At 56.8% G+C, this 55,588-nt stretch carries 46 protein-coding genes, 1 tRNA gene, 1 other RNA gene and 1 riboswitch; of the genes, 8 read left to right on the top strand and 40 right to left on the bottom strand.

Going from position 1 to position 55,588, the window contains the following annotated elements:
- Positions 1-191: 191 nt before the first annotated feature.
- The 19 genes from thrC to ACY692_RS05905 form a co-directional block, all read right to left on the bottom strand.
- Complete coding sequence (gene thrC / locus ACY692_RS05995) at positions 192-1,646, bottom strand: threonine synthase (protein ID WP_462324438.1); 1,455 nt, start codon at positions 1,644-1,646, stop codon at positions 192-194.
- Positions 1,647-1,671: 25 nt separating this feature from the next.
- Entirely contained in the window at positions 1,672-2,586 is a 915-nt protein-coding gene (locus ACY692_RS05990) for a UbiA-like polyprenyltransferase (RefSeq protein ID WP_462324437.1), read from the bottom strand.
- Positions 2,587-2,671: 85 nt separating this feature from the next.
- On the bottom strand, positions 2,672-4,231 hold the full coding sequence (gene rny, locus ACY692_RS05985) for a ribonuclease Y (protein ID WP_462324436.1): 1,560 nt from the start codon (positions 4,229-4,231) through the stop codon (positions 2,672-2,674).
- Positions 4,232-4,511: 280 nt separating this feature from the next.
- A non-coding RNA gene (gene ssrS / locus ACY692_RS05980) (6S RNA) lies at positions 4,512-4,693 on the bottom strand.
- Between the two features lie 7 nt (positions 4,694-4,700).
- Complete coding sequence (gene zapA, locus ACY692_RS05975; RefSeq protein ID WP_462324435.1) at positions 4,701-4,976, bottom strand: cell division protein ZapA; 276 nt, start codon at positions 4,974-4,976, stop codon at positions 4,701-4,703.
- Between the two features lie 226 nt (positions 4,977-5,202).
- Entirely contained in the window at positions 5,203-6,567 is a 1,365-nt protein-coding gene (gene glmU, locus ACY692_RS05970; protein ID WP_462324434.1) for a bifunctional UDP-N-acetylglucosamine diphosphorylase/glucosamine-1-phosphate N-acetyltransferase GlmU, read from the bottom strand.
- Positions 6,568-6,771: 204 nt separating this feature from the next.
- Entirely contained in the window at positions 6,772-7,200 is a 429-nt protein-coding gene (locus ACY692_RS05965; RefSeq protein ID WP_462324433.1) for a F0F1 ATP synthase subunit epsilon, read from the bottom strand.
- A 28-nt stretch (positions 7,201-7,228) separates the two neighbouring features.
- A complete protein-coding gene (gene atpD / locus ACY692_RS05960) occupies positions 7,229-8,638 on the bottom strand; it encodes a F0F1 ATP synthase subunit beta (RefSeq protein ID WP_462324432.1) in 1,410 nt (469 codons plus the stop codon).
- Positions 8,639-8,652: 14 nt separating this feature from the next.
- Positions 8,653-9,528 carry a F0F1 ATP synthase subunit gamma gene (locus tag ACY692_RS05955; RefSeq protein ID WP_462324431.1) on the bottom strand — a complete coding sequence of 292 codons (876 nt, stop codon included), beginning with the start codon at positions 9,526-9,528 and terminating at the stop codon, positions 8,653-8,655.
- Positions 9,529-9,546: 18 nt separating this feature from the next.
- Positions 9,547-11,055 (bottom strand): F0F1 ATP synthase subunit alpha, encoded by a 1,509-nt coding sequence (gene atpA / locus ACY692_RS05950; RefSeq protein WP_462324430.1) that lies wholly within the window; start codon positions 11,053-11,055, stop codon positions 9,547-9,549.
- Between the two features lie 5 nt (positions 11,056-11,060).
- Positions 11,061-11,612 carry an ATP synthase F1 subunit delta gene (atpH, locus tag ACY692_RS05945; protein WP_462324429.1) on the bottom strand — a complete coding sequence of 184 codons (552 nt, stop codon included), beginning with the start codon at positions 11,610-11,612 and terminating at the stop codon, positions 11,061-11,063.
- Positions 11,609-12,178 (bottom strand): F0F1 ATP synthase subunit B family protein, encoded by a 570-nt coding sequence (locus ACY692_RS05940; RefSeq protein ID WP_462324428.1) that lies wholly within the window; start codon positions 12,176-12,178, stop codon positions 11,609-11,611. The genes atpH and ACY692_RS05940 overlap by 4 nt, the downstream gene beginning before the upstream one ends.
- Positions 12,179-12,202: 24 nt before the next feature.
- Positions 12,203-12,625 (bottom strand): ATP synthase F0 subunit B, encoded by a 423-nt coding sequence (locus ACY692_RS05935; RefSeq protein ID WP_462324427.1) that lies wholly within the window; start codon positions 12,623-12,625, stop codon positions 12,203-12,205.
- A gap of 141 nt (positions 12,626-12,766) precedes the next feature.
- Positions 12,767-13,180 carry a bactofilin family protein gene (locus ACY692_RS05930; RefSeq protein WP_462324426.1) on the bottom strand — a complete coding sequence of 138 codons (414 nt, stop codon included), beginning with the start codon at positions 13,178-13,180 and terminating at the stop codon, positions 12,767-12,769.
- Positions 13,181-13,289: 109 nt separating this feature from the next.
- Positions 13,290-14,396, bottom strand: coding sequence for a rod shape-determining protein RodA (gene rodA / locus ACY692_RS05925; RefSeq protein ID WP_462324425.1), 1,107 nt, complete (start codon positions 14,394-14,396; stop codon positions 13,290-13,292).
- A complete protein-coding gene (gene mrdA / locus ACY692_RS05920) occupies positions 14,378-16,183 on the bottom strand; it encodes a penicillin-binding protein 2 (RefSeq protein WP_462324424.1) in 1,806 nt (601 codons plus the stop codon). Before mrdA ends, rodA begins: the two co-directional genes overlap by 19 nt.
- Complete coding sequence (locus ACY692_RS05915) at positions 16,170-16,628, bottom strand: hypothetical protein (RefSeq protein ID WP_462324423.1); 459 nt, start codon at positions 16,626-16,628, stop codon at positions 16,170-16,172. The genes mrdA and ACY692_RS05915 overlap by 14 nt, the downstream gene beginning before the upstream one ends.
- On the bottom strand, positions 16,625-17,488 hold the full coding sequence (gene mreC / locus ACY692_RS05910) for a rod shape-determining protein MreC (RefSeq protein WP_462324422.1): 864 nt from the start codon (positions 17,486-17,488) through the stop codon (positions 16,625-16,627). Before mreC ends, ACY692_RS05915 begins: the two co-directional genes overlap by 4 nt.
- Before the next feature lie 34 nt (positions 17,489-17,522).
- Positions 17,523-18,563: a rod shape-determining protein gene (locus ACY692_RS05905; RefSeq protein WP_462324421.1), complete on the bottom strand. Its 1,041-nt coding sequence runs from the start codon at positions 18,561-18,563 to the stop codon at positions 17,523-17,525.
- Between the two features lie 216 nt (positions 18,564-18,779).
- Here ACY692_RS05905 and mnmL point away from each other — a divergent pair, with 216 nt between their 5' ends.
- The gene (mnmL, locus tag ACY692_RS05900) at positions 18,780-19,754 is read left to right on the top strand and encodes a tRNA modification radical SAM protein MnmL/YtqA (protein WP_462324420.1); all 975 of its coding nucleotides are present in this window, start codon (positions 18,780-18,782) and stop codon (positions 19,752-19,754) included.
- Between the two features lie 156 nt (positions 19,755-19,910).
- Here mnmL and ACY692_RS05895 read toward each other — a convergent pair whose 3' ends face one another.
- The 10 genes from ACY692_RS05895 to ACY692_RS05850 form a co-directional block, all read right to left on the bottom strand.
- A complete protein-coding gene (locus ACY692_RS05895) occupies positions 19,911-20,954 on the bottom strand; it encodes a hypothetical protein (RefSeq protein WP_462324419.1) in 1,044 nt (347 codons plus the stop codon).
- 25 nt (positions 20,955-20,979) lie between these two features.
- Entirely contained in the window at positions 20,980-23,337 is a 2,358-nt protein-coding gene (locus tag ACY692_RS05890) for a penicillin-binding protein 1A (protein WP_462324418.1), read from the bottom strand.
- Between the two features lie 109 nt (positions 23,338-23,446).
- Positions 23,447-24,469 carry a KpsF/GutQ family sugar-phosphate isomerase gene (locus tag ACY692_RS05885; protein WP_462324417.1) on the bottom strand — a complete coding sequence of 341 codons (1,023 nt, stop codon included), beginning with the start codon at positions 24,467-24,469 and terminating at the stop codon, positions 23,447-23,449.
- A gap of 17 nt (positions 24,470-24,486) precedes the next feature.
- Complete coding sequence (gene purF / locus ACY692_RS05880; RefSeq protein ID WP_462324416.1) at positions 24,487-25,881, bottom strand: amidophosphoribosyltransferase; 1,395 nt, start codon at positions 25,879-25,881, stop codon at positions 24,487-24,489.
- A 40-nt stretch (positions 25,882-25,921) separates the two neighbouring features.
- Complete coding sequence (gene carB, locus ACY692_RS05875; RefSeq protein ID WP_462324415.1) at positions 25,922-29,179, bottom strand: carbamoyl-phosphate synthase large subunit; 3,258 nt, start codon at positions 29,177-29,179, stop codon at positions 25,922-25,924.
- A 3-nt stretch (positions 29,180-29,182) separates the two neighbouring features.
- Positions 29,183-29,503 (bottom strand): hypothetical protein, encoded by a 321-nt coding sequence (locus ACY692_RS05870; protein WP_462324414.1) that lies wholly within the window; start codon positions 29,501-29,503, stop codon positions 29,183-29,185.
- A gap of 234 nt (positions 29,504-29,737) precedes the next feature.
- Positions 29,738-31,675, bottom strand: coding sequence for a methionine--tRNA ligase (gene metG / locus ACY692_RS05865; protein WP_462324413.1), 1,938 nt, complete (start codon positions 31,673-31,675; stop codon positions 29,738-29,740).
- A 125-nt stretch (positions 31,676-31,800) separates the two neighbouring features.
- Complete coding sequence (locus tag ACY692_RS05860) at positions 31,801-33,006, bottom strand: PSP1 domain-containing protein (protein ID WP_462324412.1); 1,206 nt, start codon at positions 33,004-33,006, stop codon at positions 31,801-31,803.
- A 3-nt stretch (positions 33,007-33,009) separates the two neighbouring features.
- Positions 33,010-34,428 carry an NADPH-dependent glutamate synthase gene (gene gltA, locus ACY692_RS05855; protein WP_462324411.1) on the bottom strand — a complete coding sequence of 473 codons (1,419 nt, stop codon included), beginning with the start codon at positions 34,426-34,428 and terminating at the stop codon, positions 33,010-33,012.
- Positions 34,421-35,257 (bottom strand): sulfide/dihydroorotate dehydrogenase-like FAD/NAD-binding protein, encoded by an 837-nt coding sequence (locus ACY692_RS05850; protein WP_462324410.1) that lies wholly within the window; start codon positions 35,255-35,257, stop codon positions 34,421-34,423. Before ACY692_RS05850 ends, gltA begins: the two co-directional genes overlap by 8 nt.
- 177 nt (positions 35,258-35,434) lie before the next feature.
- Between ACY692_RS05850 and ACY692_RS05845 the strand changes: the two genes are divergently transcribed.
- Positions 35,435-35,827, top strand: coding sequence for a hypothetical protein (locus ACY692_RS05845; protein WP_462324409.1), 393 nt, complete (start codon positions 35,435-35,437; stop codon positions 35,825-35,827).
- 34 nt (positions 35,828-35,861) lie between these two features.
- On the opposite strand, the gene alaS is transcribed toward ACY692_RS05845, so the two are convergent.
- On the bottom strand, positions 35,862-38,501 hold the full coding sequence (gene alaS / locus ACY692_RS05840) for an alanine--tRNA ligase (protein WP_462324408.1): 2,640 nt from the start codon (positions 38,499-38,501) through the stop codon (positions 35,862-35,864).
- A 39-nt stretch (positions 38,502-38,540) separates the two neighbouring features.
- The gene (gene recA, locus ACY692_RS05835) at positions 38,541-39,602 is read right to left on the bottom strand and encodes a recombinase RecA (RefSeq protein WP_462324407.1); all 1,062 of its coding nucleotides are present in this window, start codon (positions 39,600-39,602) and stop codon (positions 38,541-38,543) included.
- 313 nt (positions 39,603-39,915) lie between these two features.
- On the opposite strand from recA, the gene ACY692_RS05830 reads away from it, so the two are divergent.
- Together ACY692_RS05830 and ACY692_RS05825 are read left to right on the top strand one after the other, a co-directional pair.
- The gene (locus ACY692_RS05830) at positions 39,916-40,968 is read left to right on the top strand and encodes a tRNA(5-methylaminomethyl-2-thiouridylate) methyltransferase (protein WP_462324406.1); all 1,053 of its coding nucleotides are present in this window, start codon (positions 39,916-39,918) and stop codon (positions 40,966-40,968) included.
- Positions 40,953-41,891 carry a calcium/sodium antiporter gene (locus ACY692_RS05825; RefSeq protein WP_462324405.1) on the top strand — a complete coding sequence of 313 codons (939 nt, stop codon included), beginning with the start codon at positions 40,953-40,955 and terminating at the stop codon, positions 41,889-41,891. The genes ACY692_RS05830 and ACY692_RS05825 overlap by 16 nt, the downstream gene beginning before the upstream one ends.
- 208 nt (positions 41,892-42,099) lie before the next feature.
- On the opposite strand, the gene ACY692_RS05820 is transcribed toward ACY692_RS05825, so the two are convergent.
- Together ACY692_RS05820 and ACY692_RS05815 are read right to left on the bottom strand one after the other, a co-directional pair.
- Positions 42,100-43,125, bottom strand: coding sequence for a hypothetical protein (locus ACY692_RS05820; protein WP_462324404.1), 1,026 nt, complete (start codon positions 43,123-43,125; stop codon positions 42,100-42,102).
- 73 nt (positions 43,126-43,198) lie between these two features.
- A complete protein-coding gene (locus ACY692_RS05815) occupies positions 43,199-43,561 on the bottom strand; it encodes a type IV pilin protein (RefSeq protein WP_462324403.1) in 363 nt (120 codons plus the stop codon).
- A 215-nt stretch (positions 43,562-43,776) separates the two neighbouring features.
- Positions 43,777-43,857, bottom strand: a riboswitch (cyclic di-GMP riboswitch).
- Between the two features lie 549 nt (positions 43,858-44,406).
- Here ACY692_RS05815 and ACY692_RS05810 point away from each other — a divergent pair.
- The 3 genes from ACY692_RS05810 to rnr all read left to right on the top strand — a co-directional run bounded on the left by ACY692_RS05810 (position 44,407) and on the right by rnr (position 49,173).
- The gene (locus ACY692_RS05810; protein ID WP_462324402.1) at positions 44,407-45,117 is read left to right on the top strand and encodes a Bax inhibitor-1/YccA family protein; all 711 of its coding nucleotides are present in this window, start codon (positions 44,407-44,409) and stop codon (positions 45,115-45,117) included.
- A gap of 397 nt (positions 45,118-45,514) precedes the next feature.
- Complete coding sequence (gene lpxK, locus ACY692_RS05805) at positions 45,515-46,570, top strand: tetraacyldisaccharide 4'-kinase (RefSeq protein WP_462324401.1); 1,056 nt, start codon at positions 45,515-45,517, stop codon at positions 46,568-46,570.
- Between the two features lie 455 nt (positions 46,571-47,025).
- Complete coding sequence (gene rnr, locus ACY692_RS05800; protein WP_462324400.1) at positions 47,026-49,173, top strand: ribonuclease R; 2,148 nt, start codon at positions 47,026-47,028, stop codon at positions 49,171-49,173.
- 157 nt (positions 49,174-49,330) lie between these two features.
- Here the strand turns inward: rnr and mnmE are convergent, their stop codons facing one another.
- From mnmE to ACY692_RS05765, 7 genes are all read right to left on the bottom strand, one after another.
- Positions 49,331-50,704, bottom strand: coding sequence for a tRNA uridine-5-carboxymethylaminomethyl(34) synthesis GTPase MnmE (gene mnmE / locus ACY692_RS05795; RefSeq protein WP_462324399.1), 1,374 nt, complete (start codon positions 50,702-50,704; stop codon positions 49,331-49,333).
- A 463-nt stretch (positions 50,705-51,167) separates the two neighbouring features.
- Entirely contained in the window at positions 51,168-52,265 is a 1,098-nt protein-coding gene (gene jag, locus ACY692_RS05790) for an RNA-binding cell elongation regulator Jag/EloR (RefSeq protein WP_462324398.1), read from the bottom strand.
- Positions 52,266-52,485: 220 nt separating this feature from the next.
- Positions 52,486-54,111: a membrane protein insertase YidC gene (yidC, locus tag ACY692_RS05785; protein ID WP_462324397.1), complete on the bottom strand. Its 1,626-nt coding sequence runs from the start codon at positions 54,109-54,111 to the stop codon at positions 52,486-52,488.
- Positions 54,104-54,367 (bottom strand): membrane protein insertion efficiency factor YidD, encoded by a 264-nt coding sequence (gene yidD / locus ACY692_RS05780; protein WP_462324396.1) that lies wholly within the window; start codon positions 54,365-54,367, stop codon positions 54,104-54,106. Before yidD ends, yidC begins: the two co-directional genes overlap by 8 nt.
- Before the next feature lie 13 nt (positions 54,368-54,380).
- Positions 54,381-54,731 (bottom strand): ribonuclease P protein component, encoded by a 351-nt coding sequence (gene rnpA / locus ACY692_RS05775; RefSeq protein WP_462324439.1) that lies wholly within the window; start codon positions 54,729-54,731, stop codon positions 54,381-54,383.
- A 23-nt stretch (positions 54,732-54,754) separates the two neighbouring features.
- Positions 54,755-54,889: a 50S ribosomal protein L34 gene (rpmH, locus tag ACY692_RS05770; RefSeq protein WP_462324395.1), complete on the bottom strand. Its 135-nt coding sequence runs from the start codon at positions 54,887-54,889 to the stop codon at positions 54,755-54,757.
- Positions 54,890-55,001: 112 nt separating this feature from the next.
- On the bottom strand, positions 55,002-55,268 hold the full coding sequence (locus ACY692_RS05765; RefSeq protein ID WP_462324394.1) for a hypothetical protein: 267 nt from the start codon (positions 55,266-55,268) through the stop codon (positions 55,002-55,004).
- Between the two features lie 237 nt (positions 55,269-55,505).
- Here ACY692_RS05765 and ACY692_RS05760 point away from each other — a divergent pair.
- Positions 55,506-55,582, top strand: a tRNA-Met gene (locus ACY692_RS05760).
- Positions 55,583-55,588 lie beyond the last annotated feature (6 nt).

Raw genomic sequence — 55,588 nt, 5'->3', positions numbered from 1 at the left:
GGATCAGAGGTTCGATAAAAACCCAACATTCCAAAATGGTCTTGGTTTACCCGCCTATAATTTCTTAACTCCCCTACATCTCTAAAATTCGTAATGCTGATGCTGGGGAAATGCATCTGAATAGTTACAAATTTCTACAACCAAAATTCGGTCCCTGCAAAACGCGCCTGGATAGTTACGTCTCCCCCGGTTCAATCAGCCTTTTTGCTCGCAAGCCCCAGCTGAGCGACCACCCGATCCGCGGCCTCGCGTGTGAACGATGCCCCGTCCAGCGCTTCCCTGCGGTCGGCCCCGATGAGCTCTTGCGGGGCGTTATGTAACTCCTTGCCCGGGGTGATTCCGTACCCTTTGGCAAAGGAATCCGTAAAATACATGTCCTGGAATCCGATGAACTTAAGGGCATGGGCCGTGGAGTCGAGGATGGCCAATTCCCCAGGCGCAAGAAGCCCCGTCTCCCTGGCCTTGACCAGACCGGCGAAGCATTCCCCGCCTTGGGTACAGGCAATGTGTCCGTGCCGGTTGACCCGGAGCATCCCCTCGATGATCTCCTGCTCCTGAACCTGAACGACATGGAAAGCACCCCCATGGTTCTCGTACCGGTCCACCAAAAATCTGACCCTGGGAAAAGAGACCGGATTGCCGATCATGGCCGCCTGGGCCACGCTCGGGCGTACCTTGACAGGGGCATAGGCTCGAGATTCCGCCGGCTGGGCGTAATACTTGAAAACCGGATCGGCATGCGATGACTGGACACCGATAACCTTCGGGAGTGCGTCTATGACCCCCAGACGGTACAACTTCAAGAACCCGGACATGACCGCCGTAACATTCCCGGCATTGCCGATGGGCACGAACACGGCCTTGTCCTTCATTTGCCAATCGTACCATTGGGCCACCTCAAAGGCATAACTCTCCTGCCCGAGGATACGCCAGCCGTTTTTGGAATTGAGCAGGGCGACCCGGTAATTGTCCGCCAGATACTCGACCACCTTCATGCAGTCATCGAACACGCCGGGAACCTCGAGAACCATGGCCCCGCTGCCGAGGGGTTGGGACAACTGCTGTGGAGTGACCTTACCCTTGGGCAATAAAACCACCGACTTCAGGGGATCGCCTACATAGGAGGCGTACAGAGCGGCCGCGGCGGAGGTATCTCCGGTGGAGGCACATATGGTGATCACATGTTCCCAGCCGTGCTTGCGGACCAGATGCCTCAGATAGCTGAACGCGCAGGCCATACCCCGGTCCTTGAAGGATCCGCTGGGGTTCTGGCCATCGTTCTTGTATGCCATGGGCTGCCCCACATGGGCCTCGAGTTCTCGGGAGGCCCGGATGATGGGGGTATTCCCTTCTCCGAGATAGACGATGTCCTCGGGTTCAAGGACCGGGGCCATGAGTTCGTAGAACCGGAAAATGCCCCGCAGAGAGGTCTCCTTGGTCGCTGCCCGGGCGTCGAAAATCTTCTGCCACTCCCGGCCGCCATGTTTTTCAGCCAGGCTCTGCAGGGAGGTATCTTCCAAGAGAAAGACCCCGCCACAGTCGGGACAGGTATAGTACAATTCATCAATGGGGTAGGTCGTACCGCAGGACAAACATTTGTAGCGCATCGTTCCACGGTAGGTGGGAAATCCATTTGTTTGGTTCATGGGAGAGAGTCAGGGGCTGAAAAGTTCAAAAAGCGGATTGCAGGGGACTGACCGAGATGAGGAAGAGGTCGGTCAGGACGCCCAACAAAAAGACCAGGGCCACCAGACCGTTCAGGGTGAAAAAGGCCATATTCACCCGGCGCATGTCGTTTTCCTTTATCAAGGTATGTTCAAACAAAAGGATGGCGGAAACAAACAACCACGAAGCAGCATATATCCAGCCCGCCCCCTGGATCCAACCGGCCAGGCCGAAAAAAATCACCGTGTTCACATGGGAAAAGGTGGACAGGGTCAGCGCAACCGGAATCCCCCATGTGGCGGGTATGGAAAAGAGCCCGTGCTCCCGGTCGAAGCCGACGTCTTGGCAGGAGTAGAGGATATCGAACCCGGCAACCCAGAAAAGAACCCCCAGTCCGAGAACCACCGGGACCGGAGCGAGCACCGGATCGAATGCGATCCATCCAGCTATGGGCGCCAAAAAATGGACCGAACCCAGGGCGTAGTGGCACAGGGGGGTGAACCGCTTGGCAAAGCTGTAACCGGCCGCCCAGAGGAGGGCGAACGGAGCGAGCAAAAAGCACAGCGTGTTCAGTCCCCAACAAGCGGCCCAGAATCCCAGGGCACAGATCAGAAGAAATACCCGGGTCTGGAGGGGGGAAATCTCCCCCGTGACCAAGGGACGGTTGCGGGTCCTCGGATTGGCCGCATCAATGGCCACATCGGCCAAACGGTTGAACCCCATGGCAAAGGACCTGATAAGCACCATGGCCAGGGTCAAAAGCAGGAAGACCCTGGTCCCAGGCCACCCACCTGCCGCCCAAAACGCACCGACATAGGCAAAGGGCAGGGCAAAGACGGAGTGCTCTATCTTGACCATTCGGGAAAGGACTACCATGGCACGGAGGGCCCGTGCCGGCCATTTCTGGGTTCCGGGATGCATGGACCGATCACCTCGTATTCTTTGACGTCAGCAACACCCCGTTTGCAGGGGGGGGCTCCACTCTCTTCGCATTGTAAAAAAAGGTCTATTTCGCGTATCCGACAGCCCGCTTTTCCCGGATCACGGTCACCTTGATCTGCCCGGGATAGGTCATTTTTTCCTCGATCTTCTTGGCCACGTCCTTGCAGATGAGATAGATCTTGTCATCGTTGACATGCTCGCAATCGACCATGACCCGGAGTTCACGGCCCGCCTGGATGGCATAGGCACGGTTCACGCCTTCGAAGCTGGTAGCGATGCCCTCAAGTTCTTCCAACCGTTTGACGTAGTTCTCCAAGAGCTCCTTGCGGGCCCCGGGACGGGCACCGGACAGGGAATCTGCCGCCTGGACCAGGACGGCCAGGACCGTCTTGGGCGGCACGTCCTCATGGTGGGCCGCAATGGCATGGATGATCTCCTTGGATTCTCCATATTTCTTGGCCAGATCCGCTCCAATCTGCGCATGGGGTCCCTCGATCTCATGGTCCACGGCCTTGCCAAGATCATGGAGCAATCCCGCACGCTTGGCCTTTTTGACATCCATGCCCAGTTCAGCCGCCATGACCCCGCAGAGAAAGGCCACCTCCAAGGAATGGTGGAGGACATTCTGGGAGTAGCTCGTCCTATAGTAGAGCCGCCCCAGAAGACGGACAATTTCCGGATGGATACCGTGGACACCGACATCAAAGGTGGCCTGCTCCCCAATCTCGCGGAGTTTGACATCCATTTCCTGCTCCACCTTCTTGACCACATCCTCGATCCTTGCCGGATGGATACGCCCATCACTGATGAGCCGTTCAAGGGCCTGTTTGGCAATCTGGCGGCGCAAGGGACTGTAGGCTGAAAGAACCACCGTTTCAGGGGTATCGTCGATAATCAAGTCGACCCCGGTAGCCGCTTCTATGGCCCGGATATTTCTTCCCTCCCGGCCGATGATCCGCCCCTTCATGTCCTCACTTGGCAATTCAACCGTGGAGACGGTCTGTTCGGAGACGTAGTCCCCGGCGTACCTCTGGATGGCTGTGGCCAGGATCTCTCTGGCCTTCCGGGATGCCTTCTCCTGGGCCTCAATTTCTATGACCCGGATCATTTTGGCCGCATCATGACGGGTTTTGCTTTCGATTTCCTGCATGAGCCGCTGTCTGGCTTCCTCGGCGGTCAATCCAGAAATCTGCTCGAGGCGTTCTTCCTGATCCTGGACCAGTTGATCGAGGTGCTTGGCCCTGTCGTTCAGGGATTGTTCCTGTTTGGTCAACTTCTTTTCAGAACTGACCAGCTCCGCCTCACGTTTGGTCACATTTTCAATCTTGGCCTCTACCCGCTCCTGTTTCTCCTGGACCCGACCTTCGATCCGCTTGACCTCCTTCTCCCTGGCCTTGACGTCCTCTTCCATCTCCTTTTTGTGTTGAAAAATTTCATCCTGCCCCTGGAGGAGTATCTCCTTTTTGTGGGCCGCGGCCTCCTTACGGGCCTCGTCAAGAATCTTGCCGGCCAGATGGTGCGCATCCTCTTCCTGCTTTATATACAATTGTCGCTGGACAAAAAAACCAATACCCGCACCGAGCCCGATACAGATAAAGGCCGTGATAATGATCGAACTGAGCATATATCCCTCCCCATTGCCCCCATACACGGAAGAACGCAGATCCCTGCGTCGTCTATGGGCGATTTATGATTATGCCCCGGATATGCTACAGGGCTTGTGTACGTTGGTATCCAGGGTATCCAGAACAGCGGATCCCCCAAAACGGCTGTCAGCAGGAACCAAGCGGTACCTGCACCAAAAAAATAGTGACGGGAATGGAGAGTCGGGCGGAAACGCCCGGTGGAAGAGGCGGGTTACATAGAAAAGCAGTGGATGAGTCCCCCACGAGGGCATGCGGGGAAGGGTCCCCGGGAAGCCGTGTCATGAGTCAATTTGAACCTCTTATGCAGAGGTGGGCACCACCCCGGACCATCAGGCTTCCCACAGCAGAGGTGGGCATGCACACAGTATCCGGCTCCGGCTCCCAAGACATCGTTATTGGCTCAAAAATAACTATCATGATCACGCACTTCCCAGGAAATTCTCCTTGTTACAGATCCTTCTGATTGATACTATCCATCTTATGTAGCAATTGCTGGAGCCGGTCTTCCAGCTCCTGCAATCGTTCATTACATTGCAGAAAGTCATCAGCAAGGCTCAATGCCAAAAAAAGAAGCAACTTTTCCTTGCTCAGATTCCGCCCCCTCTCCATAAGGGGTTGAAACCTCTCTTCCAGAAGCGTTTTGGCCCTATCGACACGTTCAGGACTCGCGTCCGTCCTAAAAAAAGTGTCCAGGCCTAGCAGGCTTATCCGATACCCAGCCATTCCTAGTCGAGGTTGACCTCCTGGATCCTGCCCAGAAGGTGTTCAATTTTGGCGAGAACGGCCTCTTTGTTCTGCCGTTCCTTATCCAATTGATCCCTAAGAAGCATGTTTTCCGCCTCTAGGGACTCCTTTTTGTCGATCAAGGAATCAATTTTCCGTGTGAGTTGAGCTAATACTTCCATATCTCGTGTACTTTTTGTAATAGCTTGGGCAAAATCAAGCCATCTCATTTTTTCAAGTTTTTTTGTTTTGCCCGGGCTATGCATAGTGATCCATCAGGAACATCTTTGGTGACGACCGTTCCGGCCCCCACGAGGACATTGCTCCCAATACTCACCGGAGCAACGACAGCCGTATTGCTGCCAATAAAGGAACCGTCACCAATGTGGGTCGTGTGCTTGTCTTGTCCATCATAGTTGCAGGTAATGGTCCCGGCGCCGATGTTGACCCCTTTACCGATGACCGAGTCACCGATGTAGGTCAAGTGGCTGGCCTTGCTCGCTTGTCCAAGAATACCCTTTTTGATCTCCACAAAATTGCCCACCCGGGCTTCTTGTTCCAGAACCGCGCCGGGCCTGAGCCGCGCATAGGGACCAACCGAGCAGTCTTTTCCAACCTGTGCTCCTTCTATATGTGAAAAGGAATGCACTTGGCAACCATTTAGTTGGCTATCCTCGATCCTGCAATTGGAGTGGACCCTCGTGCCCGGTGCGAGGATGGAATGTCCATAGATCTCACAGGGACCGGTAAGATCGACTCCCGGGGCCAATTCGACCATGGGCCCGATGCGGACCATGTCCTTGTTGCGTATAATGACCCCCTTGTCGATCCACTGCTGGACAATGCTGGGCCGGAGCCTGTCTTCCGCATCAACCAATTCCTGGGGGGTGTTGATCCCGAAGAGCTCGGGTCCGTCTCCGTGTTCAACCGCGACCACACGCATGCCGTCATCATTCGCCAGATCGACGAGTTGTGTTATGTAGAGTTCACTCTGGGCATTGTCGTCAGAAAGCCGTGGGAGCAATTTTTCTACCGATGCGGCACGCAAGAAATAGATACCCGAGTTGACCTCGTGGATTTCATCGCCCGGATCCATCCGTTCAAAATCCTTGGCCTCGACTATTGCCCCGACGCTCCCATCGGCCCGGCGTACGACTCGGCCATAACTACCGGGGTCGTCCATGACAATGGACAGGAAGGCAATATCTGCCTCTTCTTCGATTCCCCGTTCCACCAAATCCACAACCGCCTGTTCCGGAACGAACGGCGTATCCCCGTTGGCCACGACGAGGTGGGTCACTCCGGAGTTGCGGATGACCGGCCAGGCCACTTGGAGAGCGTGCCCGGTACCGAGCTGGGGAGACTGGTGGACAAAACGGCCGATGGCCGCAGGAAAGGACCGCTCAATATCCTCGTGGCCGAACCCTACAATGGTCCAGACACGATCTTCAAACATAGGATTAAAACGCGAGTAGACATACTCGAGTAACGGGGTTTCCAGAATGGTCTGCAGGACTTTGGGACGCGTTGAGTACAGCCGGGTGCCCTTTCCCCCAGCAAGGATCAATGCGCCTATGGATGGTTCAAACATGGTTGTTTCCTCGCTATGAAAAGCACTCCCCACGGCACCTCGCCAACACAAGGACCAGAGCCTTTTCCCATCGTTCAAAAAGCTTCGAGCCGTCAAAAAATATCATAATAGCACTAGTTGAACTGTTCTTTACTGTCCACCACCAAAAAAGGGGGCGGGCCCATTGGCCCGCCCCCTTGATTGACGCTTCGTGTACCAAGCAACCTACATACGGCAGGTCCCCTCAGCAACTGCGAACTCACGGCACCGCACACGGTGCATGGACCGGGCGAGTTGGGCCTGGGCCCGTGCGAAATCGACTTTTTCTTGCTGCTGGGCAATACGTACTCCTGCCCGGTCAGCTGATTTCCGAGCACGCTCGATGTCAATCTCTTCGGCCTTTTCTGCAACTTCAGCAAGTACAGATACTTTCTCGGGAGATACCTCGGCAAAGCCACCGGCAATGAACACATAATGTTTCTTGCCGCCTTTTTTGTAGTAGAGACTCCCGATGCCAAGAGCTGACAGAAAAGGTATGTGATTGGGCAGAACGCCGAATTCACCATTGATGCCGGGGGCACCAATATACTCGACGTCTTCGCTGAGCAACTTCCTATCGGGAGTCACTATCTCGAATTGGATCGTGTTAGCCATATCAACTTACCTTTCTGGTCAAAGGTTCTTACATTTCCTTAGCGTGTTCAACAGCCTCTTCAATAGCGCCTACATAGTAGAAGGCCTGTTCGGGCAGGTCGTCGTAGTCGCCCTCAAGAATGCCCTTGAATCCCTTGATGGTGTCTTCGAGCTTGACGTAACGGCCGGGTTTGCCGGTGAACTGTTCGGCAACGAAGAAGGGCTGGGAGAGGAAACGCTGCATCTTACGGGCACGAGAGACGGTGAGCTTGTCTTCGTCGGACAGCTCATCCATACCCAGAATGGCGATGATATCCTGGAGATCCTTATATTTCTGGAGAACCATCTGCACTTCACGGGCAATCCCGTAATGCTCTTCACCAACGACGTTGGGATCGAGAATACGGGAGATGGAGTCCAGAGGATCAACGGCCGGATAGATACCAAGCTCGGCGATCTGACGGGAAAGAACGATGGTACCGTCGAGATGCGAGAAGGTTGTTGCCGGTGCGGGGTCTGTCAAGTCATCGGCGGGCACATAAACGGCCTGGACCGAGGTGATGGAACCCTTGGTAGTGGAGGTAATCCGTTCCTGGAGAGCACCGAGGTCGGTACCCAGGGTGGGCTGGTAACCAACGGCGGAAGGCATACGTCCGAGCAATGCGGAGACCTCGGAACCGGCCTGGGTGAATCGATAGATGTTGTCAATAAACAGCAACACGTCCTGATTCTCTTCATCACGGAAGTACTCGGCGGCTGCCAGAGCGGTCAGTGCGACACGGGCACGGGCTCCCGGAGGCTCGTTCATCTGTCCGTATACCAGAGCGGCACGCTCCAGAACACCTGCGTCCTTCATTTCGTGGTACAGATCATTCCCTTCACGGGTACGCTCACCAACACCGGCGAAAACGGATATACCACCGTGTTGCTTGGCGATATTGTTGATCATTTCCATGAGGATAACGGTCTTGCCGACACCTGCACCACCAAACATGCCCATCTTACCACCCTTTGGAAAAGGAACGAGCAGGTCGATGACCTTGACGCCTGTTTCCAGGACCTCAATCTTCGTGGACTGGTCTACAAAGGCGGGTGTGGGCCGATGGATGGGATAGGTCTTTTCGGCGTTGACCGGACCCATTTCATCCACGGGCTTACCGACAACATTCAGGATACGGCCGAGAGAGGCCTTGCCAACGGGTACGGAAATCGGGGCACCCGTATCCTTGACTTCCATGCCGCGCACCAGACCGTCGGTTCCATCCATGGCGATACAGCGGACAACGTTGTTACCAAGATGCTGGGCCACTTCGACCACCAGGTTGTCCGGCTCGTCGCTCAAGGTCGGGCTGGTGATGGTGACAGCATTCATTATATTGGGAAGCTTGTCTTCTGGAAACTCCAGGTCGACGACAGCTCCGATAACCTGTACTATTTTTCCGACATTTTCTGCACTCATGCCTTTATGTCCCCCTATGCATTTTTCAGCGCTTCAGATCCGCTGACGATATCCATCAATTCAGTGGTGATACCGGCCTGGCGGGCCTTATTGTATACCAACGTAAGACTGTCAGCCAGCTCATCACAGTTCTTGGTGGCGTTATCCATTGCCGTCATGCGGGCCGCATTCTCACTGGCCGACGTGTCAAGGAGTCCGCGATAGATCTGGACTTTGACATATCGAGGCAGGAGCTCGGCCAGCAGGCCTTCCACAGACGGTTCGAAAATATACTCACTCGAACCACCTGCCGCTTCCTCACCCACGCTCTGCTCAACCGGCAGAACCTGGTTGGCGACGCTTTCCTGCTTTATGATACTGACAAACTTACCGTACACCACGTGCACTTCGTCGAACGTTCCAGAAACATACTTGTCGATGACCTGGATCCCAATGGAGTTGGCCAGTTGAAAATCGAAATTGTTCATGGCCTCAACATGGGCCTCGACAATTTCAAAGGATGTTTTCTTTATAAAATCTCTGCCTTTTTTACCTACGCAGATAAATTGGACCGTCTTGCCTTCGCCGGATTTTTCCTGGGCCAGTCTCAAGGCCGCATTGCACAGGTTGGCGTTGAAACTTCCGCACAACCCCTTTTCCGACGTGACGAGAATAATGCCGACCGTTGTCCTCTCTTCGCGTTGTTCCAAAAGAGGATGAGCGCTTTCATCAGCCCTGGAGGCAAGATCGGTGAGAATCTCCTGATATTTATCGGCATAGGGACGAAAACGCTCAATGCGCTGCTGCGCACCGCGCAATTTGGCAGACGAAACCATATTCATGGCCTTGGTGATCTGCTTGGTCTTCTTGACCCCGCTGATCTGTGTCTGAATGTCCCTGAGTGATGCCATTTACTTCTCCTTGTCTCTCTAGGCTTTAAAAGTCTTCTTGAACTCTTCGATGGCAGCCGCGAGCTTTTCTTCGGTTTCCTTGCCCAGGGTCTGGGTCTCCCGGATCTCCTTGAGGACATCTGCCTTCTGGGTGTTCATGAATTCCTGCATGGCGGCCTCACACTTCTGGACTTCCTCCACAGGAATTTCGTCCAGGAACCCTTTGGTTCCGGCGTACAGGGTGACCACCTGGTTCTCCACCGGCATGGGCTGGTACTGGGGCTGCTTGAGCAGCTCGACCAAACGTTCACCACGGGTCAGCTTGAGCTGAGTGGATTTGTCGAGGTCGGAACCGAACTGGGCAAAGGCGGCCAGCTCACGATACTGAGCAAGGTCGAGACGGAGTGTACCGGCAACCTTTTTCATGGCCTTGGTCTGAGCGGCACCACCGACTCGGGAGACGGACAGGCCGACGTTGATGGCGGGACGGACACCGGCGTTGAACAGGTTGGGCTCCAGATAGACCTGACCGTCGGTGATGGAGATGACGTTGGTCGGGATGTATGCGGAAACGTCACCGGCCTGGGTTTCGATGATCGGCAGGGCGGTCATGGATCCGGCACCCAGGGAATCGTTGACCTTGGAGGCACGTTCCAGCAGCCGGGAATGGAGATAAAAGACATCACCGGGGAAAGCCTCACGTCCCGGAGGACGACGGAGCAGCAGGGACATCTGGCGATAGGCGACAGCCTGCTTGGACAGATCATCGTAAATGATCAGTGCGTGCTTGCCGTTGTCACGGTAGAATTCGGCCATGGTGCAGCCGGCATAGGAAGCGATGTACTGCAGGGAAGCAGGCTCGGAAGCGGTGGAGGAGATAACCGTGGTGTACTCCATGGCCCCATGTTTTTCCAGGGTATCCACAACCTGAGCGACCGTGGACTTCTTCTGGCCGACAGCGACATAGAAGCAATGGACGTCGGTGTTCTTCTGCGCGATGATGGCGTCGATACCGACGGCGGTCTTCCCGACCTGACGGTCGCCGATGATCAATTCACGCTGTCCGCGACCGATGGGGGTCATGGCGTCGACGGCCTTGAGGCCGGTGTACATGGGTTCGTGGACCGACTTACGGGCAATGATACCGGGGGCCTTGATCTCGATGAGACGGGTCTCCGCGGTCTCGATCGGTCCCTTGCCATCGATGGGCTGCCCAAGAGCATCTACAACCCGGCCCTGGACGGCGTCGCCAACGGGCACCTGCACGATGCGTCCGGTACGTTTGACCGGGTCGCCTTCCTTGATCCCCGTGTCTTCACCCAGGAGGGCAACACCGACACTGTCTTCTTCAAGGTTAAGGACCATACCCATGACACCGCCGGGGAATTCCAAAAGCTCCATGGCCATGGCGTTTTCAACACCATAGACGCGGGCGATTCCATCACCTACGGACAGGACCACACCTGTCTCGCTCATCTCAACCTTTTTATCGTAATCCTTGATCTGGCCTTCGATGATTTGGCTGATTTCTTCTGCTCTGATTTGCATAGCCTCTACTTACCCCTCTTTATATTTTCTTTCAAAATGTCTAGCTGGGCCCTTATGCTGGCATCCAGGACCTTGTCTCCGACCTTGAGTTTCAGACCGCCCAAAATGTCGGGATCCACCCCATACTCCAAGACAATATTCTTACCAGACTGCTTTTCGAGTTGTTCCTTGACCTTCTTTTTCAGGGGCTCTGTCAAATCGATGGCCGTGATCAGATTCCCCCGAACAATGCCCTGGACCTCATCCAAGATGACACTGAAATAGGCTTGTATCTCGGGCAAGCAATCCAAGCGATTCTTGTCAGCCAGCAAAAAGCTAAAATTTTTGACAACCTTGCAGGGTTTTGTCTTGGCCAATACCTTCGCCACGACGCCTTTCTTCTCTGCGATTGTAAAGACAGGATTACGAAAGAACTTCATGAGTTCAGGAGCGCCTTCCAGCGCCTCAGCGATCTGCAAGAGATCGTCGCCGTACTTTTTCAGCTCGGCCTCGCCGTTTTCCTGACCAATGGCAAAGAGTGCTCGGGCGTATCTGCGTGCAGCTATGTTCCCACTCAATTTAGCACCACCTTTGTTAGATACTCATTGATCAGACCTTCATGGTCTTTTTTCTTGAGCTGCTTCTGCACCATGAGTTCGGCGGCGTCAGCAATACTTTCTGCCATTTCCGCCTTGATGGATTCGACTGCCAGCTTGGCTTCCTGTTCAGCAGCGACCTTAGCCTGGGCCTTGATCTGGTCCGCAGTTGCGTTGGCCTGGTCGATAATCGCCTGTTTCAGGGCATTACCTTGTGCCTCGGCTTCTTCGATGATCTTGGCTTTTTCGGCTTCGAGATTGGCAATACTTGCTTCCACATCGCTCAACTTCTTTGCAGCCTCATCTTTCCGCGCGTCCATATCCTTGAGGTCCGTCTCGATCTGGTACCTGCGTCCGGAAAAGAATTCGGCCAACCGCTTGCCCGCGACCTTATAGATGATCCAGGCCAGGATCACAAAATTAATGAACCTGTATAGCAAATTGAGCCATTTAGAAGAGTCTCCCCCGCCGTGCTCCGCTGCAACAACCGCCCCTGCAGAGACGAGCACCAGAAGGAAAGCCATCCCCACCATCTTCAGAGTTCTCAATGCTCCGTCCTCCTTTTATTTGGTTTAGGCTTTACTGAGAATTTTGCCGGTGGCCGCCTTAGCGTACTCGTCGACCTTGCCCTTGAGAGTGGACAGGGCCGATTCGGACTCGGACGCGATCTCCTTGCGTGCGGACCCGAGAAAAGAGGCAGCTTCCTTGGAAGCCCCACCGACGATAGTCTTCTCTTCCCCATACCCCTCTTCCTGCCTGCTGTTGCGAACGGCTTGCGCTTCGCTCCGGGCAGTTGCCAATCCATCTTCGTAGCTCTTGAGCTTCTCTCCGGCGCCGGCGTTGAAATCTTCCACCTCGGCCAAGCTCTTGGCGAGGTGCTCCGCCCTCCGCTTCAAAATACCGCGGATCGGCCGATAGAGGATGAGGTTCAACACCATCAACGTGATCAAGAAGTTCACGAACTGGATAAAAAATGTTACATTGAGTTCAATCATGCAGCCCCCTCCGACTATGTGAATTTTTGTTCAATGTCAGCGCGCCTACTAGCCAATTTACTTTTTTCTGTCAAAGCCTTTTTCATTTTTTTCCTCGACTAAAAGGCTCCCAGCCCTCGTCATTCCTACAAGTTCTCATTTTCACGTGTTCGCTATACTGATTACCCCCTCTTGTTCCAGGTTTGGTACCGCTCCGCAGCACTCCTCGGGGGTTTCGGGTTCCTGCCCCGCATTGTCCAGGTTGACCCGACCCTGCAGATCCGCACCCTCTTCGACTACGAAAATCGGGGTTTTCAATGTTCCGGTAAAATGGGACTGCTTGTTCAGAACAATTTTTTTCGAGGCCGTCACCTGTCCGTGCATGGTCCCGCTAAGTATCAATTCCCCGATGCGGAACACCCCCTCGATCCGGGCGTCCTTGCCAACGACCAGGGTGCCCTCTGATTCGATCTCCCCGTGGAAATCACCATCGATACGAACGGATCCCTGAAAATCCAGTTTTCCCTCGTATTTTGTTCCCGCCCCCAAAAAGGCGTTTATCTGATCTCGTGCCATAGGACCGTCCCCATATTGTTTATCCGGTCCGCATTTATACCTGGACCAGAGATGCGTTTTTTATTCCCTCTGTCTCTCCTCCCGCCCCCCAAAACTCCCCGCGGTGTGGTTATTTTTTGAAGACGTACCGCCGCATGGAGACATTGAGAACCAATCCGATGAGACAAAAATTGACCACGGAAGCGCTCCCCCCATAACTGATGAAGGGAAGAGGTATCCCCACCACCGGCATGAGTCCCAGGACCATGCCCATGTTGATCAGGATCTGGAGGAAAAAATAGAAGAAGACCCCAGCACACAGGAGCGAACCAAAATTATCCTTGGCCTCCTGGGAGGTCATGACGATCTGGTACAAAAAGACACAAAAGAGAACCAGAAGGACCATGGCCCCCAAGAACCCCCACTCCTCCCCGAACACGGCAAAGGCGAAATCGGTATGCTTTTCCGGGAGAAAGCTGAGTTGGCTCTGGGTTCCCTCCAGGAATCCTTTGCCCCAGAACTGTCCCGACCCTATGGCTATCTGGGACTGGATGATGTGGTATCCGGCACCAAGGGGATCGCGGCCGGGGTTGAGAAAGGTCAGGATCCTCTGCTTTTGGTAGTCATGCAAAAAAAACCAACCAAAGGGGAGCAGTAACGGTCCAAGCAAGAGAGAAGCCTTGAGGATCTTGGTTTCAACCCCCTTGTACAGAACCATCCCCCCCAACAAGAGGACCACCGTCAATCCGGACCCGAGGTCGGGTTGTTTGACGATAAAGGCGGCCGGCAACACCCCGATGAACATAACCTTGATCAGCACCCGCCAATCGAGTTTTTCAGGTATTCTGGCCAGACACTTGGCGCCGAGCACGAGTACACATATCTTGGCGATCTCGCTCGGCTGGAGATTAAAAAGCCCCAGGCTGATCCATCTCCTGGCCCCGTAGATAGTTTTCCCGAAGACCGGCACGGCCAGAAGAAGCAGCATGGAGATGACAAACATGGGCCAGGCCAGCGACTTGAGATGGCGGTAGTCAAAGAGCATGCATGCCAACATCGCACAACCACCAGCACCTCCCCACATCAGCTGCTTCTGGTAGTACGGATCCAGGAGCACCCCCCCCTCGGTCCGCAGGGCGCTCGCCGAATAGAGGTTGAGGACTCCCAACCCCAAAAGGACAACCGTGGTCCCCATAAAGACCCAGTTGACATGGAGGATCAAGCGTCGGTCGAACATAGGTCCTTTCCAGCAAAGAGATATTCGTAGACCGCCCTCACCACAGGGCCGGCATCCGAGCCACCATGGCCACCATGTTCGACCATGGCCACGACCACATATTTTTTGTCCCCCTTCATCCCGAAACTGACCATCCAGGCATGGTCACGCATCCGGTACGGGATCTCGTGGGTCTCTTTTTTCTCGTATTTTTCCTGGAGATTGACCACCTGGGCCGTTCCGGTCTTGCCGCCTATCCGGCATCCTTCCATTCTCAACCGCCGAGCCGTGCCGTGGGGATCTTTCACCGTTGCGACCATTGCATCAAGGATGCGCTCCCTGATCTTGTCGCCAAAGGGCAAAAATCCATTGGATATGACCGGATTCTGTTTGAGCAGACTCGGCTGGATGATCCGACCTCCATTAACCAGGGCACTGATATAGACCGCGACCTGGAGGGGAGTGACCAGGACAGACCCCTGGCCTATGGACACATTGAGGGTTTCGCCCTTCTGCCATGGCCGTCCGTACCGTTTCCACTTCCAGGAGCTGTCCGGGATCAGGCCGGATTTCTCGTGGGGCAGAGCAATCCCGGTAGGCCGGCCGAAGCCGCAGGACTTGGCGAAACGACTAATGGCCCCGATACCCAGTTCTTCGCCCAATTTATAAAAATAGACATCACAGGATTCCACCAGGGCCCTTTGGAGATCCACGCGGCCGTGTCCCCGCCGCTTCCAGCACCGAAAGACCCGATTACCCAGCCGATAGCTCCCGGGACAATAGACCGTTTTCTCCGGAGTAACGGCATGGTTGTAAAGACCACAGGGGGCCATGACCAGCTTGAACACCGATCCCGGCGGATAGGTACTCTGGATGGACCGGTTCTGCAGTGGATGGCGGGTATTGCCGAGTAACGCCCGCCACTGTTCCACCCCGATGCCGTCGACAAAGGGATTATTATCGTAGGAGGGCTCGCTGACCAGGGCGAGCACCTTGCCCGTATCCGGATCAAGAACAACCACCGCACCCGCCTGGGGAGCCAGGGCCCTGGTCGCCACTTCCTGGAGACCGAGATCGATACTCAGCCCGACATCCTGGCCCGCCGTGGGCGGCGAAACCACCTTCTCCCGCATAATCCTGCCAGAGGCGTCCACTTCGGCCTCCCTGCGCCCCTTGACACCGCGCAGGACGTTTTCAAGCACGGATTCCAGCCCCAGCTTGCCGATATTATCCCCAAGGGCCAACGTGGGATCCCCGTTGAGTTCTTCCTCGTCGGCCTGGGCCACGTAACCGAGCACATGGGTCATCAAGGGGCCTTTGGCATAGTGCCGCTTGGGGCGGACCAAAATCCTGAGCCCCGGCCATTCTATGGCGTGGGACTCGATAACCGCGACCTGCTCAAAGGTGATGTGCGGGACCAGGATCTGGTTGTCAAAGGACCGGACCCGTTTCTTGCCCCGCTCATACTCGGTGCGGATCTGCTCCTGGGGGATACCGGTCCAGCGCGCTACCTGTTCAAGGGTCCCACCGATATCGGGACAGTCCTCACGGACGATACTCAGGGCATAGGAGGGCTGGTTTTCTGCCAGCAATTTTCCATGGGTATCGCGCAGCAAGCCACGGGGAGCGTAAATACTGTAACGCCTGATCCGATTGTCCCGTGATTTGCGGTCAAAGTATTTTCCCTTGTAGACCTGCAGATACCACAGCCGAAGGCCGAAAAGACAGAACAGAAAGATGACCAGGAAATATAAAAGTGTGGGATTTCCCGGTGTCCCTTGCAATCTATCGGCGTCAAGTTGCGGCACGGGGGACCACCTTGGTGAACAGGGGATAGACAAAGGCCCAGGTCAATACATAGGCCAAAAATTGGAGGGCCAGGAACGATCCGGAAGGCCAGGATACGTGGAGATCCTGCAATGTGGCCAGCCCGACGGTGACCACCGCCTGCCACAGGACCAGGACGGCGGAAAGTACCATGACAAAAACGGGATTCTCGGGCTCGAGAAGCCATTTTCCCAGAAAAAACATTCCAACCAGACCGACATCGAAAAGTAGGACGGCGCCAAAGGAAAGGGATCCCGCCCCTTCCTGCAGAATGCCCCAGACAAGACCGACCCAGAGACAACTCTTGAACCGCCCGGCCTGGAGAAAAACAATCAGGCCAGGGCTGAAAAAATCCATTCCGCCAAAAAATTCCTGGGCCCACACCGCAAGTACGGTGTACACGGCCCACCAGACCCACACACTCATATCCGGCCGTCCCCCCCCGTCCCTTGGAACGCTCCATTGGAGGACGTCGCATTGTCGTTATGGGGTTCTCCGCCCTCAGGATCAAGGACAAGGACCTCTTCCAGCAATGCCGGGCTGACCAAGGGTTCCGCATGGATATCCTGGAACAGGGAAATAGCCGAGCGGGACACGCGGGACACCCGGGCCACGGGAAGTCCTTTGGGAAACATCCCCCCAAGACCGGAGGTGACGAGGAATTCACCCTCATCCATGGCCGCATTGAGAGAAACATACTTAACGCGCAGGGGGGCATCGTCTCCCTGCCCCACGGCAACGGCCGGGATCCTGCTGGACCGACCAATAACCGGGATATGGCTGTTGGGGTCGGTCAGGAGCAGGACGTTGGAAAAATGCCATCCGGGCCGGTGGATCCGGCCGACAACGCCCTGGGGGGAGATGACCGGGGTATCCACCCCGATATTCGAGCAGGTCCCCTTGTCGATCAGTATTGATCGAAGAACCGCGTTGGCCCCAACGCGGTGGCCGACCACCCGGGCACCGCTCTTGGACCATCCGACCGGTGGTTCAAAATCCAGCAGCCGCTGCAGCCGTTCAGCCTGATGTTCCTTTTCCCGCAGGTTGTCCACGACCATGCGCAGGGCTTCCAATTCCCTCCGCAAGGTCTCATTTTCTTCCTGCACGCCCACGAGATGCACATACTGCTCCCGGAAGCGTGTCCACTCTGCGTGGACCCATTTTCCCGGGGCCAGAATCCCGCCAACGGCTTCCAGACCGGTGGATACAACAAACCGGTCCAGGAAGCCGGTTTTGAAATTCCAGGTATAGATAGACACATAGGTGACCATCAAACCGATCACCACGAAGACTGCCAGACGAGGGCGGAAGGAAAAGGGGTTAATCGATGGTCACCTCTTTGAGAACGCCCATGTTGTCCAGGACCTTTCCCGACCCCATGACCACAGTGGAGAGGGGATCATCGACAACGATGATCGGCAAGGAGGTCTCTTCGCGCAGTAGCTGGTCCAGCCCCTTGAGCAGCCCACCGCCCCCGGTGAGGACGATGCCCCGATCGACGATATCAGCGGCCAGTTCCGGCGGGGTTTGCTCCAGGGCGATCCGTACGGCCTGGACGATACTGTCGACCTGCTCGGCAATGGCCTTGCGGATCTCCTTGGCGGTGATGGTCACATTCTGGGGGATTCCCGAGACCAGATCCCGGCCCTTGACGTCCATCTCCTCTTCATCCCCCGAAGAGAAGGCCGAGCCGATATTCTTCTTGATCTCCTCGGACGTGCTCTCTCCGATAAGCATATTGTACTTGCGTTTGACATGCTGCATGATGGCTTCGTCCATCTTGTCCCCGCCCACCCGGACGGAGCGGCTGTAGACGATACCAGCCAGGGATATGACCGCCACCTCGGTCGTTCCTCCCCCGATGTCCACGACCATATTCGAAGTGGGTTCGGTGATTGGCAGCTCCGCGCCAATGGCCGCGGCCATGGGCTCCTCAATGAGATAGACCTCTCGGGCGCCGGCACTCTCCGCAGACTCCTTGACGGCCCGTTTCTCCACCTGAGTGATCCCCGTGGGCACACAGATGACGATCCTGGGCCGTACCAATCGCCTACTGTTGTGGACCTTGGAGATGAAGTGCCTGAGCATGGCTTCAGTGACTTCAAAATCTGCAATGACCCCATCCTTCATGGGGCGAATGGCCACAATATTCCCTGGGGTTCGCCCAAGCATCCGCTTGGCCTCGGCCCCTACGGCAAGGACCTTGTTGTTCCCGCGGACATCTCGCTTCACAGCGACCACCGACGGCTCACGGAGAACGATCCCCTTGCCCTTGACGTACACACAGGTGTTGGCGGTACCTAGATCAATGGCCAGATCGTTGGAAAACCTGCCGATGATTGCATCAAAAATCCTGGACATAAAACCTCACTTCCCTGCATAAGCACTTCGATTAGGATCACAGCCCGAGTGGTGGATCCCCCATGGCCGCCCTGCCTGCAGGACGGAACGCAGACCATTCGCTGCAAAAAACATGGATCATCTATCAAAAGAGAACGTACCAGGCAACACGGAAGAGCCCAGCTCCTGCGGACCGTTCCACGGAAACCTCCATCCCAGAACCCCCCGGACATTCCCATGCGACCTCCATCCCGATATTTTTCCCTGTCCACCTATTTCCATAACCGGCACGGCCATCGTGTCCAAAAGATCCCCTTGGATGCAGGATTTTCCTGTCCCAACCGGGACGGAACCCTGTCCGCAGCCGGGTGCCTTTTCTGTAACCCGCTCGGCTCTGGAACAGGGCAGGGACAGGACAGCACCCCCCTGGCCGAACAGTACAATTTTTGGCGGGCCAGATTCCACAAAAAATACAAGGCCCACGCCTTTCTGGGCTATCTACAATCGTTCACCAACACCTATGGCCCCTTGTCGGCCGTGACCCGTGTTCTCGATGAGCTGCGCGGGCTTCCCGAACTCGCGGGGGTATGTATTGGGACCCGCCCGGACTGTCTAGACAGGGCCAAACTCGCTGCCCTGGCAAAATTTCCCGGGCCTGAAAATTGGCTCGACCTCGGCCTCCAATCCGCCAACGACCAAACCCTGGTCCGGATCAATCGGGGCCACGATGTCGCTTGTTTTGAGCGGTCCGCGCGCATGGCCGGGGAGATGGGCCTCAAGGTCTGCGCACATGTCATCGCCGGTCTGCCCGGCGAAACAAAGGAAGACTTCCTCGCGACCATCGATTTCCTGAACCGTTTGCCCGTCCAGGGAATAAAAATCCACAATCTCTATGTGTGCAAGGGTGCGGGGCTGGCCCTCTGGTGGCGACGGGGAGACTATCTTCCACCGAGCATGGCGGAGTATGTCGGATGGGTGGTCCATGGTTTGGCACACCTCCGGCCGGACATCGTCATCCACCGGCTCAACGGGGACCCCCAACCCGGGGAACTGCTCGCCCCGGACTGGGCCGGGGACAAATCAGGCGTCCTGCAGGCCATATCGCTGGCGCTCGCAGAGCAAGACACCTGGCAGGGCAGGGCTTACGGCAGGACATCCCGTCGCCCGCCCTGGTTCGACCGCGACGGAGGTCTTCCTGCCGACACGGCCTGAGCCGGCTATCGACCATCCAAACAGAGCGCACCATCCCCGTCCTATTTTCATTCGTCCAGGCCGCGCCGGTGGCTCATCTGGCCAACGACCGGGATCTCGAGGGACAAGGGTCGTTTTGGGCCTCCAGCCGGAAACCACCCCCCACATGATCCCTGATCATGTCCGGGATGACGTATCGCCGGGCTTGCGCTGTTGTTCACGGATTCCGGATTTTGGGCCCTCCTCTCTCCCTTCCCCGCCACTGCCAAGATTCTGGGGCGCGAAAAAAAATCTGAGAAACCTCTTTTCCGACATACCGTTGACCATACGCACAAGGACAAAAACAAAGACCAGGGAAAAAACCACCCGGCCCACCAGGATGCCGGAGAGCCCGCCCCCCATCGAGAGCATGAGCAGGGTGTCCTCGATCAGGCTGTGGGAGAGTCCCATGAGGGAAAGAGCGAAAAAAATATCCCTCTGGCCGACCCTGTGCTGCTTGACCTCGTGCAGTATGAGCCCCCCCCCGTATCCGATCCCCATGACCATGCCCACAATGGTCAATGGCGCAGCCTCCTTACCGATACCCAGCACCCTGAGTAGGGGATCAAGCAACCGAATAAGTATCTTGGTGATCCCCAGGGCCGAGAGGCATCGCATAAAAATAAGCAACCCGAGGATAATGACAAAGATCCAGGCCAGATTCCTGATTTGGGAAATGGCCCAGGACGGAAGGTCCCGGGCCGCGGGATCGATGCCGAGAGGGAGCACGCTCGGCTCTGTCAACCAGCCCCCCCATGTATAGACATGGTAGAGGACCACCCCCAGGACAAAGGCCGAGCCGATACGCATGACCGCTTGGAACCAGAGTCTCGGGCCGGATTTGCGGACAATCTCCAACTCCACGGGCAGCGAATGGGCAACAAGGATCATGGTCGCCAGGACAGTGACCTGGGCAACACTCAAAGACTCCTGCGGGGCCAGGGACACATAGACGATGATCGCGCTATAGATATTGTTGACCATGGCCGTGGCCCAGACCAGCCCCATGCTTCCGGGGAGTCCGACCCACCCCATGACCCCTGAAAGGGGACCGGCCAACCAGTCGATCGCCCCCATCTCCTGGAGGACTTTGACCCCGAGGATGATCGGCACCATGATCTTGAACAGATCACGGGTTACACAAAAGGCTTCGGTAAGCAGCCCCCGTACAGCGCTGAACATGGATCCGTCTTCCTGTAAATTGGGTTCAAAAAATCTGCTTGAGAAGATCCTCGTCGGAATCCGGCTCCATCATGGACTGCCCCGCCCCCCCCGGCACAGAGGGTACCTGCGAGGTTTGCGTCGGTTCCGTGCCTGCCTTGAACGGCAAAAAAATACTTTTTTGGGCCCCGGGACTGGCCAGCAGGCCGGTCTGGGGATCGATCCTGGCCATAACGATATCCGGGGGCGGGGAAAAATCCTGCACGGGGTAGGTATCCTCGACCGCCTTGCGGTACTCGACCCAGATGGGGGCCGCCGCCCTGGAACCCGTTTCGTACTTGCCCATGGGTCGGACCGTGTCGAACCCCACGTAGACGCCGGTCAGTAGGTACGGAGAGAATCCCATGAACCAGGCATCCTGTTCGTTGTTGGAGGTTCCCGTCTTCCCGGCAACCGGGCGGTGCAGGGATCTGGCCCGCCATCCGGTGCCGTACTTGACGACCTGCTGGAGCAAATTGGTTATGATATAGGCCGTCTGGGGACTCATTACCTGAACCGGCATGACTCCGGGCGCATAGATTTCCTTGCCCCAGGCATCGGTGACCCTGGTGATGAGCCTGGGCTGGACAATGGTTCCCCCGCGCGCAAAGCTGGTAAAGGCAGTGCAGAGCTCAAGGGGGGTCACCGGCCTGGATCCCAGGCTCACTGAAAGGTCTTTGGGAAAATCGCCCTTGATCCCGAGATCGTGGGCACGTTCGATGATCTTTTCTATTCCGATCCGCTGGGCGATCCTGATCGTCACCAGATTCCTGGACTTGACCAGAGCGGTCCGCAGCAGGGTAGGACCATAAAAAATCCCTTCGAAATTCTCCGGTTTCCAGGTCGAATTGGTCGCCCGATCATCGTACACAATGGGCGCATCGAGAACCACGGAAGCCGGCGTGAACCCGTTGTCCAGGGCCGTGGAATAGACGATGGGTTTGAACCCCGAACCGGGCTGGCGCGATGCCTGGGTCGCCCGATTGAACTGGCTCTTGAAAAAATCATACCCACCGACAAGAGCGAGCACATCACCGCTGACCGGATCCAGGGAAACCAATGCCCCCTGGACCCCGGGCTCCTGCTCCAGGGCAAGGGGCCATACCGTGTTCTCTCCGGGCAGATTTTCGATCGAGGCCCAGACGACATCCCCCTCCCGGAGAACGTCCCTTGCGTCCTTGATGTCCCGGACCTCTTCGGGGGCCTTGGCCACATCCGGGATACGGGCCCACCCCATGGTTTTGACGCCAATGTATCCCTCGTAGGGACCAAACATGACCCGGGCCCCGTCCTTGGTCACCCCGGTCACAAGAACCCGGATCCATTCTCCCGGCACCAGGGCCGCCTCGACAAGGGCCGCGCTTTCTAAAAATTCCTCATACCGGGCGGGTTGCAGGGTCTCGATGGGCCCCTGCCACCCCCTGCGCTTGGTCGAGGCGATCAGACCATGGCGCATGGCGTTTTCCGCGGGAAGCTGGTGCGCGAAATCCATACCCGTATGGACGGTCAACCCGCCATTGTAAACCATGTCTTCCCCGAAACGCTCGAGGAGGTGCCTACGCACCTCTTCAAGATAGTACGCCCCCTGCTGCCATGAGGGATCGGCCATGCTCTTGAAAACCAGTTCGGTATCCATGGCCTCCCGGAATGAGGCTTCATCGATCCAGCCCAGCTCCAGAAGACGTCCGAGCACGTAGTGCTGCCGTTTTATGGCCCGTTCGGGATGGTTCAGCGGGGAATATCGTGACGGGGCCTTGGGAAGCCCGGCCAAAAGCGCGGCCTGGGCCAGGGTCAGGTCCGAGGCATGGGTGGCGAAGTATTTCCTTGCAGCGGCCTCCACCCCATACGCTCCCGAACCCATGTAGATCTGGTTGAGGTAGATGGTCAGGATCTCTTCCTTGCTCAGATATTTTTCCAAACGATAGGCAAGGATAGCCTCCTTGGCCTTGCGGGCGTAACTCCGCTCGGGACTCAGAAGGAGAGACTTGATCACCTGCTGGGTGACCGTACTTCCCCCCTGAACGATCCCGCCGGCCAGAACATTCTTGATCGCCGCCCTGAAGATACCGGGGATGTCCACCCCATCATGCTCGTAGAACCCACTATCTTCAGCCGCCAAAAAGGCCTTGCCCACAATGGGTGCCATCTCCTGTAAGGGGACGAGAAACCGTTTTTCCTTATAAAAATATCCCAGGACATTGTCATTAGTGGTCAGAACCGTGGTCACCAGAGGCGGATTATAGTCCGTGATGGTCTTGAATCCGGGCAAATCCTTGATAGCCCAGAAATAGATCCCCACACCGGCAGAAATGGCGAGCAGGAGCAGGGCCATGCAGACCCCGCTCAATATTTTACAAAATTTCATAGTCCGTTCCTGTATTTCAGGGGGAGGGTCTCCCCGAGCCTCCCAGTCCCGTATTCCTCAGGAGCAGAGGTAGACGGGTTTTTCAGCCACGACGCACTGTCCGCCGGCATCACGGCTGGTCCGCCACAGATGGCGCAAAGCGGAGACGTCCCTTGCCCAGCAAATCGTGCAAATGCACGAGCCCCTGAACGACATTGTCCCTGTCCACGATAGGAAGGACAGTGACCTCCTTGGTCTCCATGAGGTCGAGGACCTCGGCAGCGGGCTGATCGGGTGCCGCGTTCAGGGGATGGCGGATCATGCATTGGCCTATGGCCATGTCCGGATCGATTTCCCCGACGCAGACCAACCGACGCACATCACCATCGGTCAATATCCCCTGCAATCGGTCCAGGCCATCGACAACGACCACGGTACCCAATCCACCCCTGTTCAAAATCTCAAGCCCCTCGCCAAGGGTGGCGCTCTCCCGGACCGTGGCCTTGGCAGGGGGATGCATGAATCCGCGGACCCTGTTGCTCAGACGCTGGCCCAGAGCCCCGCCGGGATGGTACCGCTTGAAATCCCGGGCATCGAAGGACTTCCACTCGATCAGACATACGGCCAGGGCGTCCCCGACGGCCAACGTCGCTGTGGTGCTTGCAGTGGGGGCCAGCCCCATGGGACAGGCCTCGCGGGGGACCCCTACGCAGACGGTCACGTCGGCGAGCCCGGCCATTGTCGAGCCGGCATTCCCGGTCAGAGCGATGACCCTGCATACCAACCCCTTGAGGGTCGGTAAAATAGCGTTCAACTCATCGGTCTCTCCGCTATAGGAAATGGCCACGATCACGTCCTCTGGCCGGATCATCCCCAGATCCCCATGGGCCCCTTCAACCGGATGGAGAAAAAAGGAGGGGGTTCCTGTGCTGCTCAAGGTGGCGGCAATCTTACGTCCCACCAACCCGGACTTGCCTATCCCCGTGATGACGATCCGCCCGGTGCAGGTAGCCATATACGTCAGGGCAGTAACAAAATCGGGGCCGAGCCCGCGTTCCACGGATTCCAGCCCCTCCCGCTCGATTGCCAGGACCCGGGCCGCCGTTTCTATCCACTGCTCCCGGGTCTTGGGAGATTTTTCTGTTTCTGTCACCGGATTCCTCCCATGCTCTAGGTTTCCGGATCTTCCAGACACATCTTGCCACACCCCTGACCGGGGAAGACAGGATAGGATCCGTCAAAACAGGCCAGACAATAGCCATCGTCACGCCCCAGGGCCTGCTTGAGCCCATCGATGGACAAATAGTGCAAGGAATCGAGACCAATGAACTTTGCAATATCAAAAACGGCATGGTTGGCCGCAATGAGCTCGCCCTTGGAGGAAAAATCGATCCCATAGAAACAGGGATGTTTGATGGGCGGACAACTGACCCGCATGTGGATCTCCTTGGCCCCCATCTCCCGGAGGCTCTTGACCCGGGTCTTGATGGTCGTCCCCCTTACGATGGAGTCTTCCACAATGACAATCCGCTTGCCCTTGATCATGCTCTTGACCGGGTTGAGCTTCACCCGGGCGGCAAAATCCCGCATTCCCTGGGTGGGCTGGATGAATGTCCTGCCCACGTAGTGGTTGCGGATCATGGCGTTTTCATAAGGAAGGCCGGATTCCTGGGAATAGCCCACAGCCGCGTACATTCCCGAATCCGGAAAGGGCATCACGTAATCGGCCTTGACCGGTGCCTCCCGGGCCAGGATAGCCCCCATACGTTTTCTGGCCGCATAGACCTCTTCATCAAAGACAATGGAGTCGGGCCGAGCAAAATAGATGAGTTCAAAGGCGCACGAGGCGCTGACGGCCGGCTCGGCATACTGGATGCTCCGGAGTCCCCCCTGCTCGATGATCAACATTTCTCCGGGGCGGACACAGCGCATGTACTCGGCCTCGAGAAGATCAAAGGCGCAGGTCTCCGAGGCCAAAACATAGGAGGTATCCACCTTGCCCAGGGCCAAGGGACGGAACCCCCAGGGATCGCGGATGGCGATGAGCTTGTCGTCGATCTGCAGGAGCAGACTGAAGGCGCCCTTGATCTCCCGGCACGCCTTGGCCACGGCCTGCTCCACGGATGAACCGTTCATATGCTTGGCGATGAGATGCATGACGATCTCGCTGTCCATGGTCGTCTGGAACAGTGAGCCCGAATCTTCCAGCTCCTCACGCATCTCCATGGCGTTGACCAGATTACCATTGTGGGCCACGGCCATGTGCATGCCCTTGTACCGGACCATAAACGGCTGGGCGTTACGGATCAGAGAGGCACCCGTCGTCGAATAACGGATATGCCCGATGGCCACATTGCCCTTGAGTTGATGGCCGAGATGACGTTCCTCAAAGACATCGGCAACAAGCCCCATGCCCCGCTGCTCACGGAGTTTTTCCCCGTCCCAGGTAACTATCCCGGCACTCTCCTGCCCACGATGCTGCAGGGCGTACAACCCGAAATAGGTCATCCTGGCCGCTTCTTCATGCCCGTATATGCCGAACAGGCCACAATATTCTTTTTTCATGGATTTTGGATGGGTAACACGGTTGAATATCGAAAAATCATTACATGAGCCGCCGTTTGAGTTCACTCTCGCTATAATACTCCTGCAGCGACTTGACCTCCATCTCGCAACAGGCCCGCTTCTTGACCGCCCAGGCCAGGGCCTTGGCCCCGGAAAGCGTGGTCGTATAGGGCAGTCCGTACATGACGGCGGCCTGACGCAGTTCCGAAGAATCCTGGATGGTCTTCTTGCCCGACGAAGTATTGATCACGAACTGGATTTCCCCGTTCTTGATGGCATCAACCACATTGGGCCGCCCTTCATAGACCTTGTTCACCAGTACGGTCTCCACCCCGTGTTCACTCAGATAGGCCCTGGTTCCCCGGGTGGTCATGATCCTGAACCCGAGTCCGCTGAAGATCCGGACCGGCTCGACAACCTCTTGCTTGTCCTTGTCGTTCACGGAGATGAAGATGGTCCCCGAAGTGGGGGGATAGAGACCCGCGGCCATGAGGCTCTTCATATAGGCCAGACCCACCGAAGGATCGATACCCATGACCTCACCGGTGGAGCGCATCTCGGGACCGAGGATGACGTCCACCCCGGGAAACCGTTCGAAAGGAAGCACCGCTTCCTTGACCGAATAATACCCGCGTTTTCGGAGCGACCAGGGATCGAGATCCTTGAGTTTCTCCCCAAGCAGCACCCGGGTAGCGAACCGGGCCAGGGGCACGCCCGTGGCCTTGCTCACAAACGGAACGGTCCGCGAGGCCCTGGGATTGACTTCGATAATAAAAATCCGATTGTCCTTGATGGCGAACTGGATGTTCATCAGCCCGACAACGCCCAGCTCTTTCGCCAGGGCCTTGGTCTGGCGGCGGATCTCATACACGAATTCATCGTCGATGGTATGGGGGGGGAGCACGCAGGCCGAATCACCGGAGTGGATGCCCGCCTCTTCGATATGTTCCATGACACCGGCCACATAGCAATCTTCACCGTCGCTCAGGGCGTCCACGTCCATTTCGATGGCGTTTTCCAGAAACTTATCCACGAGGATGGGGTGCTCCGGAGCAACCACGACCGCCTCGCGGAAATAGGTCCGCAGCTCGCTCTCGTCATACACGATCTCCATGGCCCGGCCACCGAGAACATATGAGGGCCGCACAACCACCGGATAGGTGATCTCCCGAGCGATGGCCACGGCCTGTTCCACGGACACGGCCGTGCCGTTTTCCGGCTGGAGCAGGTCGAGCTTCTGGATCAGGGCCTGGAACCGTTCCCGGTCCTCGGCACGGTCGATGCTGTCCGGAGAGGTCCCCAGAATATGCACTCCGGCCCGGAGCAGGGGGACGGCAAGATTGAGGGGCGTCTGGCCGCCGAACTGAACAATGACCCCGTCGGGCTCTTCCTGCTCGATGATGTTCAGGACATCTTCCTGGGTCAGGGGTTCAAAATACAACCGATCCGAGGTGTCATAGTCGGTGCTCACGGTCTCGGGATTGGAATTGACCATGATCGATTCCACGCCCATCTCCTTGAGGGCATACGAAGCATGGACGCAACAATAGTCGAATTCGATGCCCTGGCCGATACGGTTGGGACCGCCGCCCAGGATGACCACCTTCTTGCCGTCACTGGGACGGGCCTCGTTCTCCCGCTCGTAGGTGGAATAGAAATACGGGGTATAGGCCTCGAACTCGGCAGCGCAGGTATCCACCAGCTTGTACGTGGGCAGGATTCCGGCCTGCTTGCGCATCCTGCGGATGTCGTTCTCGTCCTTTTTCCACAGGACTGCCAGCTGTCTGTCCGAAAAACCGTTCTGCTTGGCCTTCTTGAGCAGGGCCACGATAATCCCGCTCTCGGCGGACACGCTGTGATCGAGCCCGCCCTGCTTGATCTCCCGTTCCAGATCGATGATCTGACGGATCTGGTCCAGAAACCAGGGGTCAACGGCGGTGGCCTCGAAGATCTCTTCCTGAGTGATCCCGGAAAGCAGGGCCTTTCTGAGCTGATAAAGCCGGCTGGAGCTCGGCTGCCGCAGGGCCGCCAGTTGTTCTTCCTTGTCCGGCCGGTCGTCATAAAAAGATTTGCCAAGGCCCGGATATCCGGTTTCCAGGGAACGCACGCCTTTTTGCAGGGCCTCCTTGAAGGTCCGGCCGATGGCCATGGTCTCGCCCACGCTCTTCATGGCCGTGGTCAGATAATCCTTGGTGCCGGGAAATTTTTCAAATGTGAACCTGGGGATCTTGATCACGCAGTAGTCAATGGCCGGCTCGAACGAGGCCATGGTCTCCCGGGTGATGTCGTTGGGCAGCTCGTCCAGGGTGTACCCGATGGCCAGCTTGGCCGCGATCTTGGCGATGGGGAATCCGGTCGCCTTGGACGCCAGGGCCGAGGAGCGGGATACGCGGGGATTCATCTCGATGACCATGAGATCACCGTTGGCCGGGTTCAGAGCAAACTGGACATTGGACCCGCCGGTCTCCACCCCGATCTCGCGCATGATGGCCAAAGAGGCGTCGCGCATCATCTGGTACTCGTCATCGGTGAGGGTCTGGGACGGGGCCACGGTAATGGAATCACCCGTATGAACGCCCATGGGATCAAGATTCTCAATGGAACAGATGATCACGCAGTTGTCATTTTTGTCCCGCATGACCTCGAGTTCGTATTCCTTCCATCCGAGCAGGGATTCTTCGAGCATGACCTCGTTGGTCAGACTGGCGGCCAGTCCCTGATTGGCGATATACTCGAGATCTTCACGGTTGTAGGCCACACCGCCACCGGTCCCCCCCAGGGTGAAGGCCGGGCGGACAATGATGGGAAAAGAGAGTCTGGACGACCATTCCCGGACATCTTCCAGGGTCCGGGCGATCCCGCTTTTGGGAACCTTCAGTCCGATATTGTCCATGGCCTTTCTGAACTGCCGACGGCTCTCGGCCTTCTGGATGACCGGTAGAGAGGCTCCGATGAGCTCCACCCCGTATCTCTCCAGCACGCCGTTCTCGGCGACGGCCACGGCGGTATTCAGCCCGGTCTGACCGCCCAGGGTGGGCAATAGGGCGTCAGGACGTTCCTTGGCGATGATCCGGGCCACGGTTTCCGGCTCGATGGGCTCCACATAGGTTCTGTCGGCCAGTTCGGGATCGGTCATGATGGTCGCAGGATTGGAATTGACGAGAATGACTTCGTATCCTTCCTCCTTGAGCGCCTTGATGGCCTGGGTCCCTGAATAGTCAAATTCGCAGGCCTGTCCGATGACAATGGGGCCGGAGCCGATGAGCATGATCTTATGGATGTCTGTTCTTTTGGGCATGGATTATTCGTGCGGGGATGGGGTGTAGGAAAGGGGTTTGACGCGTAAACGAAGCACGGTCCGGGTGTATGCTATTAGCCCCTGACGGGCAAGGGATTTGAGACACCCCTCGCATCCGGATATGGACAAGCCGGTCATTCTGGGCAGGTCCTCTTTGAAGGTGGCGAGTTTCTGCCGAGAATCCAGATACAACAAAGTAGCCAGGACCATCTTCTCATCCCGGGACAGGTCGGGATTGCCGAGTACAGCTTTGCGGAACCCCTCGGGAAGGTCCACGAGCCGCTTCAGTCCGGCCTCACGAAAGAATGCGTCCAGGGAAGGCATGGGTCCTCTCGGTTGAGGAATGTACAGCCAATGATATTGATATTGCGTAGGGGCCCCCCCTTGCGGGTGCCCGTTGGAACATATTGGCTCTATCGAAATCCGTTACCTGGTTGACGCATCACGAACGGGCACCCGCAAGGGATGCCCCTACGCATCACGAACGGGCACCCGCAAGGGGGGCCCCGACGCATCGAACACTACCGATAGATCATACGCAAAATTATTCCTGGCCGACTATGAAACCCTGCTCCCGCAACCAACCTTCCTGCTCGGCCCCAACAACTCCAGCCCCTCCTCGGTCCTGACCGCCAGCACCATCCCCTGGGAGGTCACGCCCCTGAGCTTGCGGGGCTTCAGATTGGCCACCACAACCACCTGTCTGCCCACCAGATCCCCGGGTTGCCAGCATTCCGCCAGGCCGCCCACCACCTGCCGGGGTTCGTCTCCACCCAGATCGATGGTCATAAGCAGGAGCTTGTCCGTCTTGGGCACGGGTTCGGCCCTGAGCACGGTTCCCACACGCAGGTCCACTTTTTGGAAATCTTCAAATTCGATGAACGGCTCCCCGTTCTTCTTGGTGGATTTTTTTTCGGCAGGAGCCTTGTTGGTCTTTCCAGGGGCGGGTTCTTCCTGATCCAACCGGAGTTCCTGACGTGGGAACACGTTGGATTTCACGGCCACCCCGGTTCCAGCGACCAGCCCGGTCCAATGTTTGGCCTCACCGGCCAGATCCACGGTTTTGAGATCAAAGGCAATCCCAAGCTGGGAGAGCATGGTCTCGCAGGCATCCGGCATGACCGGCCACAGGTGCACGGCCACCTTGCGCATCCCTTCGAGCAGGACATACATGACCGTAGCCAGCCGGTCTGTTTCCCCCTGCTTGGCCAGGGTCCACGGGGCCTGGGAATCCACATACTTGTTCAGAAAACGGACCAGTTCCCAAAGGGCATCCAGCGAACGGGAGATCTTGAACCGGGGAAAGAGCTCCTGGAAATTCTCCAGGGCATTGGTCCCCAGTTCGATGGCGTCCTTGTCATCCTCGGTCAACTCCCCACATTTGGGTACCACACTCGCAAAGTACTTCTTTGTCATGGACAGAACCCGGCTGAACAGGTTGCCCAGATCATTGGCCAGATCGGCGTTGAGACGACCGACCAGGGCCTCTTCGGAAAAGGAGGCGTCCGAACCGAACCGCATCTCCCGCAGGAGAAAATACCTGAACGGATCCAGTCCGTACTTGTCGGCCATGGACAGGGGTTCAACCACATTGCCGATACTCTTGGACATCTTGGTCTCGTTCACGGTCCAATATCCGTGTACACGAAGCCCCTGGTACAGGGGAATGCCCGCAGACATGAGCATGGTCGGCCAGAACACTGCATGGGGCTTCAAAATATCTTTGGCCACCAGATGGTGGGCCCCGGGCCAAAACGTGGCAAACCCTTCCCCGTCCGGGTAATCCAGGGAGGAGATGTAGTTGAGTAGGGCATCGAACCACACATAGGTGACGAATTGCTCGTCAAAAGGCAGCTCGATCCCCCAGGTCAACCGGGATTTGGGCCGGGAAATACACAAATCCCCCAGGTCCTCATTGAGCATGGCCAGGACCTCGTTGCGGTATCGCTCCGGCTGAATAAACCCGGGATGGGTTTGGATATGCTCCCTGAGACGGTCGAAATACTTGGCCATACGAAAAAAATAGTTCTTTTCCTTGATATAGGTCGGCTTGGTCTGATGATCCGGGCAGAGTCCGTCGACCAGCTCCTTTTCCGTGTAGAAACGCTCGCACCCGTAACAATAATGGCCGCCGTACTCGTGGAAATAGATGTCCCCGTTGTCATAGACCTTTTGGAGGACCTCCTGGACGATCTTCTTGTGCCTGGGGTCGGTGGTCCGGACAAAATAATCGTTGGAGATATTCAGTTTGGGCCACAGATCGCGGAACAATCCGCTGATATGGTCGGTATACTCCTGGGGAGACTGGCCATTTTTCTCTGCGGCCTGGACGATCTTGTCACCGTGCTCATCCGTCCCGGTCAAAAAAAAGGTTTTCTCTCCGGCAAGACGGTGGAACCGGCTCTGGGCATCGGCGACAATGGTGGTATATCCATGCCCCAGATGGGGCTTGGCGTTGACGTAATAAATGGGCGTTGAAAGAAAAAACGAATCCAAGGCCAATTCTCCTTGTTGGGTTGTTGCGGGGTAATTTTTTAGGCCAAAATTATGGACCAGGAGGAGCACAGCCAACAACTATTTGTGCCGTTTGGAGGAATGCTTCCCGGGACGGACACCCGCACTCACGAGGAGGCCGTGGGTTTCTTTTGACCGGGTTTCTTGCGGGACCGCCTCTTACGGGAGGGTTTACGCCTCTTGCCCGCCCCTTTCTTGGGACTATCCGGCTTGCCGTCCTTGTCCTGCTTCTTGGGCGCTTGGGGCTTGGGTTTGGTCGGCTTTTTTTTCTCACCCGGCGCACCCGAACCGGCAGGCCGTTGCCCCTTTTTAGTCTTCCTGGGGGGCTTACCGCTGCGATCCTTGGATCTCGAGGGTTTGTCAGACGGTCCGGCCTTCTCCCCCTCCTGCCCCTGTTCTTCCCTTTTGGCCGGCTTTCTGGCCGTGTCCCGCTTGCGGGGGGCAGATTCCGTGCGTCTGGTTTCATGGATGGATTTTCCCGGTGGGGAGGGGTGGTGCGTGACCGGTTTGCCAGTGACAATCTCGTGCCACTCATCCAACGAGACCTCGCGCTCCTGACGGTCCTCGGTAAGCACGATAACGGAATCCCGGAATAGATTGCTGCGCAGGGTCTTCATGGGCCCCAGGGAGGTGTTGAAGGTCTTGCCCATCTTGGGCACCCTCTTCTGGAAGTCCGCGTAGGTGTCCTTTTCATAGGCCAGGCAACAGAGCAATCTGCCGCAGACCCCGGAAATTTTCGCCGGATTCAGAAAAAGATTCTGGTCCTTGGCCATCTTGATGGTCACGGGTTCAAACTTGCGTAGAAACCGGCGGCAACAACAGACCTGTCCACAATTCCCCACCGCACCAAGCATCTGGGTCTCGTGGCGCACCCCGATCTGGCGCAATTCGATACGGGTCCGGTAGGTCCGGACCAGATCCTTGACCAGCTCCCGAAAATCGATCCTGCCGGGTGCGGTAAAATAAAAGACCATCTTGCTCCGGTCAAAATAGACCTCCACATCGACCAGCTTCATCTCCAGGCGATGGGAAACAATGCATTCCCGGCAGAGGGCAAAGGCCTCTTTGACCAGGTTTTTGTTCTCTCCATGCTCCTTGAGATCATCCTCGGTGGCCAGACGGAATATCGGCTTGAGACTCTCCTCGGCTACGTGTGCCGGTGGGGAGGTCCGCCGGTCCACGACCCTGCCAAGGCCCAATCCCTCGTCCGTCTTGACCAGAACCACGTCCCCGGTCTTGACCACATAGGGACGGGCATCAAAATAATAGACCTGTCCCTGATCCCGGAACTTCACTCCTACGACATGCCCCATATATCACGATTCTCCGAGCAATCTTCGAGCGATGACCTTGGCGGCCCTGCGGCCGGCCCCCATGGCCATGACCACGGTGGCCGAACCGGTCACGATATCACCACCGGCAAAGACCATGGGAATACTGGTTTCCCCGGTCTGGTCATCTCCCTCGATATAGCCCCATTTAGTCTTTTTCAGTCCCGGGGTCGCACCAAGCAGCACCGGGTTGGGTCCCGTGCCCAGGGCCAGGATGGCGAGATCCACCGGCAGGACATAGGTTTCCCCTTCTATGCAACACGGTTTGCACCGGCCGCTCTCGTCGGGCTCGCCCAGCTCCATCCGCTGCAGACGGATACCGGTCAAATTCCCGTTGTCATCCCCTTCAAAGGCCAGAGGCTGGGCCAGACATTCCAGACAGACCCCCTCTTCCAGCGCATGTTCCAATTCTTCCCGGCGCGCGGGCATCTCGTTCTTGGTCCGGCGGTAGACGATGCTCACCTTTTCCGCACCAAGCCTGAGGGCCGTGCGTGCCGCGTCCATGGCCACGTTGCCCCCGCCGAACACGGCGACATGCCTTCCCTTGGGAACGGGGGTATCGTATTCGGGGAAGCGGTACCCCTTCATCAGGTTGACCCGGGTCAGAAATTCATTGGCCGAGTACACGCCGATGGATGACTCTCCGGGAAGGTTTAAAAATTTAGGCAGCCCGGCACCCACGCCGACAAAAATGGCCTTGTACCCCTGGGCAAAGAGATCATCGATGGTCACGGTCATCCCGCCCACCTGGTTGGTTTGAAACTCCACACCCTGCAATTTGAGAAACTCCACCTCGGTATGGACGATGGACTTGGGGAGCCGAAATTCAGGAATCCCGTAGGTCAGCACCCCTCCCAATTCGTGCAATGCCTCAAACACGGTCACCTTGATCCCCTTGGCCGCCAGATACCCGGCAACGGTCAGGCTGCTCGGTCCCGAACCTATGGCCGCAACCTTGATGTCCTCGCGGAGCATGGGGCAGTCGTCGCGTCCCGTGATGGCATCACACGGATTCTCGGCATAGTAGGAATCGGCCACGAACCGTTCCAACCGACCAATGGCAATGGGTTTACCCGTGGGATTGAGTTTACAATGCCCTTCGCACTGGTGTTCCTGGGGGCAGACACGGCCGCACACTGCCGGCAAACTATTGGTTTCCTTGATGATCCCATAGGCCTGATCGATATCCCCTTTGGCAACGGCATGGATGAACCCCTTGCAGTCCACTTCAACCGGGCAACCGGTCTGGCATGTGGGATTCTTGCACTGCAAACAGCGCGAGGCCTCGATCATGGCCTGGTCCATGGAATAGCCCAGGGCCACTTCATTGAAATTCGTACACCGGACCGTGGGGTCCTGCATGGGCATGTCGACGCGTGGTCGGATTTTGCTCTTTTTAGCCATGGCATCCACAATAGGTTTCGTAGGAGGCCTGCTCCTGTTGTCGAAAGGAACCCAGCCGCAGCATCAATTCGTCGAAATCCACCTCATGGGCGTCGAATTCCGGGCCGTCCACACAGGCAAACCGGGTCTTTTTCCCGACGGTCACCCTGCATGCCCCGCACATCCCTATGCCGTCAACCATAATCGGGTTCAGGCTGACAATGGTCTTGACCTTGAATGGCCGCGTTGTCTCGGCCACGGCGCGCATCATGGGCACGGGGCCCACCCCGACCACCTCGCCGACCGCACTATCCTTTTCAAGACGGTCGGCCAGCACCTCGGTGACAAATCCCCTGTGTCCGTAGCTCCCGTCATCCGTGGCCACCAAAACCTCGTCACAGAATGAGGCGAGCTCCGTTTCAAAGAGGAGCAGATCCTTGCTCCTGGCACCGATGATGGCCACGACCCTGTTCCCGGCCTTGTGGTGGCCCTTGGCGATGTGGTGCATGGCAGCAATGCCCGTTCCCCCGCCCACACAGATGACCGTGCCCACCTTGTCCAGACGGGTCGGCTTGCCCAGAGGTCCACACAGATCGAGGATGTCATCGCCCTGCTCCAACCTTTCAAGCATGGCCGTGGTCTTGCCCAGAACCATGTACACGATAGTTATGGTCCCGGCCCCGGGATCGGTGTCCGCAATAGTCAGGGGAATGCGTTCCCCCTCGGGCGAGAGCCGCAGGACCACAAAATTGCCGGGTTTGGCCTTGGTGGCGATATTCGGGGCGTCAATGACCATTTCGCTCACCCTGCCGGGAATGAGCCCCTTTTTTTTGACGATCGTGCTTGGCATGTGCCCTCCTGCGGCTGACCGTTTTTTCCCTCCCAGCTGAAAAAATTCGACTTCGGGAAAAGCGGTATCTTCATTGCATAATAAAAAAGTTTCACTGTCTACTTGTCAAAACGCCGTCACCATCGTATCGGTAAAGCAACCTATAGACAACGGTTGTAGCCCAATACGGTGAAACGGATGCGTATCCCCCCGGCATATCAGACACAAGCCCTGAATTTTCCACCTCCTGCGAGCCGGGAGGCCGGAAATAGCCAGGCTGAAGAGCAGGAAACCTCCTCGGTTTCCGTGCGTCTGGGCAAGTTCGGGCTCACCTATTCCACCCAGGATACGCAACCCGAGGATTCCAGCCCCCGGGCCGGCACGTTCTCCCGGCCGGCCGCCAGTTTTGCCCAGGAATTTTCCTTTGCCCTGGCCCGGCAAACACGGCCGGACAGCTCCCTTTCCAGCCAGTCATACCAACCTTCCCAGCCATCATCTCCCCTTGTCCAGGCCCAGGCCTTCCAGGCCTATAGCATGCAAGCCGATTATCAGGCAGCGGTTTCCACGCCAACGTTTTCTGCCATGGCTTAGTTGCAGGGCAACTTTCCACCGGTCCCGGCGGTCATTATGACCCCACAAGCTCCTTGAGCCTGGCAAACGCCTTATCGATTCCTTGTGCATTGGTCCCGCCCGCCTGGGCAAGATCCGGCCGACCGCCACCGCCACCGCAGATCTCGGCGGCAACGGGCTTGATCAATCCCGGGGCCGTGAACCGGCCGTGCAGATCCTTGCCCACGAAAAGGAGCAGAACGACCTTTTTTCCCACCTGGGCGGTCAATCCGATCACCCCGTCCGTCAGCTTGGAACGAAGATCATCCATAAGGTTCCTCAGGGCATCCACGTCCTGGGCCTCGGTCCTTATCGTCAAAACCTTGACCCCGCCGATCTCCTCAATCCCCTGCATCAGATCCTTGCCCTGGGAGGCGAGCAATTTTTCCTGCAGCGTCTTGTTCTCCCGGGTCAACTCCTTGAGCTGCGCCTTGAGGGACTGGACCCTGCCCAGCAATTCTCCGGATTGGCTTTTCAGTTCCCGGGCCACCTGATCGTGTTCGGCCCGGAGTTCCTTCCAGTGGACCAGGGCGTCCCATCCGGTCAGGGCCTCGATACGACGGACCCCCGAGGCAATGCCCGATTCCGACAGGATACAAAAGGTGCCCGCCTGGCCCGTGGACCGAAGATGGGTTCCACCGCAGAGTTCCACCGAAATCCCCGGTACTTCGACCACCCGGACCTGCTCTTCATATTTTTCTCCGAACAATGCCATGGCATCCTTGGCCCGGGCCTCTTCAAGGGACATGACCTGGGTGGTCAGGTCCACGTTGGCCAGAATGGATGCGTTGACCGCATCCTCCACCCGGATGATCTCCCCGGGCGTCATGGGAGCGATATGGGTGAAGTCGAAGCGTAGCCGGTCCGGCGTGACCAGAGAGCCCGACTGTTTGACATGCTTGCCCAGAACGTTCTGCAGAGCGGCCTGGAGAAGATGGGTACAGGTATGGTTGCGGGCGGTGGCGATGCGCACGCCTTCTTCAACGGTGAGGCCGGCCTCCTGATCCAGAGCAAGCTCCCCGTCGCTGACCACCACTTCATGAACAACGAGCTGGGGAGAGGGTTTGAGGGTATTCACCACCTGCGCCTTGCCCGTGGGGGTGACCATGCTTCCGGTGTCCCCGGCCTGGCCACCGGATTCTCCATAAAACGGGGTTTGGGCGGTGAGCACATACCCCTTGGAATCCCGAACCAGTGCATCCACACTCTGCCCCTTGTCATCGAGCAGGGTGACGATCCGGCTGTCCGCGCACAGGGTGTCGTAGCCCACGAACCGGGTCTGCATGCCCGCTTCCAAAAGCTTGGCAAACTGGGCGGCAACGTCCTTTTCGCCGGACCCGGACCACGCCTCCTTGGACTTGCGCTTCTGCTCGGCCATGAAGGTGTTGAACCCGGTCTCGTCCACGGACATGGCCTGCTTCTCGGTGACATCGTTGACGATATCCAGGGGGAATCCATAGGTATCGTAGAGTTTGAAGGCCACTTCCCCGGAAATGACCCGGCCCCCATCCTCGCGGACCCGATCCATCTCCTGCTCCAGAATAGCCAGTCCCTTGTCCAGGGTCTGGCTGAAACGGTCCTCTTCCTTCTTGATCACCGAGACCATGAAATCCTGATTGTCCAGCAGTTCGGGGAAGGCATCCCCCATCTCCTGGACAACGGTCCGGGCCTGCTCGTACAAAAAGGGCTGCTGCATGCCCATGAGACGACCGAACCGAAAGGCCCGGCGGATGAGACGACGCAGGACATACCCGCGCCCTTCGTTAGAAGGCAGGATGCCGTCGGCGATCAGAAAAGCCATGGCCCGGCTATGGTCGGCAATGACCCGCAGTGCGGTATCCGTATCATCGGCATCCCCGTACGTTACCCCGGCCCGCTCGGCCATAGAGGTGATCAGGGGAATGAACAGATCCGTATCAAAATTGGTGTACACGCCCTGACACACGGCCGTGATCCGCTCCAGCCCCATGCCCGTATCGATGCTCGGTTTGGGCAAGGGGGTCATGGTCCCGGTTTCGTCCCGGTTGAACTGCATGAACACCAGATTCCAGATCTCCAGAAACCGGTCGCAGTCGCATTTGCCGATCCCGCAATCCGGACCACAGGCCATGTGTTCGCCCTGGTCGATGTGCAGCTCCGAACACGGGCCGCAGGGACCGGTATCGCCCATGGACCAGAAATTGTCCTTTTCCCCGAGGCGATAGATACGCGACTCCGGCAGTCCGGCCACCTTTTTCCACAGGTCAAAGGCCTCGTCATCGTCCTTGTACACGGTGGCGTAGAGCTTTTCCTTGGGCAGACCGAGTTCCTCGGTGATGAACTCCCAGGCAAATGCAACGGCCTCTTCTTTGAAATAATCCCCGAACGAAAAATTCCCCAGCATCTCGAAAAAGGTATGGTGCCGGGCTGTGCGTCCCACATTCTCCAGATCGTTATGCTTTCCGCCCACACGCAGACATTTCTGGGAGGTCGTGGCCCTGGAATAGTCACGCGTTTCCTGGCCCTGAAAAATCTTCTTGAACTGGACCATGCCGGCATTGGTGAAAAGCAGGGATGGATCGTCTCTGGGAATGAGCGACGAGCTTGGCCGGCGCGAATGTCCCTTGCTTTCAAAATATTTGAGAAATTTTTCGCGGATTTCTGCTGCGGTTATCAAAACGGATTCTCCTTGATGCTTCTACATTATATCAATCCACTATTCCCCTTCAGCCGGCACGACTTCTTCCTCGGCTGCAGGCTCCTTCACCCCCAGCTTGACCAGCAAGGCGTCCTCGATCTGCTGCCGGATGTCGGTATTTTCTTGCAAAAAGGCACGCACATTCTCCTTGCCCTGGCCAAGTCGCTCGGAACCAAAAGCGTACCATGAGCCGCTCTTGTCGACCACCTTGTACTCGACCCCCAGATCCAGGAGTTCCCCTTCCCGGGATATGCCCTGGCCATAGAGGATATCGTACTGGGCCTCCCTGAAGGGAGGAGCGACCTTGTTCTTGACCACCTTGACCCTGACCCGGTTGCCGTAGACCTCATCCTTGTCCTTCAGGGTCTGGATCTTGCGGATGTCCAGCCGGATCGAGGAATAGAATTTCAGGGCGTTACCGCCCGTGGTCGTCTCGGGGCTGCCGTAGCCCATCATACCGATTTTCATGCGGATCTGATTGATGAAGATGATCGATGTCATGGACCGGTGGATGGTTCCGGTCAGCTTGCGCATGGCGTGGGACATGAGCCGGGCCTGCCCCCCCACCTGGGTCTCCCCCATACTCCCCTCGAGTTCAGCCTGGGGGATGAGCGCGGCCACGGAATCCACAACCACCACGTCGACCCCACCGGAGCGGACCAGGAGATCAGCGATCTCCAGGGCCTGTTCCCCGTAATCGGGTTGAGAGACCACAAGTTCATCGGTGGCCACCCCCAGCCGCTTGGCATAGTTCACGTCCAGGGCATGTTCGGCATCGATGAACGCCGCCGTCCCTCCCTGTTTCTGGGCCTCGGCGATCAGGTGCAGGGCCTGGGTGGTCTTACCCGAGGATTCCGGGCCGTAGATTTCAATGACTCTACCGCGGGGGATCCCGCCGATCCCCAGGGCCAGATCCAAACCGATGGACCCCGAGGGAATGGCCGGGATGGCCTGGTGCGCGGAATCGGCCAGGCGCATGGCCGCCCCTTGACCGAATTTGCGCTCGATGGTCGTGATGGCCGTATCCAGGGCCTCTTTCTTCATTTGTTCGGGGGGGATGTTTGTCGTCTTGCGGGCCATAGGGTTACTCCATGCGTTTTTTATCGGGATAAAGGGAGAACATCAGCACGACCTGTCCACACGGTAGTCCCAGCCACATGCGGAAACGGCGTGGCAACCGTTCTTGGATGGTTCCGGAATACAAAACGTGTTTTGGTAGCAAAATCATTGTCCCAGGGCAAGCACACATCACACATAACATCATAACATCTTAATAAAATTGAATTTTAAAACTTCGGATTCTTTCAAAAAAATTTCTTCCCCACATACTCCCGACCTCTCGGCCACAAATTCCAGGATTGCTTAACCACAAAGTCTCGGCTAGGTCCGCCCGATGCAAACAACACAATACCAGGCTCTCTCCCTGTTTTCTGGTGGACTGGACAGCATTCTCGCCACCAAAGTCATCCAGGCCCAATCCATCCCGACCCTGGGCGTCCATTTCGTGTCCCCGTTCTTTGGAGAAAGGGGAGCGGTCAAACGGTGGGAAAAAATCTATGGGGTCCCCATTGTTGTCCATGATATAGGGGAAGATTTTGTCCGTATGCTCCTCGATGGCCCCAACCAGGGTTTCGGCAAGATCCTCAATCCATGCATCGACTGCAAGGTCCTCATGTTTGCCAAGGCCAAGGAGCTTTTGGCCCATTACAATGCCCGGTTCATCGTTTCAGGAACCGTGGTCGGCCAGCGCCCCATGTCCCAGCGCAAGGACGCCATCAATATCGTCGACCGTGACGCCGGGGTAAGGGACATGGTGCTCTGCCCCCTGAGCGCACTGCGTCTCAAGCCGACCCCCATGGAGGAACAGGGGCTCGTGGACAGGTCCAAACTTTTGGGACTATGGGGAAGGGGGCGCAAGGCGCAGCTGAAAATGGCCAAGGAGATGGGGATCACCGAGATACCGACCCCGGCCGGAGGATGCAGACTGGCCGATGCCGAGGCAGCGGTCAGGTATGTCCCCTTGCTCGAACACCACCCGGCCCCCTCGGCGGCGGATTTCTATCTGGCCAACGTGGGCAGACAGTACTGGAAACGCAGGAGCTGGCTGACCATAGGTCGGGACCAACACGATAACAACCACTTGGATGGGCTCCACAAAGAAGCGGACCTCCACTTCCATCTGGCCGACTTTCCCGGGCCCCTGGGCATCGGCCGGCCCTTGCCGGACATCCCCTGGAACGGGGAACGCGTCCGGGAAGCCGCGGCACTGGTGGCCTCTTTCTCCCCCAAGGCAAAAAAATCCCTGCGCAGTGTGGATGTCACGGTCCGGCACCACGGTGATCAGGAGATCCTCTCGGTCATGCCCGACCGGGGGGACGAGTCGGGCTGGCAACCTCCCACCTGGACCGAAGCCGAGGCGTTGAAAAAATCATGGTTACACAGATAGGTCCGGATATCATCCTGGTTCTGGTCAGCGCCGCCCTGTTGTGGCTAGGGGCCAATTGGATCGTGGACAGCGCCGCAGCCATCGCCCGAAAATTTAACCTGTCCGAACTGGTCATCGGCTTGACCGTGGTTGCTTTCGGCACTTCGGCCCCCGAATTTTTGGTCTCGGCCACGGCCGCGTTCAAGGAACTCGGCGATATTTCCCTTTCCAACATCGTCGGGTCAAACATTTTCAATCTCGGTCTGATACTCGGCCTCATGGCCATGATCAAACCAATCAGAACCCACCCGACCCTTGTATACAGGGACGGGGTGTTCCTATGGACCATGACCATTCTGGTCACGCTCTTCTCCCTGGATCTCTATATGGGACGGGCGGAAGGAACCGTCCTGTTGGGCTTGCTTATCGGATACATCACGTTTTTGATCTTTCGGGGACAAAAGGAGCTCAGCGGGCTGGATCTCCCGTCCCAACGTGCGGCAACATGGAAGGATTACCCCACGCTGGTTGCCGGTTTTGTCTGTATATCCCTGGGCGGGCACTTCATGGTCGATTCAGCCTCGTCCCTGGCAGAATTCATGGGCGTGAGCAAATGGGTCATCGGCGTGACCATCGTTGCGGCGGGCACCTCCCTTCCGGAGCTGATCACCTGTTTGGCAGCAACCTTCCGGGGCAAAAACGACATGCTCCTGGGAAACCTCCTCGGCAGCGATTTCTTCAATTTCGCCGGGGTATTGGGGATGACCTGCATCCTGCGGCCCTTGGAAATTTCCCCGACAGCATTGCCCAGTCTGTATGCCTTGGTGAGCATGGTCTTTCTGGTACTCGTTTTTATGCGCTCCGGCTGGAGAGTGGGACGCGTGGAGGGGGCGTTGCTCATTCTGATCAATCTGGGACGGTGGACCTGGGATTTTATGGGATAACAACGCATTCCATCACGGATCTCTCGTAGGGGCAGACCTGAGTGTCTGCCCCTACGAGAGATCCGGACAAATCTGCTGAGCTTCCGAACATGCAAAGGCCGCCAAAAGGCGGCCTTTGTATTTGTGAACGGGTGGATGCACCATCTTTACTCTATCGCGCATCCCTTATCCCCCACCATGTATCATCTATCCTGTCTGTCCTTGCCCATCACGATCCTTCCAAGGCCTCGGCCGGCAACGGATCTTCTTCCCCGAGCTGTTGCGCCCCAAAATTGATCATGTGTTTGATGACCCCCTGCTGCCTGAGATACCCGACAATCCTGGATGCCCCGGAAAGAATGATCCTGACACCGGGCCGCTCATCCACGATGAGCAGGGGGACACCCCTGAATCCGCTACTGGAAAAATAGGTCGTTGCCTTATCTATATCCTCGCGCAACGCATCCGGGATTGCAATAGGGGGAACGGTTTCCTCGCTCTCCCAGTGCAAGATTTCCAAAAAAGGATTTTCCGCGGTCATATTGGCAGACAATATCTGAGACAGCCGCTCCAAATCCTCGTCCCGGCTGTCCATGATATGGAAGGTCCAGTCGGCCTGGTCCGCCTTGTTCACGGCCAGGTTGGCAATGACCTTGCTGCAATGGCCGCAATGCAGGCTGAAAAAAAGATGGTATCTGGGAATGAGCCGCTCGCTAGTCCCGTTTCTGGAATCCGGCCATGTTAGAAAGGCGGTTTCGGACAGGGGAGGGAGTTCTGTAGAGAATACAAGAATGGAATTGGCTGCAAATCCGCCGGTCCACACGGAAAGCCCCAGAAGCAGCACAAGCCAGGATCTCCGCACCCAGGCGAACAGCACGGTCAGCACGAACAGGGCCGCGCCCACGCCGATGCACAGCTGGCAATGCTCGCGCAGGACCATGAACTGGAACCCGAGCAATCCGCCGTCAAAGGCGAGCGCCCCCATGAGGATGAGTGTAACCAATCCCCAAAGCCATTTTTTGTCATACCGCCCGGCAAAAAAGACCAGCAGCCAGAGCACCCAGAAAAATATCGCCCCGGCCTTGACCAGCATAAGCTCGCCAAAACGAACATATTCCCCGACTACCTGGCAGGAAGTCGTTATACACAGGCTGGCATGACGGGTGGTTTGGAGATAGACGTCGGTGGTGAGAGTGAGAGCAAAGAGAATAGTAAGGAGTAAAAATAGATTTTTCTCCCGCAGTATTGTTGTCATAATTTATCAAACAAAAACAATAGATGGTTTTCAAATTTAAATTTGAAAACCATCTATTGTTTTATGTGAAATTTTATGAAGCTGTACAGTTAACCTCATTTCTACCTGAAATATCACAATCTACAGTATAGCCGTCAAGAGTAAACCCGTCTAAATTTGTTCCCGTAACAGTACCATTCGAATCAAGAGAAAGAGATGCATTTTGATTAGTAGCTCCAACATCGCAAGGATATCCAGTGCCATTACTTTCTCCAGTAGCAAACGCTGCAGCCAATTCAGTTACACATGTTGTAAGACCTGCTGTGACTCTAGCCTCGACCGCATTCCTTTTATACTTCGTAAACTGCGGAATAGCCACAGCTGCCAAAATACCGATGATGGCCACGACGATCAGAAGTTCGACCAGGGTGAAACCTTTTTCATTCTTGCGTACCATACCCATGCCTCCTCAATGTTGAGAAAAATGATATTTACCGGTTGCTAGCCGTTTTCAAAGAGTATGACAACCCTTTTCTGCCCGTGCCGTGCAGCTAGACCATAGGCGGCTCCTCCTTCCCTTTCGGGACCCTGATCGCCTTGTCCGTGTGGAGAATGGCCAACCAAAAAACCGGCTTACCTATCTCTTAGGTAACCCGGTACGATCTTCCCCTACCAGGCAACCCGGCTGTCTTGATCGCTGCAAGACCCGTGGCTTTCCGTCCCTGCCTCGCGACAGGTTTGGCTTTTTGACTGTTACGGCTACCCGGGACCGCCCCGGTGGCCGACACATGGTTCATGTTGGCTGCGTACTGATCAAGTAAAGATATATTCTTTTTTGTGTCAACAATGAATTCATGGGCCAAGCCCCATCGATCTTTCGTTTCGCTCTCCCCAGCGGTCCATTTGTTGCCGGATACCGACATGTTACATTTTAAGTAACTATTCAGGACGAGCACTCGCCATGAGGGTGTGTCTTTCTCTGGGAACGCCGAGCGTCTGCTCGGCCTTTTGGGAAATGCCCAATGGGTATATCGTCATTGTGTTCGGTTCTAGTATGTGCCCCTATTCCCTGCGGATTCGTCGACGCATTGCCGAGCAGACGCCCGGCGTTCCCGGGAGGAGCAATGCATGACCCAGCCTTCATCGGCTGAATAGTTACCATTTTTCATACAACCGACACATGCGGCCTGTGACCTGGGATCTACGTCCCTCCATCCCTTGACTTGCCCTCACACGCCCTTATACATATTCGTTCATATAACCACACAGAGACAACCTTTTCCCTTTTTCGGAGGCTCCACCATGGCAGATTTTCGTACCGCAACCACCAGAACCGCCCCCCAGGCCGAGGTCTTGAATGCCTTCATGCGCGGGGTATACCAGTGGATGGCCGGCGGCCTGGCCCTGACCGCGATCACCGCCTACCTGGTCGCATCAAGCCCGGCTCTTGTCCAGGCGATCTTCGGCAACCAGATCCTTTTCTGGGGATTGATCATCGCTGAATTCGGCCTGGTCATGGGTATCAGCGCGGGCATCAGTAAGCTCTCCGCGTCCACGGCCAGCGGGCTTTTTCTTCTGTACAGCGGACTGAACGGGGTCACCCTCTCGGCCATTCTTCTCGCCTATACGGGAAACTCCGTCGTCGGCACCTTTGTCATTTGCGCCGGTATGTTCGGGGCCATGAGCGTCTACGGCATGGTCACCAAGAAGGATCTGACCTCCTTGGGCAGCTTCATGTTCATGGGGCTGGTCGGGATCATCCTGGCCTCCATCGTGAACATCTTTCTCAGAAGCCCGGGCCTGGAGTTCGCCATCAGCGGCATCGGCGTTCTTGTTTTTGTGGGCTTGACCGCCTATGATACCCAGAAACTCAAAGAGATGGGACAGTCGGCCCCCATGGATGACGGAACCGCCGTCCGCCGGGGAACCATTCTTGGCGCACTGACCCTGTATCTGGACTTCATCAACCTCTTTCTCATGCTGCTCAGATTTTTCGGGCAGGGAAGGGACTAACATTTTTCGACACCAGATCACCATTACGGGGCGGGCTCTTTTGGGGGCTTGCCCCTTTTTTTTCTTGAAAGCATTTGTGGACGGCTTTTGGTGGGTTTCAGGGGCCTGCTTTGAATGTGAGGTAACTTGAATGCTGGAATTCTCCGGCTTTGTTTTTTCCCTCCTGGGAACGCCGAGCGTCTGCTCGGCACTGCGTTTACGAACCAGCAGCAATAGAGGCAGATGATGTTGACCAGGCAGTATGAAGCTGTTGTACCCTTCAGCTGTTGCTCGAAAGGCCGAGCAGACGCTCGGCGTTCCCGGGGATACGTCACCTCATAAACCTCAGGCCAATCCCCCCTTCCACCTCCGAAAACATGCGCATTCCTCTCACCAATCCGATTTCAGGAAGTCTTTCGTGAATCTTACAAAATGGCAGTCATCCCTCTCACCGCTCATCGCTCCGCTAGGCCATGCCTATGCGGGGCTGATGCGCTTACGTGCAAAGGCTTTCAAACATGGCCCCGTGCCTTCGTGGTATCCCAATGTCCCCTGCATTTCTGTGGGGAATATTTCCTGGGGAGGGACCGGCAAAACCCCCATGGTCTCCTGGCTCCTGGACTGGACACAACAAACCGGTCGTCATCCGGTTGTTCTGACCAGGGGGTATCATGGGCAGCCGCCCCACCTCCCGTTCCATGTAAAAACAACAAGTTCTCCTGAACAATCGGGTGACGAACCCCTCATGCTGGCCAGGGCCCACGGACATGCGGAGGTGGTCGTCGATCCCAAACGTATCCGCAGCGGCCCCTGGGGCGAACAAAAATTTTCGCCCGACCTGTTCATCCTGGATGACGGGTTCCAGCACCTGGCCGTTCAACGGGACGTGGATATCGTCTTGCTGGCGGAACAGGATCTGCTTGAGGGCTGGAATAGGGTTATCCCTGCTGGCTCCTGGCGGGAAGGGGAAAAAGCTCTCGACCGCACAGATGCCTTTGTGGTCAATATCACGGGTTCATCGCTTGATCAGCTTTTCCCCGCTGCCGTATCCCGCCTGAAACAATGTGGCCGCCCCATCTTTTTTGTCCAGCTCGTCCCCGTGGGGCTCTCCCGCATGCAGACCAATGAAAAAGTCGCCCACCTTGAAGAAGCCCCCTATTTCCTGTTCACCGGCATCGCCAACCCCGATCGGGTCCGGGCCACGCTAACCGACCTGCTTGGATACCCTCCTGCCGATGTACGGTATTTCCCGGATCATCACGCCTTCACAGCCGATGACAAAGAGCGGATCGTCCAGCAGGCCCTTAGAGCCGGAGCATCGCACATTGTATGCACCCCGAAGGACGCCATCAAAATCAGTGGCTGGGACTATCCTAACCTCTTTGAACTCCGGACCCGGCTTTCCTTTGTTGCCCGCGCCAACACATCCCTATGGTTCCCGGACTGGCTTGCACACAGGTTGGGGAACGTGTAGATTGTTTTTCTGGGAACGCCGATCGTCTGCTCGGCCTTTGGAGCACTGCTGGAGAAGATATTCCCATACTGCCTGCCCGACACCGTCTGGTGCTATCCCTGACGGGTAACCCTGAAACCGTAATGATTACTGCCAGGGAGCGCGAGCTTCCCGCCCGCATTTCCACGTTACGCAAGCGATCTCCGGCTCCATGCCCGAAAGTACAGAAACGGGCGAGACACCAGCGTTCCCGGGATTTCTGTTCCATGTTGGGACCACTCTTCCGGTTGACAACTCCCCATTTGGAACGGGCTCTGGTTCAGTAAACGCAATGCCGAGCAGACGCTCGGCATCCCCAGAATCAGGAACAGACACGCCCACACCTTCATCACGGCCTGAATAGTTATCATTGACTGCGAACAGGCCCCAGAAGCAAAAGCCACCATATTCTGACCTTTCCCAAACCTGGAGGCCCCATGGCCCGACGCAAGAAAAAACCCAACCGGCCCGAAGCAAAGATCTCTCCAAAATCCATCCTCGATCTCTTCAACGAGGCCAACCGCCCCCTGCCGGTCAAGGAGATCCTGACCGCCTTTGCTCCCGACAAGTCAGAAAAGAAAAAAATCAAATCCATACTGAACAGCCTCGTGGACCAGGGCAAACTTCTCCGTTCCGGGCGACAGCTCGCCCTGGTCGGCAAACTCCCCCTGACCAAGGGGGTCCTGGAGGTACAGCGCTCCGGGGTTGGATTTGTCATTCCCGAGGACAAACGGCGCAAGGACATCTTTGTCTCCCCGGACAACTTCGATGAAGCATGGCCCAACGACACCGTGCTCGTGGCCGTCCTGCCCGGCCGCCGGGGGAAGAACCAGGAAGGAAGGATCGTCCGAGTCCTGGAACGGGCGTTGTCCGTGCTCCCCTGTCTGGTCCTCAAGCGCGTTGGTCCGGCCTCGTTTGTGTGCCGACCTGCCGACCCCAAAATCCCGCTTCTCTTCACTGCCGACTGCGGTTCCCTGACCTCCCACCCCCAGACCAACGACATCATTCTGGTCTCACCGGACGAGCGTGTCGACAAATCCATGTGGATGGGTACGGCCACGGCCATACTGGGTGGAGAGGGGGATCTGTCTGTCCAAGAGAATTTGGTAAAAATCGGCCACTCCATTCCCGGACCCTTCCCCCGGTCGGTCATCAACCAGGCATCGGAACTCCCGGACCGGCCGTCTCCCGATGATTTCAAAAACCGCAGGGACCTGCGCGGTCTGCCCCTGGTAACCATCGATGGAGCCCGGGCCAGGGACTTCGATGACGCCATCCATGTTGCCCGTACGGACAAAGGGTTTTGCCTCCATGTGGCCATCGCCGATGTCTCCCACTACGTGTATCCGGGATCTCCATTGGACCGCGAAGCGCTTGAGCGGGGCAACTCCTACTACTTTCCCCTCTCGGTGGAACCCATGCTGCCCGAGGCCCTGTCCAACGGGCTGTGCAGCCTGAACCCTGATGAACCCCGACTGGCCATGGTTGCGGAAATCGAGTTTTCGTCACAGGGAACCCCCAGAAAAAGCTCCTTCTATTCTGCAGTCATCAAGAGCCATGCGCGGTTGACCTATTCCCAGGTCAACGAAGCTCTATTCCTGGATAATGGCCAGGTGCGCCACGACCTCAAACGCACCCTCCCCATGCTCGAAACGGCCGAAACCCTGGCCCGCAAACTTCTCGCCAATCGGCACCAACGCGGATCAATTGATTTTGATCTTCCGGAATCCGAAATCATCCAAGACCCGGGTGAGCTCGCTATCCAGGTCATCCCCAGGACACGCCATTTCGGCCATCAGATGATCGAAGAATTCATGCTTGCTGCCAACGAGGCTGTGGCCGAGTATCTGACCGAACGCCAAGTCCCTGTCCTCTACCGCGTCCACCCCGAGCCGGACCAGACCAAGCTGGACGCCCTCATGAAGCTCCTTGCCCGGACCGATCTTGGCGAGCACCTGCCCAAAGGACGCTCCCCAAAGGAGCTCCAGGAATTGCTCTCCACTGCCGCGCGCTCCGACATGGAATTCCTGGTCAACCGTCTCTTGCTCAGATCGATGATGAAGGCCGGATACAGCCCGATCAACCAGGGCCATTTCGGCTTGGCCTCCGGATGCTACTGCCATTTCACCTCACCCATACGACGGTACGCAGACATCAACGTGCACCGGGTTCTCAAAACATGTCTGGGTGCGGGGGAGACCAAACTGCCCGGGAAAAAGTCCCTGACCAACATCGGAGAAAGTATCAACGCATGCGAACGTAAGGCCATGCAGGCCGAACGGGAGATCCTCAAACGGGCCACTATCCTCCACCTGCGGGAACACATCGGTGAGGTCTTCGAAGGGGTGGTTTCGGGGTTGGCGGATTTTGGATTCTGGGTGGAACTCGAGGATATCCTGGCCGAGGGGTTGGTCCGCTTGTCCTCCTTGGGGGACGACTATTACGCCTTTTTGAACCGAGAACAGATCATCCTCGGGCAACGGACCGGCAAGACCTACAAGCTCGGACAGCGGATCAGGGTCCGTGTGGAGAATGCCAGTTTGGGAAGACTAGAGATAGATTTGGGGGTGGTTGGGGAAAAATGATGGAAAAAAAACAATAAATCCGTAGGGGCAGGTTCCATACCTGCCCTTTTAAGAAAGACGAGAGAAGGGGAAGACGAGAGACGGGAGGCGACACCACCCCGCCCGTAGGGGCACGGCGCGCCGTGCCCTGTTTCCCCATCCCCGGAACGATACTCCCTCATTTCCCAATACAAAAATCATCAAAAATCGCGTTGAGCACCTCATCCGGGGTGATCTCTCCGGTCAGTTCCATGAACGCCGCGCAGGCCGCGTCCAGATGCACGGCCAGCAAATCATAGGGGATCCCTGCCTCCAGATCCTGCAGCAAAACCTCCAATGCCCCACCCCCCTTTTCCAACCCTTTTTTCTGACGCAGGTTGGGAACCAGTCCGCCCTGGTCGGGTTCTGGCTGTTCTTTGGTAATCCGGTGGACAATGGTCTCTTCCAGCCGGTCCAGGTGGGTCCCTTGTTTGGCCGAGAGCATGATCAAAGGATGTCCCGCCTCCTCCCATTTCTTTTTCCAGGCGGGTTCTTCTCCGCAAACATCCATCTTGTTCCCGACGACGATGAGTTTTTCCCTTGGCAGAATCCGGACCAGCCCCCTGTCTTCCTCGTCCGGCCCCTTTCCACCGTCGATGAGCAGGAGGACCAGATCCGCCCCTTCCACCAGGGCCCGGGTCCGCTCCATCCCGACCCGCTCCACCCGGTCACCGGATTCTCGCAGGCCGGCCGTGTCCACGAGGCGGACCGTCATTCCACCGAGCACGATGGTCTCTTCCAAATAATCCCTGGTCGTCCCCGGCACCTCGGTGACGATGGCCCGGTCCCGGCCCAGGAGCGCATTCATCAGACTCGACTTGCCCGCATTGACCCGGCCGGCCAGAACAACCAGGGCCCCTTCCCGCCAGCATCGGTTCCGTCCATAGGCCCTTACCAGCTCCCTTGTTTCCAAGACTACGGTTTGGACCCGTTGAGCAAAGTCTCCAGGCTCCAGACATTCAATCTCGTCCTCGGGAAAATCCACGGCGACGCAGAGTTCCCTTTTCAACCCCTCGAGATCTCCACGCAGGCCACGCAATTTTTCCCCCAGAAGCCCCCCCAGCTTGGAGGCGGCCATGGCCAATCCCTGGGTGGAACGGCCCCCGATCATCTCGGCCACGGCCTCGGCCTGGGTCAGGTCGAGACGTCCGTTCAGAAAGGCCCGCTTGGTAAATTCTCCCGGTCCAGCAGGATCAGCGCCCAGATCGAGGACCCGTTCAAGCACGGCCTGGAGAACCAGCGGCCCTCCGTGGCAGTTGATTTCCACCACGTCCTCCCCGGTGTACGATCCCGGACCGGGCATATAGCTGACCAGGACCTCATCCAGGGGATTGTCCATTCCATCCACGACCTGGCCGTGGTGCAGGGTATAGGGCCTGAAATCGGTGAATCCCGGTCGCGACGAACAAAAGAGGGCCAGCCCGAGACTCCGGCTTTCAGGGCCGCTGATCCGTATGATCCCGACCCCTCCGGTCCCGAGTGGGGTGGCGATGGCAGCGATGGTTGTCTGCATATGCTTTGTTTCCTTGGGTATTCTGACAGCTGCGACCAAGAAGGGCGGTCGCACCCCCCGTCTGGACCCACAGCGATAGAGGAGAGAGAAAACAGAAGGGAAAAATCGACAACGGCAGGGCCCGACGGGATGGTATCCCGGGCTTGTTCCGGGATCTCTCCAGATCCGGCGTGATATTGCCGTCTCGGCCATATCCTGTCCATCGAGATCCCGGCCTACGCCGTGAAGAACGATACTCGCCCAAGATCCCTTTTACGACGTGGTACCATTTTTACTAAGTTCTAACCGGAGAAAAGCGGCTGGAAGCCGCTTCTACCTGACATGCCATGGACTCAGAACAACGTGGAAATGGTACGATACGGTTATTTCCGCGCGGAAAGTTATCCCCTCCATACGCAACAAGGCAGAGCCTACGGCCCTGCCTTGTTGGTTGTTTCCTCGATCCAGCCGAACCGTTCAACGGTCACGAGGCCTGATTTTCGGCTGTCTTCTCCGTCTGTTCGACCTGGTCGGCAGGTCCGCGTGCGTTGCCGTTGTGGCCTTGGTTGTGAGCGCCATTCTGGTTATTCTTCTTGCGCCGGGCCATGACCAGTACCCGTTTCATGGGGCCGTCCCCCTTGCTCCGGGTCATTATCTCCCGGTCCTCCTGCAGGGTCATGTGCACGACCCTACGGTGGTACGAACTCAGGGGACGGGTGCTCTGGGTCCTATGACTGGATTTAGCCTTCTGGGCAAGGAACAACGCGGTCTTGCGCAGCTGCTCATCCTGCTTTTCCCGGTAGTCCCCTGCATCGAGCTGGATGCGATTGATTCCGGGAAACTTCCGGGAGACGATCCGATTCAAAAGATACTGCATGGCCGAGATGGTCTGGCCATCCCGTCCGATAATCAGCCCGGAATTGGCCTCATCCTCGATGACCACTTCTATGGGCATCCGGTCCATGTCCACCCGGATGTCACACCCATCGGCAATATTGGTCAAAAGCATTTTTGTGCTGGTAATGATGTGTTCCCTTGCCGCCTGAGTATCGATGTCCTTATTGGCCGGTCGAACATCCTCTTTGGTCGGAGTGGTTTGCTCTTTTGGCTTGGGACGCCCATTTTTGACCGGCTCCTGCGTTGTTCCAGGAACGCTCTCTTGCGTATGGACAGAGCTGCTCGGGGGTTCCTGTCGCGGCGGCTTTGGAGCCGTCTTTCCACGCTCCGCCCGAGGGGACGTTTTCTTTGTCCTACCTTCTTCCTGTTTCTGCGAGGGCTTGTCCTTCTTTTTGGGACCAGCCTTGGAACCACCCTTGTTCTTTCCGGACTCCCGCCCACCCTTTGGGGAAACATCGGGGGCTTGTTCGCCTTTCCCTGGGACTCCGGTCTTTTTCGGCTTGGGTGCTTGCCGCAATCTGGCCTTTATCTGGGCCTTCTTCACGCCAACGAGTCCAAAAATACCCGAGGACCCTCCGCTGACGATTTCAATCTCCAATTCCTCACGTGAACAGCTGAAATGACGACAGGCCAAGGCAATGGCATCATCCACCTGCTTGCCCTGAAAACTCTTGTACTCGCTCATAACGACTCCTTGCTATCGCCTCTCCGCAGCAACCGGCTTGCTTCTATTGGCATCTTTTGTGTGCGCCCATAATCCCAGCGAAAATCCGGGGCGTTGTCCATCTCGATACATTGGAACGGGGGTGCGGACATCGTCTGCACGCACCCCGTTTGCCGGAGTACAATCTATACACGATGTTGCGAACGGGGCGGGTTGGCAAATACAACCAAACCAGATTCCACTATACTTTCCGAGAGATCATCCATTGCTGGGCAATGGAAAGAATGTTGTTGACCATCCAGTAGACAACAAGGCCGGACGGAAAATTCAAAAAGATAAACGTAAACACGATAGGCATGAACAGCATGATCTTCGCCTGGGTCGGATCACCGGCAGTGGGGGTCATCTTTTGCTGCAAAAACATGGTCGCCCCCATGACTATCGGCGTGATATACAGGGGATCCTTTGCCGAGAGATCCGCCAACCAGACCAGATCGGTGAACGGAAGATGGGCGATGAACGGGGCATGACGGAGCTCGATGGCCCCGAGCAGAGCCTGGTACAGGGCGAAGAACACGGGAATCTGCAGGACCATGGGCAGACACCCACCGGCAGGATTGACCTTGTGCGCCTTGTACAGCTGCATGACCTCCTTGTTCATCTGATCGCGGTCATCCTTGTACTTTTCACGCACCTGGGCCATGAGAGGCTGGATCTTCTTCATCTTTTCCATGGACTTGTAGCTCTTCTGCGACAAGGGCCAGAAAAGGATCTTGATGAGGAAGGTCAGGATGATAATCGCCACACCGTAATTGTTGACGTAGTTATTCAGAAAGTTCAGCCCGACAATCAGCGGCTTGGCAATGATATCGAACCATCCGTAATGGATGGACCGTTTGAGCTCGTTGGGAGCAACGGCCATGGCCGAATTCTTTTTCGGTCCGAGATAATAGGTGCAGGAAAGCGATTGTCCCTGTCCCGGCTCGATGATCATATTCTGGCCCACGAGAAGACGGTAGACGTCCCCGTCCAACTTGGCCTTGATGCCCATGTCGCCTGACATGGGGGCCAGGGCGAGGATGAAATAGTTGTTCTCGATACCCGCCCACTTGAGCGCATTGCCCGCAGGAAGGGCGATCCCCGTTTTCAGATCGTCCTCATCGTTCTCCTCTTCAAGCCCCTGGGAGGATAAAAAGGCGACCAGGTTCTGATTGTAACGGTCATCCTTGCTGGAAAGGCCCGTGCTGGCCAGAGAAAAATCCAGCTCTCCCGAAACCTGGGCCTGGGTCGTGTTGACCACCTCGATGGTCTCATCGATCTCATACCGGTCCGCGCCAAAGGAGAGCGTGCGGATAAACGTCACCGAGCCGAGCTTGCCGGTGAACGTCAGGGTCCCCTCCTCTTGGCCGTCCAGGGTAAGGTCCTTGCCCGCAAACCCCCAGACCCCCTCACTCCATGCGGGAGTACGGTTCCAGCTGATACCCAACGGGGCCCTGTTCAGGGACGCGGGAGTGACCAGATCGATGTTCGGGGAATCCTTGGCAATAGTCTCTCTGTATTTCTTAAGGACGAAGTGCTCCAAAATTCCGCCGTCCGTATTCAGAACCACCCTGTACAACGGCGTGTCCACAACCACGTTCTTGCCCTCGGTGGGGGTGAAGGCGGCGTTCGGCCGACTGGGTGCAGGACCCTTTTCGGCTTTTTGCACGGGCGATTTTTCCGTGGCTTCAGGAGCCTGAGCCGTTTGCGACTGTACGGGCTCGGGTGTTTGGACCGGCGGTTGCTGAACCGGCGGAAAGAGCCAGTTCCAGACCAGCAAAACCCCGATCGACAGGGCTACGGCAAGTACGACACGACTGTTATCCATGTGATGTTTTCTCTTTTACACGGCTGATGGTTGGGCTGGGTCCGGGCAAAGGAACCGGATCGAATCCGCCTTTGCACAACGGATGACAACGGACGATTCTTTTCAACGCCAAACAGATTCCCCTGCATGCACCATGTACCAAAAAGGCTTCTTTGGCATATTCGGAACAGGTGGGAACAAAACGACAGCACGGGGGATACAGGGGGGAAATCAAGGACTGATAGATGGAAATGGATTTGGCGAGAAAATGTCGCATGGGAACCGGAAGGTCACAGATCGGTATGAACCGACCGCGACACACGGCCAGAGAGTTGTTGGAATATGAATGTTCCCAGTTCCTCTGCAACCTGTTCGTAAACAAGGTCAAAGGCACGAACATTCCGCTTGGGAATCACGACATAATCGATACCGGATGGAATACGGTTCTGCTGGAGACGGAAAAATTCCCGCACAACCCGCTTTATACGGTTACGCTGGACGGCATTTCCCACTTTCTTGCTCACGGCGAGACCGAGCCTCCACGGTCCGTGATCCTCCCGGGGGCGGACAAACAGGATGAAACGGGACGTAAAATACCGACGGCCCCGTGAATAGCATGACTGGAACTGGGACCGTCGGATCAGATGATACGTTTTGGGAAACCTTAGACGGCTAATCTTTTCCGCCCCTTTGCGCGTCTTCTTTTCAGAATAGCCCGGCCGCCCTTGGTGGCGGAACGGACGAGAAAACCGTGGGTTCTTTTTCTTTTGATCTTGCTTGGCTGGTAGGTGCGTTTCATTTTACTCTCCTCAAATAAAATAAAAGTAACTTATTTTTTTATCCTTGAATTGCATTAACGTCAAGCTGACGGGCCACTCAGGGCCTGGGCGCTTCTCCCGCGAGGGTGGGGATTATTCCTCCCGCTTGATGACCCTGTAGAACAAAATCATCCCGGTGAGCATGGCCAACACCTCGCCCGCCAACAGGACCACATCGTGCCGGAAAAATGCCAGAATACCGATAATGCATGTGCCTAAAAAACCTGACGCACAGGCCACGACAGCGGCCTTTTGGTGGGCCTGGAACCTGGCGTGTGTGTCAAAAAACAAAAATCCCAAAAACACGAACTGCATCCCCAGCCCTAGGGCCAGGAATGCGACAGTGACGACCGGACTCATAAACCTGCCATGGGTTAAAGCTCTTCACGACTGCAAGGGCGGAAGATTGAGCACAGATCGGGACAAAAGACAAGCCCCAACTGCCCTGTTTTTTCAGCGACCCCCCTTTATTTCCCAGCCGGGATTTCCTATCCGATCAATATTCTTCACAACTACCTTTCCGGTCCATATTCTGCTTTAGCGAAAAGAATCTATTGACATCCACCATCTGTGTGTATAAACAAGCGTTTCACTTGTTGCGGGGTGGAGCAGTATGGTAGCTCGTCGGGCTCATAACCCGAAGGTCATCGGTTCAAATCCGGTCCCCGCTACCAATACAA

The organism is Desulfoplanes sp. (assembly GCF_054921335.1).
This window is presented reverse-complemented; position numbering and strand designations above follow the sequence as displayed.

What these genes read in the sequence shown, in the direction of transcription:
- thrC (WP_462324438.1), bottom strand. Translation starts at nt 1,646, where the DNA reads ATGAACCAAACAAATGGATTTCCCACCTACCGTGGAACGATGCGCTAC.
- ACY692_RS05990 (WP_462324437.1), bottom strand. Translation starts at nt 2,586, where the DNA reads ATGCATCCCGGAACCCAGAAATGGCCGGCACGGGCCCTCCGTGCCATG.
- rny (WP_462324436.1), bottom strand. Translation starts at nt 4,231, where the DNA reads ATGCTCAGTTCGATCATTATCACGGCCTTTATCTGTATCGGGCTCGGT.
- zapA (WP_462324435.1), bottom strand. Translation starts at nt 4,976, where the DNA reads ATGGCTGGGTATCGGATAAGCCTGCTAGGCCTGGACACTTTTTTTAGG.
- glmU (WP_462324434.1), bottom strand. Translation starts at nt 6,567, where the DNA reads ATGTTTGAACCATCCATAGGCGCATTGATCCTTGCTGGGGGAAAGGGC.
- ACY692_RS05965 (WP_462324433.1), bottom strand. Translation starts at nt 7,200, where the DNA reads ATGGCTAACACGATCCAATTCGAGATAGTGACTCCCGATAGGAAGTTG.
- atpD (WP_462324432.1), bottom strand. Translation starts at nt 8,638, where the DNA reads ATGAGTGCAGAAAATGTCGGAAAAATAGTACAGGTTATCGGAGCTGTC.
- ACY692_RS05955 (WP_462324431.1), bottom strand. Translation starts at nt 9,528, where the DNA reads ATGGCATCACTCAGGGACATTCAGACACAGATCAGCGGGGTCAAGAAG.
- atpA (WP_462324430.1), bottom strand. Translation starts at nt 11,055, where the DNA reads ATGCAAATCAGAGCAGAAGAAATCAGCCAAATCATCGAAGGCCAGATC.
- ACY692_RS05935 (WP_462324427.1), bottom strand. Translation starts at nt 12,625, where the DNA reads ATGATTGAACTCAATGTAACATTTTTTATCCAGTTCGTGAACTTCTTG.
- ACY692_RS05930 (WP_462324426.1), bottom strand. Translation starts at nt 13,180, where the DNA reads ATGGCACGAGATCAGATAAACGCCTTTTTGGGGGCGGGAACAAAATAC.
- rodA (WP_462324425.1), bottom strand. Translation starts at nt 14,396, where the DNA reads ATGTTCGACCGACGCTTGATCCTCCATGTCAACTGGGTCTTTATGGGG.
- ACY692_RS05915 (WP_462324423.1), bottom strand. Translation starts at nt 16,628, where the DNA reads ATGAGTGTGTGGGTCTGGTGGGCCGTGTACACCGTACTTGCGGTGTGG.
- ACY692_RS05905 (WP_462324421.1), bottom strand. Translation starts at nt 18,563, where the DNA reads ATGTCCAGGATTTTTGATGCAATCATCGGCAGGTTTTCCAACGATCTG.
- mnmL (WP_462324420.1), top strand. Translation starts at nt 18,780, where the DNA reads ATGCGACCTCCATCCCGATATTTTTCCCTGTCCACCTATTTCCATAAC.
- ACY692_RS05895 (WP_462324419.1), bottom strand. Translation starts at nt 20,954, where the DNA reads ATGTTCAGCGCTGTACGGGGGCTGCTTACCGAAGCCTTTTGTGTAACC.
- ACY692_RS05890 (WP_462324418.1), bottom strand. Translation starts at nt 23,337, where the DNA reads ATGAAATTTTGTAAAATATTGAGCGGGGTCTGCATGGCCCTGCTCCTG.
- purF (WP_462324416.1), bottom strand. Translation starts at nt 25,881, where the DNA reads ATGAAAAAAGAATATTGTGGCCTGTTCGGCATATACGGGCATGAAGAA.
- carB (WP_462324415.1), bottom strand. Translation starts at nt 29,179, where the DNA reads ATGCCCAAAAGAACAGACATCCATAAGATCATGCTCATCGGCTCCGGC.
- ACY692_RS05870 (WP_462324414.1), bottom strand. Translation starts at nt 29,503, where the DNA reads ATGCCTTCCCTGGACGCATTCTTTCGTGAGGCCGGACTGAAGCGGCTC.
- ACY692_RS05860 (WP_462324412.1), bottom strand. Translation starts at nt 33,006, where the DNA reads ATGGGGCATGTCGTAGGAGTGAAGTTCCGGGATCAGGGACAGGTCTAT.
- gltA (WP_462324411.1), bottom strand. Translation starts at nt 34,428, where the DNA reads ATGGCTAAAAAGAGCAAAATCCGACCACGCGTCGACATGCCCATGCAG.
- ACY692_RS05850 (WP_462324410.1), bottom strand. Translation starts at nt 35,257, where the DNA reads ATGCCAAGCACGATCGTCAAAAAAAAGGGGCTCATTCCCGGCAGGGTG.
- ACY692_RS05845 (WP_462324409.1), top strand. Translation starts at nt 35,435, where the DNA reads ATGCGTATCCCCCCGGCATATCAGACACAAGCCCTGAATTTTCCACCT.
- recA (WP_462324407.1), bottom strand. Translation starts at nt 39,602, where the DNA reads ATGGCCCGCAAGACGACAAACATCCCCCCCGAACAAATGAAGAAAGAG.
- ACY692_RS05830 (WP_462324406.1), top strand. Translation starts at nt 39,916, where the DNA reads ATGCAAACAACACAATACCAGGCTCTCTCCCTGTTTTCTGGTGGACTG.
- ACY692_RS05825 (WP_462324405.1), top strand. Translation starts at nt 40,953, where the DNA reads ATGGTTACACAGATAGGTCCGGATATCATCCTGGTTCTGGTCAGCGCC.
- ACY692_RS05820 (WP_462324404.1), bottom strand. Translation starts at nt 43,125, where the DNA reads ATGACAACAATACTGCGGGAGAAAAATCTATTTTTACTCCTTACTATT.
- ACY692_RS05815 (WP_462324403.1), bottom strand. Translation starts at nt 43,561, where the DNA reads ATGGTACGCAAGAATGAAAAAGGTTTCACCCTGGTCGAACTTCTGATC.
- ACY692_RS05810 (WP_462324402.1), top strand. Translation starts at nt 44,407, where the DNA reads ATGGCAGATTTTCGTACCGCAACCACCAGAACCGCCCCCCAGGCCGAG.
- rnr (WP_462324400.1), top strand. Translation starts at nt 47,026, where the DNA reads ATGGCCCGACGCAAGAAAAAACCCAACCGGCCCGAAGCAAAGATCTCT.
- mnmE (WP_462324399.1), bottom strand. Translation starts at nt 50,704, where the DNA reads ATGCAGACAACCATCGCTGCCATCGCCACCCCACTCGGGACCGGAGGG.
- jag (WP_462324398.1), bottom strand. Translation starts at nt 52,265, where the DNA reads ATGAGCGAGTACAAGAGTTTTCAGGGCAAGCAGGTGGATGATGCCATT.
- yidC (WP_462324397.1), bottom strand. Translation starts at nt 54,111, where the DNA reads ATGGATAACAGTCGTGTCGTACTTGCCGTAGCCCTGTCGATCGGGGTT.
- yidD (WP_462324396.1), bottom strand. Translation starts at nt 54,367, where the DNA reads ATGCGACATTTTCTCGCCAAATCCATTTCCATCTATCAGTCCTTGATT.
- rpmH (WP_462324395.1), bottom strand. Translation starts at nt 54,889, where the DNA reads ATGAAACGCACCTACCAGCCAAGCAAGATCAAAAGAAAAAGAACCCAC.
- ACY692_RS05765 (WP_462324394.1), bottom strand. Translation starts at nt 55,268, where the DNA reads ATGAGTCCGGTCGTCACTGTCGCATTCCTGGCCCTAGGGCTGGGGATG.